The organism is Chitinophagales bacterium (assembly GCA_020635995.1).
Lineage (GTDB): Bacteria > Bacteroidota > Bacteroidia > Chitinophagales > UBA8649 > JAFMKE01.
The window spans coordinates 230,687-288,357 of sequence record JACJYS010000004.1; the positions used below are offsets into that span (position 1 = coordinate 230,687).

The window sequence follows — 57,671 nt, forward strand, 5'->3', positions numbered from 1 at the left end:
ATTTTTTTAGGAGCTATTTTTTCGTACAGATGTGTTATTCCATTTAAAACATTTAATAAAAATGTAGGTTTTCTGTATAAATCTGTTTTTGCACAGGCAGACCTTGCTTTATTCCAATTAATATCTTCATATTTTTCATTGTAAAGTTCGGTACGAAGCTCTTTTGTTAAATCGTGTAGGGGCATTTGATATTTTGCTCCAAAACAATATGCCATAGGCAAATAAACCATACGTGCATGACACCAATATCTACCCGGATAAATAGGCAACCATTTAGGCAACAGCCACAATTCAGGAAATGTTGACTGATTGCCGCTCCAATCATAAACATTTAATGCACTCAAATAAAACTTTCCCCAACTGGGTGCATGTGTAGCTCCTCCATTTTCTCTTATCCAAGTTCTACCCTTTTGCATGTATTTTTCATCTTTATCTACACCTAAAATACGCAATGCTGTGTAGTTTAAAGAACTTCCCATCATGGTGCTTTCACTTTCTATGTGCAAGCCCCAGCCACCGTCTTCATTTTGATGATTTTTAATATAAGCACGCATTAATGCTTTTTGAGCATTAGAAAACGGTGTGTTGGTAATATAAGATACAATAATTAATCCCGGAAGCAAAAACATAGGCCCACCATAATCGCCAGGTATAAAATGGTTGGGCGTAAGTAGTTCTTTGTAGTAATTAATAGCTTGCTGAGTACTACTTTTAACATTATCTAAAAAGTCGGACTTATTTTCTTTAGCACTAAATTTGGAGTGTTTAGTGGCATTATACCTATAAATTTTATCTGCACTATTAGGATTTTTTGAGCTATCAAAAACAAACGATTGCTCCATTTCTTTAATCAATGCTTCATCTTCATCATTACCTTTAAAACGCCAGTATTGGCGACCTTTTTCGGTAGTTTTAAGCTCCCATAATTCCCAAAATTTATGGCTTTTTTCGGCAGTATATTTATTCATACTGTAAATATGCTACAAGTAAATTTGTTAAAAGTACGTATTTGGCAATTTGGACGTCCTAATAAAAAACCCATACACTACACTTTTGTTTTAGCTTTTTATTTGTGTTATGATTTCTACAAGTCCAATAACCGTAAAACATTTTTTGCAAGTTGTAAAAAACGATACAAAGCGAATAGCTAAAAAAGTAAAGCTAATAAATTCTAACGATAAAGACTATTGCTACGATACTTTAAATAAAGTTTCGCGTTCTTTTGCTTTAGTTATTCAAGATTTGCCTTCAGAACTTAAAGATGCTGTTTGTGTTTTTTATTTAGTGCTTCGTGCTTTAGATACTATTGAAGACGATATGAAAATACAAGACGCTGACAAGGAAAGTTTATTAATGAATTTTCATGAGTACTGCGATGACGAATCTTTTTCTTTAGACAATGTAGGCGATAAGCCGGAATATGTTGAGTTAATGCGTAATTATCCAATTATTGCCCGATTTTTATCTTCTGTAGATACCAAATACCAGCTAATAGTTAAAGATACTACAAAAGAAATGGCTGAGGGAATGTTGCATTTTGCAAAGCAAGAAGTGTATTCTAAAAACGACTACAATGAATACTGCCACTATGTAGCAGGAATTGTAGGACAAGGTTTGTCTAAACTTTTTGCAAAATCGGGTTTAGAAAGCGAAGAATTTTATACGGAAATGGACTTAGCTAACGAAATGGGTTTATTTCTACAAAAAACTAATATTATTAGAGATTATCAAGAAGATGTAGAAGAAGGTCGTATTTTTTGGCCAAGAGATGTTTGGGAGAATTATGTTTCAAATTACGCTGATTTAAAGAAAAATCCCGAAAATTCAAGAAGTATAGCTTGCCTAAATGCCATGGTTATAGATGCTATGAATCATTTTGAAAGTTGCTTAACTTTTTTATCAAAAATTGAGAATGAAAAAATATATCGCTTCTGTGCTATTCCTCAGTTAATGGCATTAGCTACTTTGGTAAAACTGTACAATAATCCTAATACTTTAAAGGAAAATGTAAAAATAGACAGAGCAACTACCATGGAAATTTTTGCCAAATTAAATAACAAACAAGTGTTTTCAGCATATTCTATTCAATTTTTGAATGAAATAAAACTAAAAGAATGTGATGTAAATATGATTGTTCTAAAAGAAAAATTATTAAAAAACTTAAAAAACTAAACTATGTATGATATTTGTATAGTTGGAGCAGGAGTTGCCGGTGCATCAATAGCAGCTCATCTTTCTAAATTAAATTATTCTATTGCTTTAATGGATATTTCCTTTAAAGAACGAGATAGAATAGTAGGCGAATTAATGCAACCCGGTGGACTAATGATGATGCAAAAACTGGGAATTGGGCACGTTATTAATAACATAGAAACAAGCAAAGTAAAAGGATATTCTTTGCATTACAACAATAAAAATCTTGTAATAGATTATGGAAATGACCAGTTTGGCGTAGGGCTTAATAATGGTAAATTTATACAAGCTTTAAGGAATGAAACACTAAACCAAAGTAATGTAAAACGCATTTTGGGCAAAGCTCTTGATTTTTCGTACAAAAACGATGATGAAATAGAAGGTGTTATTTATGAAGATGAAAAGAAAGACAAGCAAACTATACAAGCTAAATTAACTATAGTGTGCGATGGCTTTTTCTCTACTTTACGAAGTAAATTAATAGACGACCAAAAAGTAATAAGCAGTTATTTTTTAGGCTTAATTTTAAAAGATTGTCAACTGCCTAATGAGCAATATGGACATATTTTTTTAGACGGAAAATCTCCTTTTTTATGCTATAGAATTAACGAAAACGAAGTGCGTTTATTGCTTGATTATCAAGGAAATAAAGCACCTGTTTTAAATAAGGATTTAAAAGAGTTTATCTATCAAGAAGTAGCACCTTATGTAAATGAAAATATGAAGCAAAGTTTGCAAGAGGCTATAAATACACAAGCGGTTAAAATAATGCCTAATCATAAACTAAGTGTGGTTTCATGCACAAAAAAAGGCGTAGCTATGGTAGGCGATTCTTTAAACATGCGACATCCTTTAACCGGTGGTGGAATGACCGCCACATTAACAGATGTAGCTTTGCTATCTAAAGTTTTAAATAAAACCGAAATTTTAGACGATAAAATAAAACTCAATCAACAAATACAGCATTACTACAAAGAACGCTTACAATGGAATGCCTCAATTAATATTTTAGCCGATGCACTATATAAAGTAACTCTAAATGACGGTTTAAAAGAGGCTTGCTTTGATTATTTATCAAAAGGAGCAGATAAAAGTCAAGAGCCGATACAGTTGCTGGCAGGCATTTCAAGAGATAAAGGAATGTTGCTAAAACATTTTACTCAAGTGGCTGTTTTAGGAGCAAAAGATAAATTATTTAGAGATTTCAGCATACACGGCATAGATATTTCTTACACCATGCTTAAAGAAGCTACCCAAATATTTTGGCCTTTGCTGAAAAAGGAAAAAAACATGATAACCGGTTTAATAAACGAACCAAATGTAGAACAATTAGAAGTCGCTTCGTAAGCTATTTATAACGCTCTACAACACTACAAACCGTATTAATATCAGATTGGCTAACATCTAAATGAGTTACAAATCTTATGGTATTTTTACCAAAAGGAACAGCCAAAACGCCATTGTTTTTCAAATAGTTTAAATACTTCTCCACTCCTATTTCTTCCACTACATCAAACAAAACAATATTAGTTTCGGGCGTTACCACATTTGTTATTTCCTTTTGCTTTATAAGCGTTTCAGCTAATTGAGTAGCATGTGCATGGTCGTTTTTTAGCCTGTCAATATTATTTTCTAAAGCATACAAGCCCGTTGCGGCTAAATAACCTACTTGCCTCATGCCTCCACCAAAGGCTTTGCGTACTTTTTTGGCACGTTTAATAAAAGCATTATTTCCTATTAAAACCGAACCAATAGGAGCTCCTAAACCCTTGCTTAAACATATAGAAATACTATCAAATAAACCTTTGTAATCTTCAATTTTGGTATTACTTGCCATTAAAGCATTAAAAAACCTTGCTCCATCCATGTGGAGTTTTAAGTTTTTTTCTTTGCATAAACTACTTATTTCTTTTAAGGCTTCTAACTTATAAAAAGCTCCTCCTCCTTTATTGCAAGTGTTTTCTACAATAACCAGCTTACTCACGGGCAACCAATCAAAATCGGGTTGTATGTTTTCTTTAATTTGTTGGGCAGAAATTCGCCCTTTATCGCCATCTATTAAACGGACTCCGCAACCCGAATTAAAAGCATAGCCCGCAGTTTCATAATAATATACATGAGAAAGTTTGTCCATTATTATTTCATCTAAAGGCTGAGTATGCACTTTTACCGCTATTTGATTGCACATGGTTCCGCTGGGGCAAAACAAAGCTGCCTCAAAGCCAAACATATCTGCCAGTTTTTGTTGCAATTTTTGCACCGTAGGGTCTTCGTTAAAAACATCATCGCCCACTTGTGCATTCATCATTGCTTCCAGCATTTCAGCATTGGGTTTTGTAACGGTATCGCTTCTTAAATCTATCATGGTTTTATTTGTTTTAAAATTTCATAACTAACTATCGTGCAAGCATTTATTACATTCATAGATGTTGTTTTGCCATACATATTTATATGAAAAACTTCATCAGACAGCTTCAATAATTCATCTGCTACTCCCCTATTTTCTTCTCCTAATATTAGCAGTATTTTTTCATCTTTATGCAGTGAAAGTTGCTCTATTTCTTTACTTTTATCGCAATATTCTACACTAATAATTTTATAATCTTCTCTCTTTAATTTCTTAATAATTTCTACAGGGTTTTCTACATATTCAAAATTTACATACTGCTCCGTTGCTCTTGAAGTTTTAGCTATTTTTCTGTTTGGAGGATATACACTATTGCCCGAAAAATACAGTTTTTCAATACCTAAATTATCTGCCAGCCTAAATAAACTGCCCACATTAAAAGGCGAATGCATATTATTTGCCAAAATAGATAATTGGGCATTGGGTTTTTGATTTTTTATTTCGTTATGTAGTAATTGCCTCATTTTCTATTCATTATGATAAGGCTCTCCCTTAATTATGGTAAAAGCTCTGTAAAGTTGTTCAGCAAAAATTAAGCGTATTAATTGGTGCGAAAATGTCATGGAAGACAACTGCATTTTCATATTGGCTCTTTCGTATATTTCAGGAGCAAAACCATAAGCTCCGCCCACCACAAAAACTATTTGACTAACTGCATTAAGTTGTTGTTGTTCAATCCATTTAGCAAATTTTACCGAAGTAAAACTTCTACCCTTTTCATCAAGCAGTACCACAAAATCTGTAGGTAATAACACTTTTAAAATTTGAGTACCTTCCTCTTGTTTCCGCTGCTCTATTTGCAGTTTATTGATGTTCTTTTTATCTTGAATAACTTGAAATTCAAAATTAGTGTAATGCTGTAAACGATTAAAAAAAATACTACACCCTTCATCTACATAACTTTGTGTAGTTTTACCAATAACCAACAATTTTACTTTCATGTGTACAAAAATATGATAAGAATTGTTCAATCTATTGCATAAGTTAGTTAATTTTGATTTTTAACTTAAAAATTCAGCATGAATAAAATTAAATATTTTGCCATAAGCACCTTTTTAATGCTTTTATTATTTGCCTGCCAAACTACTCCAAATTTTGTAGGACAATGGGAATTAAAAGAGCTTCAACTGGGCAATGAAAGAATAACGGGCATGGATATAGGCAACCCCACTTATACTTTTAATAAAGATAAAACTTTTACTATAGCCATAGACGATTTAAGCCAAAGTGGCACTTGGAGCTATAAAAATAACAAGCTGAGCCTTGTAAATGACGATGACAAAGGCAATGAAAATATATTGACCGTAGTAGATGTTAACGACACTATTTTTCATTACACTACAGGAGTAGATAATCAAGAATCTTTTGTATATTTAAGAAGAATTAAAAAATAAAATGACCTTAGCCCTAATTGCTTTTGCTTTATTAATGGGAATTATCCTTATATTTTTAGAGGTTTTTATAATACCCGGCACTACTATTTTTGGTATTTTTGGAGCAGTTATTTCGGTGGTAGCCATAATATTTGCCTACAAATATTTAGGAACTAATGCCGGACATTTAAGCATAATAATAGGCTTTGTGGTTTTTATGGTTTTCTTTTTTTTAGGAAAGAAATTTATGGATAAAAGTAACTTTTCATTGCACCAAGAACTTACCGGAAAAGTAAATTTATACGAAGCAAAGGCAAAAGTTGGCGATATGGGCATAGCTCATACCGATATAAAACCAAACGGAAAAGCTATTATAGATGATGAGAAAATAGAAGTATTTTCTATAGGGCAATATATAACAAAAGGAGAAAAAATAATAGTAACTAAAATAGAACAAAATAAAATTTTTATAAAACCAATAACTTAAAAAAACATGTATTTACTACCCATATTAATTGTATTTGCAGCCATATTTATGCTGTTTTTCATTTTGTATTTTGTACCTATCGGCTTATGGATTTCAGCCTTAGCTTCTGGTGTTAAAATAGGCATAATTGACTTATTTGCTATGCGTTTAAGAAAAGTACCGCCTACAGTAATAGTTAACGCTATGATTACGGCTAAAAAAGCAGGTATTCCTGTAGAAAGAGATTTTTTAGAAGCCCATTATTTAGCCGGAGGGAATGTAATTAAAGTTGTAAATGCTTTAGTATCGGCAGATAAAGCTAATATTGACTTAACTTTTAATGATGCTACGGCTATTGATTTGGCGGGTAGAGATGTATTAGAGGCGGTAAAATTAAGCGTTGACCCACGTGTTATAGAATCGCCACCTGTAGCGGCTGTGGCAAAAGACGGTATTCAGTTAATAGCCAAAGCGAGGGTAACGGTACGTGCTAACATTAAGCAATTAGTAGGTGGTGCAGGAGAAGAAACTATTTTGGCAAGAGTTGGAGAAGGAATTGTTACTTCTATTGGTTCGGCAGAAACGCATAAAAAAGTGTTAGAAAACCCCGATACTATTTCAAAATTAGTGCTGGGCAAAGGATTAGATTCCGGAACTGCTTTTGAGATACTTTCTATTGATATTGCAGATGTAGATGTAGGTAAAAACATAGGTGCAGAACTTCAAATAGACCAAGCTAATGCCGATAAAAATGTAGCACAAGCCAGAGCCGAAGAAAGAAGAGCCATGGCAATAGCCGAAGAGCAAGAAATGAAAGCCAAAGCACAAGAAGCCCGAGCTAAAGTAATTTTAGCAGAAGCAGAAGTGCCTTTAGCATTGGCAGAAGCTTTTAGAAAAGGTAATTTAGGTATTATGGATTACTATAAATTCCAAAATATACAAGCAGATACTAATATGAGAGATTCTATTAGTGGAAAAGACAATAGTAAAAAGTAGATTTAGCTTATTTCAAAAAAGCTAAAATTTCATTGTAAACTATTGTCAATTCACTTTTTGTAATGCAATAAGGTGGCAATATATATAAAGTATTGCCCAAGGGACGCAATAAAATTCCCTTATCTAAAAAGTGTCTATTTAAAGTATCCCGCAGTGAATTTCCGTAGGAAGTAGCTTGTGCTGTAATAATATCAAAAGCCATTATAGTACCTTGTATTCTTATATTTTCTACTTTACCGGTTGCTTTTAAATCTATGGCAAACTGTTGATGTTGTTCATTAATCTGCTTTATAGATTTTTTTGTTTTTTCTTGTTCAAGCAAATCTAAACTGGCATTAGCAGTGGCACAAGCTATTGGATTGGCAGTAAAAGAATGCCCATGAAAAAATGTTTTATTCATAAAATTATCCGATAAAAAAGCATCGTATATTTCTTGTGTACAGGTAGTGATGCTCATAGCCATTACCCCACCCGTTAAGCCTTTAGATAAACACATAATATCCAGAGATGTTTGGCAATATAGACTGGCAAACATTTTTCCCGTACGATAAAAACCCGTCATAACTTCATCTGCTACGCACAAAACATTATTTTGTTTACATAACTGTAGCATTTCTTCCAATGTTTCGGCACTATACATTAGCATTCCTCCTGCACCTTGCACTAATGGCTCATATATAAATGCGGCAACATCATTGTTTTTTACAATTTCTCTTAATTGACTTATGCTTTTTTCTGCATTAATTGCCGGACTTTCTATAAACTCTACATCAAATAAAAATGGAAAAAATGGCTCTGTAAAAGCACTTCTACTGCCTACACTCATAGCCCCGAAAGTATCGCCATGGTAGGCTTCTTTTAAGGCAATTACTTTAGTTTTCTTTTCTCCTTTATTGTGCCAATACTGAAATGCCATTTTAAGCCCAACTTCTACTGCTGTACTTCCATTATCCGAAAAAAAAGCTTTTTTTTGATTAGAAGGTAAATACTGCATAAGCCTTTCTGTCAATCTTACGGCCGGCTCATGAGTAAATCCTGCAAAAATTACGTGTTCAAGTTCTGTAGCTTGTTCATATATTTTTTTAGCAATATAAGGATGAGCATGACCATGTATGCATGTCCACCAACTAGATATTGCATCTATATATTTCTTGCCATTTTCTTCGTATAAATAAACTCCTTCTCCCTTAACTATGGGAATAGGATTATCGGCTATTTTCATTTGAGTAAATGGATGCCAGATATGTAGCTTACTTCTTGACGATAGAGACATAAGTTTTTAGTCTTTAAGTTAATCGCTCAAAGATAAACAGTTTTGAAGGGAAGAAAATTAACAAAACAAAACTTATTAACACATCTTGATTTTTAATATAAAAAGACTAACTTTGTTTGACATTGTGTAAAAATATTTCTACCCATCAATAAACAAAAAACAATACGCACAAGTTTTTTATACCAATTGTCAACACAAAATAGATTAGATTATTATATATTCCTAAGCGGTATAAACATCTATTTCTCTCTAAAACATTTCCTACATCTCGGTTCGTAGCTTTCTTTTTCGCCAAGCATTACGGTTTTGCTATCACTAGTTTTTCTATAAGAATGTACTGCTATATCTCCACAATTAACACAAATAGCGTGCACTTTGGTAATATAATCGGCAATGCTCAACAAATTAGGAATAGGACCAAAAGGCTTGCCTTTAAAATCCATGTCTAAACCGGCTACAATAACCCGTGTTCCTCTATTAGCCAATTTTTCGCACACACTTACCAACTCCATATCAAAAAACTGTGCTTCATCTATTCCTACCACATCTATACCTTCTGAAAGTAGCAAAATATTTTCTGAATGACTTACCGGAGTGCTACGTATTGAATTTCTATCATGCGAAACAACTTCTGTTTCGTCATATCGGGTATCTATTTCGGGCTTAAAAATTTCAACTTTTTTATTAGCTATAATAGCACGCTTAAGTCGCCTTATTAGTTCTTCTGTTTTTCCGGAAAACATAGAACCACAAACCACTTCTATCCAGCCCTTTTTATTTTGATGTGTACTTGGTTCAATAAACATTGCTGTAAAAATACACGATAAGCTTTATATATAAAAGTAAGGTTGATAAAGTATAGGCTTAGGTGGAAAAGTTTTGTATAATTCGCTATTATCCGTTTCCAATTATCTTTCAAAAGCTAATACAATTCTTATCTTTGGAGCTTCAAACTAAACAAATGGAGAGATATAGTAAACAACAAATAAGCGACATTTACCACAAACCTTTGCTACAATTAATGTACGAAGCTAATGAAGTTTATAAAGAAAATTTTGAAGTAGGCGAAATTGTAGTAAATACTTTACTTTCTGTAAAAACAGGCGGATGCCCGGAAGATTGTTCTTATTGTTCTCAATCATCTAAATATGTTACTGATGTAAAAGCCAGCAAAATGATGGAAGTAGATGCTGTGCGTGAAAAAGCAAAAGAAGCTAAGGCTAATGGAACAACGCGTTTTTGCATAAGCAGTATGGGAACAAAAGTGAGAGATAATAAAGATTTTGATACTGTTTTAGAAATGGTAAAAGCTGTAAAACAAGAAGGATTGGAAGTATGCTGTACTTTAGGTATGTTAAATCCAGAGCAGGCTACTAAGCTTAAAGATGCAGGGTTAAACGCCTACAATCATAATGTAGATACCTCTGATGAATATTATGATAAAGTAATAACCACAAGAACTTATCAAGATAGATTAGATACTTTGAGCCATGTAGCAGGTTCCGGCTTAAAAATATGTAGCGGAGGAATTATAGGCTTAGGAGAAACAGACGAGGATAGAATAGGAATGTTGCATACTTTGTGCAATTTACCTACACAACCGGAGTCTGTTCCTGTAAATTGTCTTGTACCCATAAAAGGTACACCATTGGAGGGCAATAAATTAGTTAGCGTTTGGGAAATGCTAAGAATGGTGGCCACGGCACGTATTATAATGCCAAAATCTGTGGTACGAATTTCCGCAGGAAGAGAGAAAATGACTACAGAGCAGCAAGCTTTATGTTTTATGGCAGGTGCAAATTCAATTTTTGCCGGAAATAAATTATTAACCACTCCAAATCCCGAAATAGGGACAGACAACTATATGTTTAATTTACTAGGCTTAAAACCAAGACCTGCAATGAAAGAGGTGGAGATATAATATCTATTACTTCTTAATAAAAATTTTCATCACAAATTTCTCTTGCTCTATAAACAGTATATTACTTACATTCCATCGGTGTATTAAATCTTCTTTTTGAAAAACTAAAAAGCCATCTTCTGCTCTTATAAAATTGAGCCATTTGCTGTCGTAAGGTTTGTCAAAATCATCTCCTATCACCACTATTTCTTTACATTTACAGTCTTGATACATTTTTATAACCGTTTCAGCCGCACTATTATCGGCAGCAGTTTGTGCTATTGAAAGTAAAACAAAAAACATAAAGAATGGAACGAGAATAATTTTTTTCATTAGTGTTAATTTTTGCCAAATATAGTGGTTTATTTTATTTAATTCAAAATTGAAAAATTAAGAAGTACAATTAATGCCGTATATTTGCACCTCAAAAAAAATCAAAATAATGAGTAAAGTAATAGGAAAAAAAGAACTGGACTTTTTTGAAAAATATATTAATAATGCTTCGCCAACGGGCTATGAATGGAATGGGCAAAAATTGTGGTTAGATTTTATTAAGCCTTATGTAGATACGCACAAAGTAGATAACTATGGAACTGTTTATGGGATAATAAACCCAAAAGCAGAATTTAAAGTAGTTATAGAAGCCCATGCCGATGAAATTAGTTGGTATGTTAGTTATATTACCGAAGATGGTTTTATTTATGTAAAAAGAAATGGTGGCTCCGACCACATGATAGCTCCTTCAAAAAGAGTTAATATTCATACTAAAAACGGTTTTGTGCCGGCAGTATTTGGTTGGCCGGCTATACATACAAGACCCGATAAAAGTAAACCAGAAATTAAAGTAGAATCTATTTTTTTAGACTGTGGAGCTAAAAGCAAAAAAGAAGTTTTAGATATGGGAATACATGTTGGGAGTGTTATTACTTACCAAGATGAATTTACGGTTTTAAACAATAAATATGCCGTGGGCAGAGCTTTAGATAATAGAGCCGGAGGCGTAGTAATAGCATTGGTGGCTAAAATGCTGAAAGAAGGAAAGGAAAAATTGCCTTTTGGACTGTATATAGTAAATTCAGTACAGGAAGAAGTTGGGCTGAGAGGTGCAGAAATGATAACGCAAAGTATTAAACCTAATGTAGCCATAGTTACCGATGTAGCTCATGACACCAACACACCTATGATAGATAAAAAAGTAGAAGGCGATTTTAAATGTGGTGATGGTCCTATTTTAACTTATGGTCCTGCGGTGCACAATAAATTATTAAACTTAATAATTGATACTGCCGAAAAAAATAAAATACCTTTTCAAAGAGATGCCGCTTCAAGAGCTACAGGTACAGACACCGATGCTTTTGCTTTTTCTAATGGAGGTGTGCCAAGTGCATTAATTTCTTTTCCTTTAAGATATATGCACACTACTGTAGAAATGGTAGAACTAAGCGATATGGAAAATGCAGCTAAGTTAATTTACAACACTTTGTTAGCTTTAACTCCGGATTTTAACTTTAAGTATTTAGATTAAAAACAAGAGTTAATTAAAATGGAATAAAGGAAAGAAGGTTTAGATTCTTTGTTTCACTCAATTCCAATACTATAAATAAATTAATATGGCATCAATTAAGCGTATTTTAAAACAACTGGTTGATGCCATTATTTTTTCTAATACATGGATAAGCTTAGGTGCTTTAAGTTTATTTTTAAGTTTGCATATAATATTTAATTTGCCCGTAGATTATTATGGTGCTATTACTTTATTTACAGCAACTTTTATAGCCTATAATTTATTAAAACTAAACGGAGTAAGGTTTGAAAGTAATGACAGTATTTTTTTTAATTGGCTAAGAAAATATAAATACATGGTATTTGTTCTACTTGGGTTAGCTTTTATATCATTTCTATACTGTTTTTATCATCTTACATTTTGGCAACAAGGCACTTATTTACTATCTTCATTTTTAGCTGTTATTTATTTTGGTATAGATAAATATAATTTACGAAAATATTCAGCCTTAAAAGTTCCGATTGTTGCAATAGATTGGGCTTTGTTAATAGTTTATTCTACCTTGCACCTTACAGATTATACGGCTAAAACATGGTTTGCATTTTTAGCTGTATATTTTCTTATAGCAGGGCTAACTATCCCTTTTGAAATAAGAGATGAAGAAGCAGATACTGGAAGCATATATGATAAAAGAACGCTATTGAATAGATTAGGTGCTCAAAATTTAAAAATTTTATCTGTTGTACACATAGCATTGGCTTTATCATTTTTTATTTTGATAGATATTAAACTGCTGTTTCTACTACCTTTTTTATTGATAGTGTCTGCTTTTATTTTAAAATTAAATAAGGATAGTAAGGAATATGCATATACTTTTATATTAGACGGAGTGTTGGTTTTCGTATGCCCTTTAGTATATCTATTATACGCATAAAAAAAGCAAGTAAATATATACTTACTTGCTTTTTCTTATAGACATAAATGGTTAGTTTAATCTAATTTCATTATTTGGAATCTTATATTTTCGTTTTGTACATTAAATTGAACAAAGTAAATTCCGGTAGATAAATCTTTTAAATTTAGTTTTACATTCTGTTTGTTTTTATATTCTTTTTCAAAAACTAATTGCCCTGTTTGAGAATATACTTCAAAATACACTTCATCTAAATTTTCTTCAAAGTTGATATTCAAATCGTCTTTAAATGGATTAGGATAGTAGCTAAATTTAAAATTGTTTAACTCCTTAATAGATACTTCCGTAGCACCGTCTTTTTGCTGAAACCCTTGACATAAAATATAGTTGCCTTGGGTATGGGTGGTTACCATTGCTTCACCTACGGTTTGAGAAATTTGGTAGTTTCCTGCATCGGCATCATTGCCTGTAGATGCTACTACTTGTTTGCTTACTTCTTGTGCATTAAGCACAACGCTAAAAATACACAAGAAAAGTATAATAAATATATTTTTCATAATTTTTTAAGGTTTATAAACTACAAAACTAAATCCTCCATCAACAAGATTTCCACTAGAATCATACGTGTATATCAATAAACTTCCTCCGGAAGAGCCAGTTTTTATTGTTCTTCCGTTTATTGGGGTTGCCACAACTATATAATCCGTGAAGTAAAAACTTTCTCCAAGAATAGTAATACTATATCTTCCAGTTGATGTTTTTGTAATACTTAAATTACTAGAACCTGTATTTAATCCTCCTGCACTACTCACATTTCCATAAGCAATAGGCAGCAAATCCTTAGCTAATCCAGTGGCATCTCTACTTACTTTGCCACTAACATCTACTCTAAATTTAGTTACAAAACCTTTGTTAGCTTCTATAAATTGTGCACTATCATTTGAATAATTACCTACTTGAAGGTTTAATATATCTCCACTATATAGTAAGGTATCTACTACAAAATCAACAGTTTCTGAATTATGTTTTGTATCATTAACTGTTAATTTTCTTGCATTAGATAATCCTCCTCCTACTATTACCTCTCCAGTGCCTGTGCTATTAACTTTAATATTATCTTCATTTATCATAGTAGCTTGGTTAGCTTTTTCTGTAAATAGAGCGTATGGTACACTCATAAACTGAGTAGTTCCCATATCGGTGCCGTCTATTACTACGTTTAAAAAATGGTCGCCATTAGCCCAATCTATTCCGTTAAACGTGCCTAATGTTGGCGTTCCCTGTCCAATAATAGCTACCATGTTTCCAAAATTATTAGTAGTAGCACTGTGTGTTTCCGTATAAACTGTAGGTCCGGCTGTAGAACCTTCAATTACATTAAACTCAACACTTATATTTGAGTTTTGCAAAATATCTCCACCAGCATCTCTTACAACAGCTTGGTAGTTTATACCACTTTGAGCAAAACTCAAAATAGTAATACATGTTATTAATAAGGTAAAAATTGTCTTTTTCATAGGTTTTTAATTTTGTTTATACAAAGATAAAAGACAATGCGTGTGAGTGTTAATTGAAAATTTTAGGTTTGTGATAGCTTATTCTCAATAGTTTTTTCAAGCCATATTAGATGTAAACTACTATTGGATTGAATTTTAGTGCTATCTGCCGAAATGTACTTGTGAATGTTTTTGTATAGATTTTGAAGTTGCTCTTTTTCTTCTTTTTTGCTTAAATTTATATGTTGTGTGTTCAAAAATTGTTTGAAATACTTAATAAAATCTTTATCTATTTTAGTTACTTCTTTTAGTTTATGATAATTAATAACTTGGGTACAATTTTTAAGTTCATTAAGGCATAAATCAAGTTCATCTCTTAAAAAGTGCAATATACTTTCTGTAAACCGAGAGTATAAGTGCAGTTTAATGTTTAATTTGCTTGGGATAACGGTATGTATGCTTTCAGTAAAATTTATTTGATTATCTAAAACGCCACATATACTTATAGTGCAAATAAAGTTTTCTTTCAATTCAGATGCGTCTATATTTTTTTTATTTTTTAAGTATTGCTGAATAGCTATATTGTAGTTTTTTAAAAATATTTCTGCACTTATATAGTTAAACACCCCTCTAAGATAAAGCGAGTCGTTTACATCTTTTTTTATAGAAATACTTTCTTTTAAATGTTTTTGAGCATTTTCATAATCTTTATGTATCATGTATTCAACACCGAGCATTTGAGTGATAAAAAAATGTTCGGCATTTTGATTTACAGTATTGTTCTTTATCTTTTTTAATGTTTTTATTGCCTTTTTAAGTAGTTCAATTTTTTCTTTTCCAAATGATTTGTAGCTTTTTTCTTTTAAACTCAAATAACTTAGATAATTAGTTTTACTTGCCGATTTTGTTAAATCTATTTTCTCTACTTCCCTATCATAATCCAATTTTCCCGTTAATTGGCTTTTTACCCGTTCTAAATAAGCATTGTATAGTTCTATTAATTTTGTTTTTCCGGCTACTTCAAGTTCCCATTTGTAAAAATTATCGGCTATAAAATTTAGTATTTCGTCTAAATAATTTAGATTGTATTTTAACTGTTGATTTTTATATAAATACCAAATATTGATAAACTGAAAATAGTTTTGATAATCTTCATTTTCATCAATTTTAATAAAAACGGCATTGAGTTCTTTTTCTAATAAATCGTATTCTTTTGTTTTAAATAAATGCAAGCATAGCAGTCTTTTTTTAGTGTAGTAATCTTTTTCTATTTCTACTTTTGCATATTCAAGAGCTATAAAACTTTCTAAAGTTTCATTTAGTTTTCTGAGATCGTTTCTAATCAAAAAATCCTTCTCGGGGCTGTATTTTTCTTTATAGAATAATTCAAATAATTCTTCTTTTTCAAGACTTTTACTTTTTATGAGTTTTAAGCAACAGTTCAATAATAATTTTTGACTATCTATAATATTCTTATCACTCAAAAGTGCATTAATACTTTTTTTATTCAAAGTATTAATAAGAAGTATTGTTTTAGAGTTTTGGAGCAAGGTTTAAAATATTTATTTAGGTTTTTTTACAAAACTTACAGTTTTAGTTTGGTTGCTTTTATTTATCAATTTTAAAAAATAAACACCATTAGGCAAATAGCTTACATCCACATATTGTGTAGGTTTTGTTCTTAAAATTTCTGTACCCGTAGAGCTAATAATTACCAATTCATTATAATCAAAATCGGTAGATATTTTTATACTTTGGCTTGCCGGGTTAGGCGAAACGGTTAAATAAGTATCGTCTTCCGTTATTTCATAAATGTTTGTGTTTTTATCTACATTAAATTTTGCTTCCGATAAGCCGGCACAAGTGCCACCCCAAGTGTCTAAAGCGGTTATTAATATATATCTTGCCTCTATTCCCGAAAGGTTTGGTCCATCTTCGCCTGTGTAGTTACTTGTTCCATTGGCTTCGCTTAGTTGAAATGTAGCAGCCTCTTGCCAAGTAATTCCGTCATTTGAATAATCAATTACTATATTTTTCATGCCGTTATTGGTTTGCCCACTTTGGTTAAAGTTCCAAAATGTGGTTTCTTTAAGTTGGTACATATAACCTAAATCGTACATTACCCAATGCGTGTTTCCTCTTGCTGTGTTTGGGTTTGTAGCTACATCGCACGAAAGCCAGCTATCCGTTATGTTTACCGAATGGGTGTCTTCATCGCAGTTTTGAGCAAAAACTACTGAAATAATAAGGCTGAATATGATTAATATTTTTTTCATGTCATTTTAATTTTAACTCATAAAACCTATTGGCGGAACACCACTAAGCGGGTTGTAAAAATTGGTAATATTGGGCAATACATAAGCTATATCTCCGGCACTTACGCCAAACCATTGTGCTAATTCGGCAAAATATTCGTCTGTAGATAAAGAAGGCAACATAATAGCTCCTCCTACATCATCATTGCTACCTATTATTAAAGAAGGATAGTTGCCATAAACAGCCCCACCGTTTACGCTTCCTCCCATTACTATAGCATTTCCTCCCCAGGCATGGTCTGTTCCATTTCCATTAGAGGTTAAGGTACGTGCAAAATCGGAGATGGTAAATAAAGTAACATCTCCATCTACACCTAATTCTACCAAAGCACTGTTTAACTCTCCAATAGCTTTGCTAACTACTCCCAGCATTTCCATTTGATTGTCTAATATTTCATCATGATGATCCCAGCCACCATAGTTTACAAAAAATGTTTGTTGGGTTACGCCTAAAGCATTTCTTACAGAAATAGTTTTAGCTATTAATTCCATATCTTGCGATAAACGTGAAGACGAAAAATTAGTACTTAAAGATGCAGCTCCGCTTAAAGCATTTTGAAACAGTACGTGATTATCTCTGGCATCTACAATTTTTTGAGCATAGGTTTTCTTATAAATATCTTGATATTGGTATTCCAACAAACTTTCAGCTCCTGTTAGCAAAGCTTGATTGAGCATAGGAGAGCCTCCAGCAAAAGTAACGCCTACGCTTCCTCCTGCTGATGACCTTATATTGTACTCGGCAGTAGAATTCCCTACTTGGAAAGTATTAGTGCCTGAAAGAGATATGCTCATAGATAAATTTGGGTTGCCACTTCCTGCCTGCAAAATATCGGCTATTCTACCGCCCCAGCCTTTGTTTGTTCTGTATTGTGGTATTGAAGTTTGCCAGTGCTGTATTTGGTCGGAGTGAGAGAGTAAACCTAAAGGAAGCCTAACGCCACCGTTAATATATTGACTTTTTGTAGTAGGTTCTACAAGCGTACCCACATTAGATACAAAGGCTAATTTGCCATTGTTAAATAAGTTTTGTACTTCGGGCATTGCAGGATGTACGCCAAACTGTTTTCCATTGCTATCGGTAAAATTTAAAGGTAATAAATCGCCTTGAGCCAAGGCCAAATTAGACCTTGTGGTGGCGTAATTGTTATAAAAACTGCCGTTTCTTGGCACCAGCATATTAAAACTGTCATTTCCTCCCGATAAAAGCAAACATATTAATGCTTTATAGTTGCTTTTAGGTTTAGGAGTAGGACTCATAGCTGCTAAAGAGTTTATCATTCCTAAATTAAAAAATGTGTTTAATACGGTAGTTGTCCCAATAGCTGCACAAGATGCCGTTCCTAAAAACTTTCTGCGGCTTATTCCTTTTTTATGTTGATTTTTTCCCATTGTTGCTATTTTAAAATGTTATAATCTGGTGAAATAAATGCTAAAAATAAAGCAGCTTTAACTTTCTCATCAGGATTGTTAACTGAGTTAACGGCTTGTACAATACTTGCTTTTGTATCGTCAGAAAAAAGTCCTCCTGTTAAAATTAAATCTATTCTATCTACTAATTCTTCGGCATTGCTGGCTATAGCTAATTCATCTGCTAAATCTAAATAAAAATAATCGGCAGGATCTAAGGTATTAATATCATAGCTTGGTCTTCCTATTATATTATCATCTGCATGTGTAGATATTTCGCCATAAAAACTATTAACAAACCAAACATAAGCTAAATTTATATAATTAATAGACGTGGCGGAAGTGTGTATTTGAAATTCGGGAGCTACTAAATCAGCATCGGAAATAGGCCCGTTAGGACTGAAACTTGGTAAATAAAAATTAAAGACACTTGGAGAAGTTAAAACGCCTTGGCTTACCGCTTCGTCAAATAAATATCCCCAGTTCCACATTTTCCCCGATTGATTATAAACATTAAAGGCTCTTAATGCCTGTGTGTATTTTAATAATGGCTCTCTTAATTTACCTCCATAAGCATCATTTATCCAAGAGCAGTCTATAGCTTCTTCATCTGTTATAATGGCTTTAATAACAGCTTTCATATCTCCGCGTTCTCCCTGCCCATTATCGTTAAAAACAGCTGCAACTCTGGCTATATAAGCCGGTGTAGGGTTAGATTTTACTAATCTTTGTATGAGTTGTTTGCCTATAAAAGGCCCTACATTAGGGTGATTAAATAAGTTATCTACGGCTGCATTTATATCTTGCATAGTGCTTTGTCCGGCAGGAACTACTGTGCCGTTTAACAAATATTTGGCACCTGGCTCGTGCCACGCTTCAAATGCTTTCATGGGTTTCCACATGGTAACTGTAGAAGGCACATCATTAAAAGCTATACCCCAAGTAACGGGATAACCGCTATAATCTTGCCACGGCCAGTAGTAATTTTGTGGTCCCAAGCCCGTAAATATTTTGGCAAACTCTTTTATATCGTTATTATTATAAGTAGGAATAGCATTTCCGGCACTATCTAATTGATGAGAGCCGTCTATATTTAATTCGTATAAACCAATAGTAAAAAGCTGCATTACTTCTCGGGCATAATTTTCATCGGGATGAATATTATTAGCAGGGTCTGATTTAGGATTATTGATATGAGTAAGATAAAATCCCATAGCAGGATGCATAGTTACATCAAACAATAAATCTCTATAATTGCCTAAAGCATTATTGTATAAAACATCATAAAAATTTGCCAACCCCGGGCCACTGGCTTGCAGTTCAGATTTTTCTGATACTACAAATATTTGACTTAATGCTTGGGCTGTTCTTTGTCTAATATGGTCGTCTGCTTTTAATATGTTATTCCACCATGCCATTTTCCAATAAAACCAAGCCGGGATAACTAAATTGGTAGGATCTTCTACGGCTGCTTGTCCAAATTTATTGATATACTGAGCACTAAAATTTTCCCATATAGCCCAAGTGGTATCGGTAAAGCTAACTTGTGGCGGTCTATTTACTTGAATATCTACCCAAGTACTTATTCCTGTGTCGCTAACCAATTTAATGGTTTCGTAATCTACGCCTAAGGATGCATAATTTAAAAATCTTGCCGCACCATTAACACCTACATCTAATCCATTGCCATTGATAGTACTATTATCATCTGTGCTAAAACTGGAAGAGCTGGAAGTAACGGTAACACCTTGTGTATGCCCAGCCCCAACGTAATCGTCATAAATTTGAGCATGGATAAAAAGGGTAGCCGTAATAAAAAACGAGGAGAGTAATACTTGTTTCATAAGCATAAACTTGGTTTGTAGGTATCAAATTTAATAAAATAAATTATGACTGTTCTATAAAAATACATTATTTATTCAAAAATAATTACAACACTAAAAAAATAGTCAAAAATCAAATAAGAAAAGGGAGCAAAATTGCTCCCTTTTCTTATTATTTATAGATAAAGTCTATTTTCTGACCATCTACTAATCTATCTGCCTAAACAGTCTATGTATTACATCATGCCCGGCATACCACCACCCATACCACCCGGCATAGCCGGAGCAGGATTTTCTTCAGGAATATCTGTAACTACACACTCTGTAGTTAATAACATACTTGCCACAGATGCTGCATTTTCTAAAGCTACACGGGTTACTTTTGTAGGGTCAATTATTCCTGCTTTTTTTAAGTTTTCATACTTATCTTCACGAGCATTGTAACCAAAGTCCTTTTTGCCTTCCATTACTTTATTTACCACTACGCTACCTTCTACACCGCAGTTTTGAGCTATAGTACGCAATGGCTCTTGAATAGCCTGACCTATAATTTTTATTCCTACATTTTGATCTTCATTATCTCCTTTTAGTTTTTCTAAACTTTCTAAGGCTCTAATGTATGCTACACCTCCACCAGGCACTATTCCTTCTTCTACAGCGGCTCTTGTAGCGTGCAATGCATCGTCAACTCTGTCTTTCTTTTCTTTCATTTCTATTTCGCTAGGTGCACCTACATAAAGTACAGCTACCCCACCAGCTAATTTAGCTAAACGCTCTTGCAGTTTTTCTCTATCGTAATCAGAAGTTGTAGTTTCTATTTGCGATTTTATTTGTCCTACTCTCGCTTTAATGTTATCTTTTTTACCGGCACCGTTAACTATGGTAGTATTGTCTTTATCTATTGTTACATTTGCACAAGTACCAAGGTCTGTAACATCTACATCTTCTAAAGTTCTTCCTGTTTCTTCAGAAATAACTGCACCGCCTGTTAATATTGCAATATCTTCTAACATTGCTTTTCTTCTATCACCAAAGCCCGGAGCTTTAACTGCTGCCACTTTTATAGTTCCTCTCAATTTATTTACTACTAAAGTAGTTAAAGCTTCGCCTTCTAAATCTTCAGCTATAATTAACAACGAACGACCTGCCTGAGCCACTTTTTCAAGTGTAGGCAATAAATCTTTCATTGTGGATATTTTCTTATCGTAAATTAAGATGTAAGGGTTATCCATTTCTGTTTCCATTTTTTCAGTATCTGTAACAAAATATGGAGATAAATAACCTCTATCAAACTGCATACCTTCTACAGTTTCTACGTAAGTTTCCGTTCCTTTAGCTTCTTCTACGGTTATAACGCCTTCATTGCCCACTTTAGCCATGGCTTCTGCTATTAATGTACCAATAGCTTCGTCATTATTAGCAGAAATTGTAGCAACTTGCTTAATCTTTTCGTTGTTGTTTCCTACTTGCTCGCTTTGTTTTCTAATGCTTTCTACTACTGTTTCTACAGCTTTATCCATACCTCTTTTTATATCAATAGGATTAGCACCTGCCGCCAATGATTTTAAGCCCGGAGCAATAATTGCTTGAGCTAAAACAGTAGCTGTGGTAGTTCCGTCTCCTGCTAAATCATTAGTTTTAGAGGCTACTTCTTTTACCATTTGAGCACCCATATTTTCTATTGGGTCTTCTAATTCTATTTCTTTAGCTACAGAAACACCATCTTTAGTTATAGCTGGCGAACCAAATTTTTTGTCTATTACTACGTTTCTTCCTTTTGGTCCTAAGGTTACTTTTACAGCGTTAGCCAATTGGTCAACACCGCTTTTTAAGCCATTTCTAGCTTGTGTATTAAATGTTATACTTTTTGCCATTTTTTATGTTTATTTTGAGTTTGTTAAAATGTGAATCTTAAATTATACTATTGCTAAAATATCAGATTCTCTCATTATTAAATAATCTTTCCCTTCTACAGAAATTTCAGTACCAGAATATTTTCCGTATAAAACTATATCGCCAGTTTTAACTTTTGGTTTCATCATTTTTTCGTCTTCTTCACTTACTGAAACTACTTTTCCTTTTTGTGGTTTTTCTTTTGCAGAATCCGGAATAATAATTCCGCTGGCTGTTTTTGCCTCTGCGGCTACAGGCTCTACCACTACTCTATTGTTAGTACCTGCTATAGGTTGAATTTTTAGTTTGCTCATATTGTATAATTTTATTTTTTTGTTTTTATAATACAATATGGCTTAGTCAAGTTTTATGCCATTACTTTTTAATGAAAGTTTGTCAGTTTTAAATAAAGAAATGGCAGTTTAACTCTAATAATTGATGAAAAGATGACACAATTTTAGACGATTAGATGGATAGACATTTAGAAAGTTAGATTTTTCTAAATTAACAATTGGAGTTTTACACACTTTTTTTGGATAGTATCCTTTTGAAACAAAAAAACCTAACAGATTAACATATTGATTTTTAAAAAAAAAATCGCTAAAATTTAGATTTTAGCGATTATAATTTTAAACCCACGCACAAACAATTCCGCCCATAATCATTAGGCAAACTGTCCAATACCCGGCATTTACAGCAATGTATTTCCAGCCTTTTCTTTCAAATAAAGCATTTGTACCTAATATGGGTAACATAAAAAATATACTGGCTAAAAAACCATGCAAAGCTCCATGCTTAAACGTACGGAAATTGTGTCCATATTTTGCCATCATATTAGCATAATCGGCTCCTACTTCTGTGTTTATATTTTCTATAGCTTCTACATTTGCCATATCCATTAAAGCTGAATAAATGTGCGTTTGATGTATAGTTATAAAATTCATGTAAAAAGCTAATAAAAGGCTCAAAATAAAGGAAATGCCAAAGATGATAGCCATATTGCCTCCTTTTAAATCGTCTTCTTTAAAATTATTGGCTTTCATCCATACTGTACCCAAAACTTTAGGATGATACCAAACAAAACCGAATACCATAGGTATTAATGCGGCAACGAATACTGCTAAAAAATTGAAGTTCATAGTTAATTATTTTTTTGAAAGATACAAAAAAAGCTCTCAAAATTAACTTTTGAGAGCTTTATATTATTTTCTAAATGAGATATTCTATTCTGTAGGAAGTGCTTCAGTCCCTTCCGGCAAGGTTTCTATGCCTTGGTTAGGATTAAAGTTTGTAGGCATTTCTCCACTTTCAATAATTTTTTCTGCATTTGTAGCCGGTGTTTCGTCTATTTGAGTAGTTCCACTAATAAATATTACAGAAACTATGCAAAGTGCTACAATAGCTCCTGCTAAGTACCAAGTAACTTTTTCTACTAAACCTGTAGAGTTTTTAGCACCAAAAACTTGGTTGCTTACTCCACCTAAAGATTGTGTTAAGCCTCCACCCTTTGGATTTTGCACTAAAATAACCATGCTTAATAAAACGCATAAAAGCAATATAAAGATTGATAAAACAATATACATTATAGTTTATTTTTTAAATTTTTAATTCGGCTTGCAAATGTAGCACTTTTTTTCGGATATTTTATACTTAATTCTTTATAGACTTCTATTGCCTTTTCAAAATTTTCTTGATTTTCTAAAATTTTAGCATAAGTTTCGCTTATTCCCAGTAGTTTGTGCTCTTTTTTTACAGCCCTTTGTTGCTGTTTTTTATTAATTTGCGCTACTAAAAAATCTTCTAATTTATAAGAAGTCTTTTTGCTTTCTTGATAAATCATAGCTTCATGTGCCAATGTGGGGTCAATAGGCACTTGCTCTTTAATAGTTGTAGCTTGTTCTTTTTCTTCTTGTTTATGAGATGCTTTTTTAGTTTTTAGCCATTCAACAAAAGAAGTAGGAACTGTTTTTGGGAGTTCTGTTTCCTTTTTTTGTGTTTTTTTAGTGATGGATTTTTTAACTTTTGGTTTAGCTATTTTCTTAGTTTTTTCTTTCTTTTTAACTACATTTTCTTTGCTTATAGTAGAAATATCTTCTTTTTTAGAAACTTTTTTAGCCGTTTTATTTTCCACTATAATTTTATCACTCTCTATAACAGCCTCATTTTTAAGTTGTTCTGCTGAGTTTAAAATCTGTTCTGCTTCTTTATCTAAAATATCTTCATCTGTTTCTTGCTTAAAATAATTTTGATGCAACAAATCATACAATTTGGCTCTATCTTGAACTTTTAATGCCACATGAGGCAGTTCATCATTAAAAACATCTTGAGAACTATTGTTTTTTGAATTAATTGATTTTAATACGTATAAAGCTGTAAAACAAGGATATTCTTTTATTAATGTATCAATTTCGTTAGCACTGAAATTGGGCAATATCCCTTTATTTATTTGAGTAATATGTTCTATTATTTGCTCCAAACTACCAATTTACAAAAGCTTTATTAAAAATATCGTCTGCCAGTTGTTCACTTATTTCTCTAATGATGTTTTCTTCTACAGAAGATAAATCTTCATCTACGGGATAATCGGCAAAACGGCTGAAAGTTTGCGTTTCAAAACCACTTTCTTCTTCTACATTGTTAATGTAGGTAATAGAAACCTGCATTGTTATTCTACGCAAATCGGAAGTTAGAGTGCCCGTAGGTGCTTGAATAGAATAATTGTAAGATGAAATAAATCCGTCAAATTCAACATCGCCACCATTGTTTACAAAACTTAAACTGGTAGCATTCAGCATTTTTTCTTTTAAAGTGTTTGTGAAAATATCACTTGCTGTTGCCGGGCTGTTTCCACTTTTATCGCTTATATATTGTACAGATATGGTTCTTATATTAGGATTAATACTTGCTCCCGTAAAACTATATACTTTGCATGCAGAAAGTGTTACCACTATAAAACTAATTGCTACTAATATTCTCATAAATCAATTCTATATTCTTTAATTTTTCTGTACAATGTTCTTTCAGAAATTCCTAATTCTTCAGCCGCATCTTTTCTTTTTCCATTATATTTTTCTAATGATTTTACTATCATTGTCTTTTCCATATCGGCTAAAGAAAGGCTCTCTTCTATTTCTTCACTTTCTAAAAAATCATCTTTACTATTAATAACAACGGCTTGTTTATTTGGTGTATTATTAGGCTCTTGAAAATGATATTTCTGCGGTGTTCCCGATAACTCATTTATTTGATGATTGGTTTCTATTCCTATATCTTTTAAATCATCTGTAGAAAAATTGTTTGATTTTGCCATTTGCAATACAAATTGCTTTAAATCGTTCATGTCTTTTTTTAAGTCAAACATTACTTTATACAAAATTTCTCTTTCGCTTATGCTTGTTGAGCTATCATCATAAAGCTGAGGCAGGTTTCTGTGGTGCATATCCGGAATAAAACGGCTAAGAGTTTCGGCATTTATTTCTTTATTATCGCTTAAAATGGTGGCTTGTTCTGCTATATTTTTAAGCTGACGAACATTGCCCGGCCAGTTGTATTGTAGTAATAATTGCTTTGCATCTTCAGAAAGTCTGATATTTTCCATTCTATTTTTTTCGGCAAAATCTGACGAAAATTTTCTGAACAAAAGTTCTATATCATTGCCTCTATCTCTTAGCGGTGGCGTTTCTATTTGCACGGTACAAAGTCTGTAATATAAATCTTCTCTAAATTTTCCTTTTTTAATATCGTTGAGTAGATTTTTATTAGTGGCGGCTACTACTCTCACGTCTGTTTTTTGCTCTTTAGAAGAACCTACTTTTATAAATTCTCCTGTTTCTAAAACTCTCAGTAAACGAGCTTGAGTATCAACGGGCATTTCGCCTATTTCATCTAAAAATATGGTGCCGCCATCTACGGTTTCAAAATAACCTTTACGCTTGTCATTAGCTCCTGTAAAAGCTCCTTTTTCGTGTCCAAAAAGTTCAGAATCTATAGTGCCTTCAGGTATAGCACCGCAGTTTACGGCTATAAATTTATTGTGTTTTCGGCTACTTAGCTGGTGTATTATTTGAGAAAAAACTTCTTTTCCTGTTCCACTTTCTCCTGCTATTAATACCGATAAATTTGTAGGAGCTACTCGCTCTGCTATGCTTATGGCATAGTTTAGTGCAGGCGAGTTTCCTACTATTCCAAATCGTTGTTTTATGCTTTGTATTGACATTTTATTATTTCATTTCTTTGCTTTCAAAATCCTCATCATTGATGAGGATTTTGTTATTTATAATCTAATTCACTTGGTTTCTTTGCCGTTTCAGTAGTAAATCCAGGAAAATTATCTAAATCATACTTAAATTTTTTATCTAAAGTTATTGCCATTTTTCTGTCAGACATTAACACGATAGGAATATGATTTTGATCTTTTTGATTACTTCTTAGTTTCAACTTTTTTGTATAATATTTATCTTGAAAAGACTTTATTTCAATATTCTTAAATTCGTTTGTTCTTTTTTGATTTCTCATTAATTCAATGATTACTGAAATATTTTGTTTATATGAAAAATCGGATGTACTAATATACTCTACAATTAATTTTTGAGATAAAACAAGTACAGCACATTTATCTATGTTTTTTTCATCAAATTGTATTAACCAATCTTTTAATTCCCTATACTCTTCAGATAAAGGATTTGTTAAATTTTTAGCAATATTATTATCAATAAAAATATCTTTTCTCATTCTATTCCATGGCTTTAGCCGCTATATTCATTACATCCATCATATAGGTATTGAAAAAGTCTTTAGGAGCATTTTCAATTCTACCGTTTTTTGTTAATTTTATTTCAGTAATATTAGATTTACTACCGTCATTTTCAAAATAATATACTTTTACATCTTCAGTATTTATTTTACCTTCTACAATATTTAAGCGAAGCCTATTTAAAATATGTTCACTATGAGTTTCTATAATATAATTTTTATTGGATTCTAAAACGTTTTTTACCATATAATCACTAAAATTAGCTTGAATATTAGGATGTAAGTGAATTTCAGGTTGAGAAACGGCTAAAGTAGATTTTTCGCCTAACTGCAAATCTGCCACTACAATTGGTAAAAACTGGCTAATCCCAAAACCTACATCACTCAATGCTGAATAAGAATTCCCTCTTTTTGGTTTTACTCTAAGTTCATATCTACCACCTTGAATTTCGTTCAACTTTAAATTATGTAATAAGTTTAAATCGCGTAAAACAGCAACTAATTCTCTAAATTTATCATATTTATTCAACTTCCAATTTCTTATTTGTTCCAAATAATTTTCACCAAATTTTTGAATCTCAACCGTACGTTGATTTTTTTGATAGTAAGTTCTTTCAGGAAATAACCTATATGAAGATATAAAATTAAATTTATTAGTATAAGCTTTCCATAATATATTTTCAAGATAAAAAAGTTCGTCAACATTGTCAAAATCTTTATTTTTAATATCTGATTCAAAAGGTCTTGCAAAAATATCTGAATATATTTTTTTATATTCCTTATTTAATGTTATAATTTTATTTTTATTTAAATCTATATTATAAAGATTTGTTGATGCCTCTTTAACGAAATTATCTTTAAAAACAAGTTTTCTAAGAGCTCTATCATCTTTAAATTCTCTTATATTTAGACTTATTTCTACCAATTTATTTTCATCATGATTATATACAATTTCTTTAAAATCTCCCAAGTCAACATATTTGTCATTATAGTTAAACTCCAATGGAAATGCATTTGATTGAAACGCAACCAAAATAGCATTCAGCAGTGAACTTTTACCACTACTATTTGCTCCTAATAGCAAAGTGATTTTACCAAAATCAACATCAACCTGCTCAAAGCATTTGAAATTCTTTAAACTTAATCCTCTAATTATCATATCATTATCTATTCTTCAATTTAATTATCCTACCACCTCCCCTATCAAAACAGCCGTGGTACAATCTGTAATTTTAACATCTACATAGTCGCCAGGCTTTAAATTTCCTTTAGGGAAAATAACCATTTTATTATGGTCGTTTCTTCCACATAAATCTTCATCACTTTTTTTAGATGGTTTTTCTACTAAAACTTTAAAAACTTTACCTAAATCTTTTTGATTACTAATTAATGAATGTTTGTTTTGTAGTTCTATTATTTCTGCCAATCTTCTTTTCTTTACTTCTAAAGGTATATCATCTTCATAGCGTTTAGCCGCTAATGTTCCCGGTCTTTCCGAATAGAAAAACATATACGACATATCATATTTCACTTCTTCCATTAAGCTTAAAGTATCTTGATGTTGCTCTTCTGTTTCTCCACAAAACCCCGCTATTATATCGGACGAAATGCCACAATCCGGTACTATCTTTTTAATAGCGTCTATTCTGTTCATATACCATTCACGGTCATAAGTTCTATTCATCCGTTCCAGCACATCGCTATTGCCACTTTGTACAGGTAGGTGTACATAATTGCATATATTTTCATATTTTGCCATAGTGTGTAGCACATCATCTGTCATATCTTTTGGGTGCGATGTTGAAAAACGAACACGTAAATCAGGTGCAACTTGTGCAACAGCTTCTAACAAATTAGCAAAATTAAATACTTCATCAGAGTACTTTAGCTCAATAAGTTTTTTACCTCTAATTTTTTCGTCATCACTCCATCTATAAGAATCAACGTTTTGCCCTAATAAAGTAACTTCTTTATAGCCTTTACTATATAAATCTCTAATTTCGGCTAAAATACTTTCCGGATTTCGGCTTCTCTCTCGCCCTCTGGTGTGTGGCACTACGCAAAATGAACACATATTATCGCAACCTCTTGTTATAGAAACAAAAGCATTTACACCATTAGATGCTAAACGCACAGGAGTAATATCTGCATACGTTTCATCTCTTGATAAAAGTACATTTACACCTTTCTGTCCTGTTTCTGCTTCGTTTATTAAACCGGGCAAACTTCTGTATGCATCTGGGCCTACGACAATATCTACTAATTTTTCTTCTTCTAAAAATTGGTCTTTCAGCCTTTCTGCCATGCACCCAAGCACGCCTATAACAGCACCTTTGTTGCGTTTTTTTATTACTTTAAAATGATTCAATCTATTACGCACAGTTTGCTCCGCTTTTTCTCTAACAGAACAAGTATTTACAAACACTACATCTGCTTCATTAAAATCTTTGGTAGCGTCATAGCCTTCTCCTGCTAAAATGGAGGCAACTACTTCGCTATCTGCAAAATTCATAGCACAGCCATAGCTTTCTATATAATATTTTTTGCCATTACTTTTTACATTTTCAGGACGCTGCATTTGAGTAGCATTTCCTTGCTTACTCTCGTCCATTTCTTTAGTTTTTAGCTCAAACGGTATTTTATTATTGTATAATTCCGACATCTTCAAAAAAAATTGAAAAGCAAAGATATAAAATAGAAAAGAATAACTGACACTTTGACAGTTAAATATTAACTTTTAAAAGCTTCATTACATAATTTAACTTATTACAAGACATTTTATATAGTTGGTTTAACATAAAACATTATTTTTGCAAGGTTAATAATAAAATTTTATGATTTATATAATTGTAGCCATACTACTTTTAATTGGATATTTAGCCGGTTTATATTTGTGGTTTGAAAAAGCGGGAGTTGCCGGCTGGAAAGCTTTAGTGCCTTATTTAAGAATAAAAAACTGGATAGAATTGACCGACAAACCTAAATGGTTTATTTGGGGAAGTTTTGTACCTGTTTTAAATTTATTTATTTATACCAATTTAATAGGAGAAACCAGTGATACGTACCGCAGACATTCATTTTGGGAGCATAGTGTAGCTATAGTTTTTGGATTCTTCTGGTTGCCTTATTTGGGATTAAATAAAGATGAAAAATACTACGGACCTAAAGGCGAAACCGATGGTTATAAGAAACCAAAAAAATCTAAAGTAAGAGAATGGGCAGATGCTATTATATTTGCCATATTTGCTGCTTATTTTATCCGTACTTTTATTTTTGAAATATATGCCATACCTACATCCAGCATGGAAGGCACGCTACGTGTAGGCGATGTGCTGGTAGTTAGCAAATTTCATTATGGAAGCAGAATACCCAATACGCCTATAGCTTTTCCTTTGGTGCACCACAGTTTTCCTAAAATTTTAGGAGGCACAAAATCTTATTTAGAATGGATAAAACTGCCGTATAAAAGACTACCTAAAATACAGAATGTTAAAAGAAATGACATGGTGGTTTTTAACTTTCCGGCTAATGATACTACTACTAAAGAATACGACAGTGCCTTGCCTTACTACGATTTAGTACGTAGAGCAGAACTGGAAGGAGCACCCAACCCAAGGGAAGCTGTAAAAGAACAATATACAGTAGTATATAGACCTGTAGATAAAAGAGAAAACTACATAAAAAGATGTGTAGGTTTGCCGGGGGATACACTACAAATAAAAGGAGGAACATTATTTATAAATGGCGAAAAAGCTTATTTGCCTGAAAATGCACAGTTTAGATATTTAGTTACCACTAATGGCTCTCCTATTTCTAATGATGAATTTTATAAAGTAGATATAACAGAATTTAATCCCATACAAGGTATAAATAATGCTTATGAAATATATACTTCTGCCGGGAAAGCCGAAAAATTAAAACTTTATTCGCAGGTTAATGAGGTAAAACCATTTTTTCATAATGCAGAAAGTGATTATGCTTATTATGAATACACTTACTACCCTTACAATAAAGATTTTAAATGGAATGTAGATAATTATGGTCCTATTATAATACCTAAAAAAGGAATGACCGTAGAACTAAATAAACATAATTATTTACTTTACCAAAGATGTATAAGAGTGTATGAAAACAATACTTTAGAAATTAAAAACGGGCAAGCTATTTTAAATGGCAGTCCTGTAAAAGAATATACTTTTAAAATGGACTACTATTGGATGATGGGAGATAACCGCCACCGTTCGCAAGACTCAAGATATTGGGGTTTTGTGCCGGAAGACCATATTGTAGGCAAAGCATGGTTTTTAGTAGCTTCTTACAGTAAAGAAAATAGTTTCTTACGTTTAAATAGATTTTTTAGAGGCATACATAGTAACTGGGCTCCAAAAGATAAAAAGTTTACGGAGTAGTAAGAAAAAAGTATTATATTTGGTATAATAAAGTATGAGCCATGAATAAGTTAATTTATAGCAAGATAGATAAGCTTAAAGAACTTTGTAAAAAATATGACGTACAGACTATGTATATTTTTGGTTCAGCTTGTACTCAAAGTTTTAATGATGAAAGTGATATTGATATTTTAATTTCTTTTAAGAAGAATATTTCAATTGAAAGATACACTGACAATTACTTTAATTTACATTACAAATTAGAAGAATTGTTTAATAGAAAAATAGATTTAATAACAGAAAACTCACTTTCAAATCCTTATCTAATTGAGAGTATTGAAGAAAATAAACAATTGCTATATGCAGCGTAAAATTCTCAAATACTTATATGATATACAAGAGTCTATAGGTTCTATTTACGATTATCTTGATAATAGAATGGATTTTAATGATTATGAATCAAATAAGTTATTGAGGAGAGCTGTTGAAAGAGAATTAGAAATTATAGGAGAAGCAACAAATAGAATATTAAAAATTAACGCAGAAATTAATATTTCTAATTCAAAAAGAATAGTAAGTCTAAGAAATTGGGTAATACATGGCTACGATAAGGTTGATGATGTCATTATTTGGGGGATTCTTTCTAAAGATTTGCCTTTGTTAAAAAATCAAATTAATGACCTAATCTCAAAAATGAAATAAAAAAATCCCACCAAGTATTTTTGGTGGGATTTTTTTGTGACTCTGCAGGGATTCGAACCCCGAACCTCTTCGGCCGTAACGAAGTGCTCTATCCAGTTAAGCTACAGAGCCATTTTTTAATGGAGTGCAAATATATAAAACATTAACTAAATTATTTGTTTCCTTTCAGTTTATTTGTCAAAATAATGCCCTTTTGCAGAAACTACATAAACCAAAACTTTTTCATCTTCAATTTTATAAATAATTCTATCTTTTTTATTGATTCTTCTACTCCAAAAACCTTTTAAACTATACTTTAAAAGTTCAGGTTTTCCAATACCTTCATACGGATGTAATTCCAATTCTTTAAAAATAGAAGCTATTTTTCTTAAATCAGATTTATTTCCAGCTTTTTTATGCTGAAGCAATTCCTTATAAGCACTTTCAGAAACTTTTACTTGATACTTTGCCATATATCAGAAGCATTTACTTCTATAAATTTCTCTTCTTCTATACGCCTTTCTAACTCAGCTATGAAATCCTTAGCAACTTTATCTTCACCCTTAATTTCAAAAATTCCCAATGTTAAAATGAAATCAATAGTCTTTTTGGCTAACTTATTTTTTGGATTATATTTTAATGTTATGGTTGCCATAATATATGTAAAACTATATTTTTAACACTAAATATACAAAATTACATGAGTAAAAGTTCTTAAATTTTATACAAAATGGTATTCAACCCATAATAAAAACGAGAATAAGCTTTATTACCAAAAGTTTCTACCCATATTTGTTCAAACTGAGAATTATTAATAGTATTCATAGCTATTTGAGTTGAAGGCTTGCTCACTTTTTTTACTAAATTAAGGAAATTCTGCTGGATAAATTTATCGGGAACTTTTAAATCGGTAAATAAATCTATAAAAATGTAGTCGTATTTTTTTTGGCAATTAGTTAAATACAAAATAGCATCTTGTGTAAAAACTTGCAATTCTACTCCTTCCATTTTAAAATGCTCATTATAAATTTGAAGCATAACATTATCTATCTCTACGCCATCTATACGGCAGTCTATTTTTTGTTCTTTGCATAAAATAGTGGCTATACTTCCTGCTCCAAAGCCTAAAATCAGCACCTCTTTTTTGCCTTCCTCAAATGTAAACTCATCAATTACTTTTCTAAATAATTTATGTAAACTCCCGTAAGAATAATTAGCATTTTTAGCATCTACAACCAGTTGTCCATTTTGCAAACTCAACTCTAAAACACCATTGTATTTTGAGCTATATTTTTGAATAATAATAGGATAAAAATAACTGATTAGCTTCTTGAAAAACATTGTATAATGTTTACAAATCTTCTTTAATTTGTATTAAAAAAGACTTTATTGACTGCAAAGAATCTATTATTTGCTGGTTTTGAAGCACATCGGTTTTGTTATTTTTAAGCTTTAGTTTCGCTCCTTCTAAAGTATAACCTTTCTCTTTTACCAAATGGTAAATGATTTTTAAATTCTCTAAATCTTTTTTAGTAAATAAACGATTGCCTTTCCTATTTTTTCGGGGTTTAAGAATATCAAACTCTTTTTCCCAATAGCGAATTAATGAAGTATTTACATCAAATATTTCAGCCACTTCTCCTATGGGATAATACAACTTTGTTATTTCAAAATCTTTATAAGGCACGCAATTTGTTTATTTAACCGCAAGGTAATAAATTTGTTTCAATGAATAAAGTATTAATTGTAATATTATGTTTTTCTTTTTTTGGAGTAGCCAACAGCCAACAGTTAGATTCTATTGATTATCAACATACTAATGCATCTATACTTCCCGATTCTACGGTTAAATTAATTTTACAAACGGGAAACACTTATATGAACACTCCATATAAATATGCTGGTACTAATAAAAATGGTATGGACTGTAGCGGTTTTGTTTGTACTGCTTATAAAAGTGCCAATATTAGTTTGCCTCACAGCTCTTCGGAAATTTCAAAAAAAGGAATTTATGTAACTGCCGATAATCTGCAAGCTGGCGATTTAATCTTTTTTAAAGGGAGAAGTAACAGCACTATAAATCATGTTGCCATGGTTTCAAAAATTAAAGACGGACTCATTTACATTATACACGCTACCACATCTAAAGGCGTTATTGAAGAAGTGCTTCAACAAAGCAAATATTTTAACGATAGATGGCTATTTAATAAAAGAATAGTTGATTTTAGAAGTGAATAGTGAAATACTATTGACGCTCTCTTTTGAGTTTTGTCCAAAATTCGGCATTTACCACTGTAAAACCCTAAATAGTTTGGACTATTTTGCATTAACAATTGGTATTAAATAGAGCTAACTCATACTTATTTTAGCATCTACTATTTCTATTATTTCTTTTTCTAAAGCTATGGCTTTATCAGCCATATTTTGTGCCTTAGCTAATGTTTCTTTTTTAAAACTTTCATTTTTGCTGTCTGCTATGTTTATTTTTACATTTAAAAAAGCTCCTAATACCGCACTTCTGGCACATAAAGCCCCTACTCCGGCATCACTTACCGAGTTTGGATTGCCATTTAATGCCATTTCTTTTAATAATTCAAAACTGCTTAATGAAGTTTCCATTACTTGCAATGGTATTTCTATAGCATAAATTGTAGCATCGGCTATAGCTTTTGCTCTTATTTTCTTTTCTTCTTCACTTCCTTTGGGTAATTTAAAAGCATCCATTATTTTATTAAAAGCATTAGTATCTTCATCTACCAGCCAAAGCAATTTATCTTTTATTTTTTGCCCTTTTTCTGCCCAGTCAGAAAACTCTTTCCATCTACTATCCCACCCTCTTTTATGCGAAGATAAATTAGCTACCATAGTACCCAAACTAACTCCTAAAGCACCTACATAAGCAGCTATACTACCTCCACCGGGAGCAGGACTTTCGCTGGCTGTTTCGTTTGCAAAAGCCGTTAAATCCATGTTTACCAACGGACGTTTATCTTCCTCTGCAAGCATGTATTCTATTATATTTTTCTTAGGGTCAAATGGTGTTAATTCATCTAATCCCATACTTTTTACAGCTATTTTTATCAATTCATCATTGCTAACGCCAACGCTTCTTTCTTGTTTCTGTAAAAAATATTTTCCTGCATCTAACATACTTTTTAAAGGTACAAGCCCTACAAGCTCACTTCCTGTTACTCTCATTCCTCTGTTGTATGCCGATTTTACACACTCATCAAAAGCTTTGTGCAATGGCGTTTCGTTTACATTAGTAATATTCATACTTATTTGAGCTACGCCATATTCTTCTATAAACCACCCGATAGCTTTTACTCCTTTGCAAGTACCTGCTTCTCTAACAGGATTTCCATTGGCATCCAATACTTTTTTTCCCGTAGGTGTACCATCTTCTGTTTTTACTCTTCCTTTTTCTCTAATATCAAACGCTATACTGTTGGCTCTACGCACCGAAGTAGTGTTTAAATTAACATTATAAGCTATTAAAAAATCCCTTGCACCTATAGCAATATTGCCACTTTTAGCTTGAAAAACTGCTGGACCAAAATCAGGTTTCCATTTATCTTGCGTTATTTTATCGGCTATTCCTTCATATTCTCCCGCACGAACACTGGCTAAATTTTTTCTGTGTGGAGCACTTGCTGCATTTTCGTATAAATATACAGGAATATTAAGCTCTTCTCCTACAAGCTTTCCCAACTTTTGAGCACATTCTATACAGTCTTGCATAGTAGCATTAGCCACAGGAATAAAAGGACAAACATCTGTAGCACCAAAACGTGGGTGTTCGCCTTTATGCTTACTCATATCTATTAGTTGCTGTGCTTTTTTTATTAAAAGAAAAGCCGCTTGCACCACAGGCTCAGGTTCGCCTACAAAAGTTATAACAGTTCGGTTAGTGGCTTTTCCGGGGTCAACATCTAATAGTTTAACTCCTTCTACTGTTTCTACAACACTGTATATTTCTTTTATTATATTTTCATCTCTACCTTCTGAAATATTAGGGACGCACTCTATTAATTTCTTCATTGAATTTGGTTTTTATGCAAAGGTAAGCAATGAGAATATTACGTTATAGAAAAACCCTTACTCTTCTTTCAGAATTTCGTGTCCGCCTTTTTCTTTTTTGGTAGTCAAATATTTGTGGTTGTTAGGATTAGGGCATACTTCTATAGATACATTTTCTACTACTTCTAAACCGTAGCCTATTAATCCTACTCTTTTCTTTGGATTATTGCTCATTAATCTAAGCTTGGTAACATCTAAAGCACGCAATATTTGAGCTCCTACGCCATAATCTCTTTGATCCATTTCAAACCCAAGCATCTCATTAGCTTCATAAGTATCGTAGCCCTGCTCTTGCAGTTTGTATGCTTTTAGTTTGTTTAGCAAACCTATTCCTCTTCCCTCTTGCTGCATATATAACAATAATCCTTTGCCTTCTTTGTTTATCATATCTAAAGCGGCACTAAGTTGGTCGCCACAATCGCAACGCAAGGAATCTAACAAATCGCCAGTAAGGCATGAAGAATGTACGCGTGTTAATACAGGTTCTCCTTTTTTCCAATCTCCCATTTTTAAAGCAAAATGTAAATCTCCCGTATCTGTTTGCGTAAATGCTATTAAATCAAAATTACCATGTTTTGTAGGCATTTTTATTTGTACTTCTTCTTTTATCAAACTTTCATTCTTAATTCTATATTCTATTAAATCTTCAATAGAAATAATTTTCAAGTCATGTTTTTTAGCTACTTCCACAAGGTTAGGCAATCTTGCCATAGTACCATCTTCATTCAATATTTCAACCAAAACACCAGCTGGTTCAAACCCTGCCAAACGTGCCAAATCTATTACCGCCTCTGTATGCCCTGCCCTACGAAGCACGCCTCCTTCCCTTGCTTTTAAGGGAAAAATATGCCCCGGTTTGCCAAAATCAGAAGGTTTAGTATCTTTATTTATTAAGGCTTGTACTGTTTTTGCTCTGTCATGTGTAGAAATTCCCGTAGTACACCCATGCCCTATTAAATCTACCGAAACAGTAAATTGCGTTTGGTGCAACACCGTATTTTTACCTACCATTAAATCTAAGCCTAATTCCTCACAGCGTTCTTCAGTAAGTGGAGCACATATAAGTCCACGCCCTTCCCGTGCCATAAAATTTATAATATCGGGGGTAACATTTCTGGCTGCCGTAACAAAGTCGCCTTCATTTTCTCTGTCTTCATCATCAACAACTATTACTATTTTGCCTTTTTTAATATCCTCTATAGCTTCTTCTATAGAGTTTAATTTTATTTTACTCATAATCTCTCGGTGGGTTTCCAAATATTTGTTTCTACACCTTTAAGCCAATCTATAAATCCTAAAAGCAAGGCTATATTCATGGCGATAAAGTATCTGTGTAGCCGTAGCAAATTTACGTTTATCTTTAGTTTTTGCAAAGCAATATCCAATATGGGTAGCATAAAATTAACAAGCATTAAGATGAATAGTATTTTATGCATTAAAATATGTGGCTGTTTCACAAAAATATAAGTAACACCTATGCAAATAATTAACAATAAAACAGGTGTAATCCAACGCAAAAATTTATGTGCAAAAAATGGAAAAACTACTCTAAAATCATTCTTAAAAAAGATGTCAAAATAAGCACTTAAATTTTGGAAATTTCCGGTAGAAATTCTCCTTTTTCTTTTAAACTCCTCATTTAGCGTTCCGGGCAAATCTTCATACACAATTGCCTCCGGATTGGACAATGAAAAAGCACCCTCTCGGAGGGCATTCATACTCAAATAAAAATCTTCCATTAAGTAGTTTTTTGGAATGGGTTTTATGTACTTAGAACGTATGGCATAAAATGCTCCAAATGCTCCCACTGAAGTGCCAAAAACTAAGCCCTCATTTACCTTTAATTGCCCCTCATTTTTAATGTAAAATTTCTCTTGAACACCCACTTCTGAATTGCTCTTATAAACATTTTGTATAACAGCTCCCACCACACCAACTTTAGGATTTTTGAAGTATTTTATGAGCTCAAAAATACAATTTTCTTTGCTAATAATATTAGCATCGCTCATTATAATATATTCATAATCAGATAATTGTATTATTTTACTAAACAATTTATTTAACACTTCCGACTTTCCTCCTCTCTCAGTAAAATTTTGTACGCTTAATTTGAATTTAAGCTCACAATTTTGATGAATTAGCTCCTCTGTCCTATCACTGGGGTTGTCTAAACCGATGTAAATATCAAGTAGATGAGATGGGTAATCAATAGTGTTTAAATTATTCATTTTTTGCACTATGATTTTTTCCTCATTATAGGCCGCAAATACCAATGCAATTTTAGGTAATTCATTTTGGCTATAAACTGCTCCACCTCGCTGTTTTCTTTTAGCTAAAATAGCCACTAAAAGAGGATAAAATATATAAGAGAACAACACTGTAAATATAGAAATAAAAATGACAATATAGAATACATTTATCATATTTCTTTAATGAATTTTATGAGCTTATCGGCATAGGTATTTTGCTTGTAATTTTGCTGTACCATAGCACTGGCATTATTGCCTATTTCCACTACTTTAGCATAATTATTTTTAAGCATATTTAAAGCATCAATCCACTCTTGTTTTGTGTTGGCTATAACTATGTTTTCTTTATCGGTATAATTAATTCCTTCTGCACCTATAGAAGTGCTTAATACACATCTACCTAAATTCATAGCTTCAATTATTTTAACTCGCATACCGCTACCACTAAATATGGGCGTAACTACTATTTGTAATTGATTTAAAAATGACTCCGCATTTTCTACTTCGCCCTGTACTTTTACACCTTTAAGGTTTAAAAAGCTACTTTTTTTCGGGAAATTTCTGCCAGCTAAATAAAACTCAGCTTCTTTATGTTCTTGCACAAATGGTTTCCAAACCTGATCTAAAAACCATTTTATGCCTTTTAAATTAGGCAACCAATCCATGCCTCCTATAAAACCAATTTTAAAATCAGTAGGTAAAGGCTCTTTTTTTACGGTATCTACCGTCATAGGAATAGTAAGTAGTGGTTTTTGGCTAATATTTTTAAAATACTGTTCATCTACAGGCGATATAGGCACAATGGCATCTACTTTTTTAACAATTTCAGCTTCAAAAACACTGAATTTTTCATTCATTACCTTTTTCAAATAGGTTTTTTTAAACAAATTTCGCTCGTTTTCAGCTATCCTTTCCCATATTTGATGCTCTACATTATGGGCTCTCAAAATAATTTTAGCCTTTGTATTCTTTTTTATTACATCAATATACAATCCCAAAAAAACACCTTCTAAAATAATAAAATCATAGGTTTTACGGCTTAATAAGTCAACAATTTTATCTTCTACATCTTTGTTATAAAACCGCTCTACAATGTACGGCTCATTTTTACTGAAATTATTAATTACACCTTTTATGCTGGGTTGGGTACATATTTTTATAGGATAATAATGTGTGTTAGGCAAAGCAGAAGTATCACTAAACTCATGATGTTTTTGGGTGAGCATACATACCACATCTACATGAGTACCATGAGCCACCAAAGCTTTAGTTATTTGATGAATAGCCAAAGATTCGCCATCTTTTGGAGGTAAGGGCGACTTTTTACAAATCTGCAAAACATTCATCAAAATGGAAATTAAACTTTTGTTGAGCTACAAAAATATAATAAGTTTAATAAACAAAGGTAGAATACTGTGTGAAATAATTATATAAAAGTCTATACTACATTTACCTTTATATTTTTATTAAATAATATTTAATATTAATAAAACTACACCATCAAATACTTATAAAAACAATAATAATTTCATTTTTAAGTTTATTAATGTAATCTTTACCGCCCTAAAACTATAAAAAACACATTAATGAGACCCTTTCCCCTATTAAAAGACCCTACATACACAGAAAAAGAACAATATACTTCATTTGATAACTTTTGGTTAAGTAAAATTAGAGATAAAAGAGATTTACAGTTAGTAAGTTTTACCATAAGACTAATTTTACTGTTTATTCCATTGGCAATTATTTTATACCTACCCTTGCCTTTATATATTTGGATTCCTTTGGCTGTTTTTTATTCGTGGATGAACATTTTTAGATACAAAAGTAGATTTACCTTACTGATGCATATAACCAGCCACCGCCCTTGGTTTAAAAGTCAGTATAGTTTTATGAATAGATTTTTGCCTTGGATATTAGGACCGTTTATGGGGCAATCTCCCGAAGCATATTTTAGCCACCACATAGGCATGCACCACATAGAAGGCAACCTTGAAGATGACGATAGCACTACTATGCACTATCAAAGAGATAGCAAGTTAGATTTCTCTAAATATCTTTTAGGTTTTTTATTTTTTGGACTGTTTAGGCTTACCTCTTATTACAATAAAAAACAAAAGCGATTAAACTTAAGAAATAATGCCATTATTGGCGAATTGCTATTTATAGGTATGTGTGTAGGTTTGAGTTTTTTAAACTGGAAAGCCACTTTGGTAGTTTTTATTCTGCCTTTTATTACCACCAGAATTACTATGATGCTCGGCAATTGGTCGCAGCACTCATTTGTTGACCCGGAAGACCCAGGCAATGAATATAAAAACTCTATAACTTGCGTTAACCATAAGTTTAACCAACGCTGCTGGAATGACGGCTACCATATAAGCCACCACGTAAAACCCTCTTTGCATTGGACAGATCACCCCAAACATTTAACTGAAAACAAAGAAGTTTATGCTAAAAACAAAGCCATAGTTTTTGAAGGGATAGAATTTGGTGGAGTTTGGTACTATTTAATGAAAAAAGATTACGACAAATTAGCCAGCCATGTGGTTAATATAAATAACACATTTAGCTCTAAAGAAGAAATTATAGCTTTATTGAAAAAAAGAACACAAAAAATAGAGCCTACAGGACTAACAATGGAAAAATATCAAGCTGCTTAATAACCTGAGTTCGGTTAATCTTTATGGAACTCAGGTTAATAATACTTTTTAACGTTCTGTTTAATAAATTGTTTTCGTTCATAAACTAACTTTGTTTTGTGAAAAATTACAAAAAACAATTTGGTGGAAAAATAGATAAAGAAGTATTAGACCAACTTAATCAATCTGAAAACTGGAAGAAAGGAAAATTTAGGAATCTTGAACGAACGGCTATTGATATTAATTTGTACAATTTGCCCAAACTTATAAAAAAACAGATTTTTGATAAAAAAGGCAGATATCCAGAGCAAAAACTCCCTATTATAAAATTTGACAAAGACGGTTTTCTAAAAGATGAAAAACAAGCTAAATTTATATGGTATGGTCATGCCGTTGTTTTAATTCGCTTAAATGGATTAAATATTCTTATAGATCCTATGTTTGGGAATGATACCGCTCCTGTCGCTCCATTTGCTTCAAAAAGATTTTCAGAAAACACCTTGCAAATTATAGATGAACTGCCAGAAATAGATATTTTATTGCTTACTCACGACCACTACGACCATTTAGATTTGGATAGCATGATGAAGCTAAAAAGCAAAGTAAAAAACTACATTGTTTCGTTAGGTTCAAAAAGGCATTTTGATTTTTGGGAAGTTTCTCAAAACAATATTACCGAGTTAGACTGGTGGCAAAGCAAAGAAATTGGAGGTATTAAATTTACATTTACGCCTACACGACATTCGGCAGGAAGAGGAATTAACGATAGAGACCAAACATTATGGGGTGGCTGGCTTATGCAAGCACCAAAAGAAACGCTTTATTTTAGTGGTGATGGCGGTTTTGGCAAACATTTTAAAGAAATAGGAAACTATGCAAAATCTATAGATTTTGCTTTTATGGAATGTGGGCAATACAATAAAATGTGGCATCAAATACACATGCACCCCGAAGAAACCGTACAAGCTGCGTTAAATGTTAATGCTAAAAAAGCAATGCCTTATCATTGGGCAGGTTTTGCACTGGCACTGCACCATTGGAAAGAGCCTATTGAACGATTTACAGCAGCAGCCACAACTAAAAATTTAGCTTACATTACACCCCAATTAGGCGAAATAGTAAACTATACCCAAGATAAAGTATATACAAAATGGTGGGAAAGTTATGAGTAGGAATTATTTTCGTATTAATAGCTTATACTGTATTAAATAAACAATTGGTATTATTTGCACTATTCCTTGTAAAATAGATACTCACATTCTTATAAATTGTTTAATTTTACATACTCATGAACAGAATACAACTTGAAGTAGTAACCATAGGCGAAGGCGTTACCTCCAGTCAAACAGCTTTTAACGTAATACTAAAAGAAAAATTTGGTACACGCAAAATGATTGTTGTTATAAGTATGGCAGAAGCTCAATCAATAGCTATTTCATTAAATATTGGCTTAAATTATAACCGAGTAATGACTCATGAACTTTTTTACAAAGTTTGTAAAACCTTTAATGTTGAATTGCTTGAAGTAAATATCAATAACTTAAAAGAAGGCATTTATTATACCACTACTACTTTTCAAAAAAATGATAAAATAGAAGATTTTGATGCCCGAATTTCAGATGCTTTAGCATTGGCGTTAAAATACAATTGCCCTATTTATATTAATAGTGAACTTTTTAATTCTGTAGCTTATGGCAATGCCGAAAGTGGAAATCAAAAACCCAAACAAACTATTGATGAATTTGATAAAGATTTAGAAGATGAGTTGAAAAACCTTAGCAATATTAACATTGCAGAATTTAACACTACTGATTTTAAAAAAAATACCTTAGCCGAGCTTAAAGAAATGCTTGAAAATGCCTTGCAAAATGAAAACTATGAGCTGGCAGCTAAACTCAGAGATGAAATTGATAAAAGAAGTTAACTACAACTAAAAAAACACCAATGAACTTAAACCAAATCAAAACCACAAGTTTATTATTATTACTTCCACTACTGTTTTTTTCATGCAATAAAGAACAACAAAAAGACGAAAGTACCATATACGAAAAATGGGTAAATACCAGTGGACAATACCTAAAACTAACTAAAGAACATAAGTTTGAAACCAATATTTTTGGAGAAACTAACTTTGGAACTTACCAAGTAGCAGAAAATACCATAACATTAAATATTCCTGTGCAAAATAAAACTATAGAAGCTGATTCAATAGTTAATGTGTATGACGAACAAGGCGATTTAATAATTAACCATTATAATGAAGGTCAATTAATAAGCTCGCAAAAAGACGGAACTTTTACTTCTGAAGAAAAAATACACAAGCTAAGCATTAATGATTTTTCGGAGAATAACTTAACAATATCGGGAGATGGTATAAATATTTCTTTTAACAGAACCAGCAATAATGATGATTTAGCTCATTTTTCGGTTATAGCTACTTTAAGAGGATTATTAGGCTTATTCTTTTTGCTATTAGTAGCTTATATTTTTAGTTCTGACAGAAAAAAAATAAACTGGAAAACGGTAGGAATGGGCGTTTCTTTACAGTTAGTTTTAGCCATTTTGGTATTAAAAGTTCCTTTTGTAAAAACCATATTTGATGTAGTTTCTAAAGGTTTTGTTTCTGTTTTAAATTTTACAAAAGATGGTTCAGCTTTCTTATTTGGTGGCTTGGTAACGGATGTTGACAGCATGGGATTTATTTTTGCATTTCAAATTTTACCAACCATCATATTTTTTGCGGCTTTATCTTCTGCTCTATATTATTTAGGCATTATTCAATGGATTGTTTACGCATTTGCATGGATTATGAGCAAAACCATGAAACTATCGGGAGCAGAAAGTTTAGCTGCCGCAGGGAATATATTTTTAGGACAAACAGAATCTCCATTATTAGTTAAACCATATTTAAAAGATATGACAAAATCGGAAATAATGTGTTTAATGACAGGTGGAATGGCAACAATAGCGGGAGGTGTTTTGGGTGCTTATGTTGGATATTTAGGTGGCGATAGTATTCAGGAACAGCAAATTTTTGCTTCTCATTTATTGGCAGCATCTATTATGTCGGCACCAGCGGCTATAGTGGCTGCTAAAATGTTAGTACCCGAAACGGCAGAACACGTAGATGATAAGCTTACTATTTCTAAAGAAAAAGTAGGAGCAAATATTTTAGATGCCATTTCTAATGGAACAAGAGACGGATTAAGTTTGGCGGTAAATGTAGGTGCCATGCTCCTTGTTTTTACTGCTTTTATGTATATGTTTAATGCTATGAGTTTTCAAATTGGAGATTGGCTAAATGTAAACGATGCCATTGCCGCTAAAACCAGCGGTCGTTTTGAAGGTCTTACTTTACAGTATATTTTAGGTATGATTTTCTCTCCTGTGGCGTGGCTATTGGGTGTTGATTGGAAAGACTCCGTATTAGTGGGTCAATTATTAGGCGAAAAAACGATATTAAACGAGTTTTTTGCTTACGCCAGCTTAGGAAAGTTAAAAGCTGCGGAGCTTTTTGCCAGCAAAAAATCTATAATAATAGCTACTTATGCTTTGTGTGGCTTTGCTAATTTTGCATCTATAGGTATTCAAATAGGCGGTATAGGTGCTTTAGCCAGAAACCAGCAATCTACATTGGCTAAACTGGGTATTAAATCTTTAATAGGTGGTACTATAGCTTGCTTTATGACAGCCACTATTGCAGGAATGTTGTTTTAGGCAACTAACAGTTATCAGTAAGTAGGCAGATTTTTAGATCTCAGATAATCTACTCGGTACTCAAATCTATACCACAATATTAACAATACGCTTAGGTACAAAAATGAACTTTTTAATAGCTTTATTTTCTGTCCATTTTTGAACCGTTTCATTTGCCAACACTATTTCTCTTGCTTTTTCTTGAGTTATATTGGCATCTAAATCTATTTTAACACGCATTTTGCCATTAATAGAAACCGGATAATTGATAACCGATTCTGTTAAAAATGCTTCATTGTGCTGCGGATATGCCACATCTTTAACTACAGAATTAGTATGCCCTAAACTATGCCACAGTTCTTCTGCGGTATGCGGAGCAAAAGGAGAAATTAGCTTAACCAAATCTTCTAAAACTACTTTTTTATGACAGTTTAAATCATTTAGTTCGTTTACACAAATCATGAATGAAGACACACAGGTATTAAAAGAAAAGCGTTCTATATCGTCATTTATTTTTTTAATACAAGTATGTAGCACTTTCAATTCCTTTTCAGACGGCTTTTCATCATTTACTATCAAATTATCATCTTCATTATAAAATAAGTTCCACAGCTTACGCAAAAATTTAGCTACACCGTCTATTCCTTTAGTTTGCCATGGTTTATGACTTTCTATTGGACCCAAAAACATTTCAAACATACGGAAACAGTCTGCACCATATTCTGCTATAACATCATCGGGGTTAACCACATTATATTTAGATTTTGACATTTTTTCGGGTTCTCTATGACACCTATATTCATGCCCTTCCAAAATTACAATTTTTAAATCCTTGTTAAACAATTGCCAATTAGATAATTTATCAATATCAAGTATATCCGAACTATTAACAAATTCAATAGGAACTCTCCTTTCATAAAGGTTTCTATAACTACTAATTGAAAATTCTACTCTATCATTGTATAATTCTTTAGATTTTTCACTTAATAAATATTCAATTTGATTTTTAGCAGATGTATCTTCTTCTTCTGCGTTAGTACCTATCTCTTCAAAAAATCTATCATACAATTTTTTAGATAATAAAAAATAAGGCATTTTGAAATCATTAAAATTATCATCTTTCAGTAAACGACTTGGGTTTACCATATAAATAAACGCACTCTCTCCTTGTATCATGCCTTGGTTAATGAGCTTTTTAAAAGGCTCTTGGGTGGGTACATAGCCTAAATCGTATAAGAATTTATGCCAAAAGCGGGAATACATTAAATGTCCTACGGCATGCTCTGTTCCTCCTACATATAAGTCAACATCTTGCCAATAATCTAATGCTTTTTTACTGCAAAATGCTTCATCATTATGTGGATCCATATAACGCAAAAAATACCAAGAACTTCCTGCGTTTCCGGGCATAGTATCGGTATCTAACTGCATTCCGTTATACATCCAATTATCTAACTTACTCAATGGCGATTTTCCGTTTTCCGGCTTAATATCATCCATTTTTGGCAATACTAATGGCAATTTATTTAAAGGCAAAACATGAGGTAAATCTTCATTATCGTAAGCCACAGGAAAAGGCTCGCCCCAATATCGCTGGCGACTAAAATTGGCATCACGGAGTTTATAATTGGTTTGCGAAGTGCCTATACCCTTTTCTTCTATGCGTTTTATGGCTTCTTTAATAGCGTCTTTTACTTCCATGCCATTTAAGAAATCGGAATTTATCATTTTGCCTACTTTATCGGCATTGGTAGCGTTTGGATATTCCGATTTATCGCAAATATCTATTATTTCTAAACCATATTTACGAGCAAATGCTGCATCTCTATCATCATCGCTTGGCACTGCCATTATAGCTCCTGTGCCGTAGTCTAACAGCACATATTCACTTATCCAAATTTGTATTTTATTGCCTGTAAAAGGGTGTATAGCATAAGCTCCTGTATATGCTCCAGTAACTTTTTTAGCGGCTTGCCTATCTATAGCAGATTTGCGTTTTGTTTTTTCAACATAAGTCTCTACCTCTATTTTCTGCTCTGCTGTAGTAATTTTAGCCACCAAAGGATGCTCTGGAGCTAATACCATAAATGTTACACCAAAAATAGTATCGGGGCGTGTGGTGTAAACTTCAAGTTTTGCCTCTCCCCCTAACCCCCTCTCCTCAGGCGAGGGGGGACTCAGTTCTGCCTTAATTTTACCGAGCACTCCTTTTATATTTGTTTCTACCTCATCATTAGTAAATCTTAAAACCCTGTAACCATATTCCATTAATTCAAAAGTTCTCCCTAAATCCTTTTCTATGTTTTCCGGAATATCATGAATACTGCCGTCTATTTCTACTATCAGTTTATTTTCTAAACAAACAAAATCTGGAATATAATTATCTATTACATGTTGTCTTCTAAACTTAACACCTAATTTTTCTTTACGTAATTTTTGCCATAATAAATCTTCTGCTTCTGTAGAATTTTTACGCATTTCTTTCGCAAATTCTTGGAGTTTCTTATATGTTTTAGGATTTGCAGTCATCCATTTGCCTAAGTCCTCTTCACCCGAGGGGGAAGGGTTAGGGATGGGGGCTTTTTGTTTTATTGAAGAACCTACAATCTCAAAAAACACACTGGCACCTTCACTTTTTCCTATCCAGTTTTCTTGCTGTAGTTTTAAACTGTGCGACCAATCTAAATCTTTTATCCCCTCTAACAAACGTTCTGCATAAGCCGTTATTCTCAAACTCCACTGCATCATAGGTTTTTGTACTACAGGATGTCCTCCCCTTTCAGAAACACCATTAACTACTTCATCATTTGCCAAAACAGTACCTAAAGCTTCGCACCAATTAACAAAACCTACTTTCCTGTAAGCCAATCGGTAGTGCATTAAAATATCCGATTTTTCTTTTTCGGAAAATACTTGCCATTCTGCTGCTGTAAATTTCTTTTTATAATCTGTAAAAGCCGAAGTTCTTAAATTCCCGTCTTTTTCAAATTGTTTTATCAAATACTCAATAGGCTGAGCTTTATTATCGGCATTGCAATAGCAATAATTGTATAATTGTATAAAAATCCACTGTGTCCATTTATAATATTTGGGATTGCTGGTGTTTACTTCTCTATCCCAATCAAACGATAAACCTATATTATTTAACTGTCTTTTGTACGTTGCCACATTTTCTTCTGTAGTTTTTACAGGGTGATTTCCTGTATCTATAGCGTATTGCTCTGCCGGCAAACCAAAAGAGTCAAAACCCATAGGATGCAACACATTAAAACCTTTTAATCTTTTATAGCGAGCGTAAATATCGCTGGCAACATAACCCAATGGATGCCCTACATGCAAACCACTTCCCGAAGGATAAGGAAACATATCTAATACATAGTATTTCGGTTTATTTTCATCAATTTCAACCTTATAAGTGTTATTTTCTTTCCACCTATTTTGCCATTTTTTATCTATATCCTGAGGATTATAAGCCATTAGTTTGTTTTATAAGTGTACAAATTTAGGGAAAGTTAGTTAGGTGTTCAAATGGAAATTATATTTTTAATTATTCTTTATTGATAAATAGCATATACATCTATTTTTCTATCATTCTCATTTATAATATTTTGAACATTATAGATTTCTGTTTTAATATTTACTGTTATACCATTAGTCTCTAAAAACTCTTTGAAATTATCCGCTCTTGATTGAGCCAACTTAATATTATAATCTATTCCTCCTAAAATATCTGCTGACCCTACAATAAGTAATGACTTGGGGTGCTTATCATCTATTACTCTATTTATTTTATTAATTATTAAGCTGTCATATTCTTTATTGTATTCATTCAATTTATATAACTCTGTATGAATTAAAACAGTATCTATCTGGGAATTTATATTTATTTCTGCACATATTTCATTACTATCTATAGAATATATGCTAATATCATCTATTATAAAATTACGCCCCATACCTCCTTTAAATCCACCAAAGGGTTCTACTTTCTCTATTAATTCTGGAACTTTCCCTGAAACATTTCCTATTAAGATATACTTTTCATTTCCGTCTGCTATATAGTTAAAAGAAATTTTAGTAAATGAAATGGTATCAGTTAGCAGTTTGTTATAAGAATAATCAACTTTAATTTCATTAGTATCTATAGCATAAAACTGTTTCTTCTTAATTTTCGTTTCAAAATGATTACTCAATAATTTATAATTAAAAGTATCTATAAGTGCTACTTCAATATGATTTGTATAATAATCTCCTTTATTGGGTTTTATATAAAATGAAACAATATATTTATTACCTTTTTCTAACTTTTTACATAATTTGCCTATGGCGTTACTATATCTATATGTTTGCTTCTGAACAGAAGCTATATCAAAAATAGTAATAGATAAAAATATGTTACCACTATTAGTATAATTTGGCTTTACAGTATATACTCCTTCTTTCCAGTTTTTAACATTTACAGATGTAGATTGATATAGATTTAAAAAAAATGAATCATTTGTATAATAATCTCCCTCAACCATATGATACTTTTGAAAAGTAAACTCATCTAAGTTTCCATTTAAAACTAAATTATTTTGAGATTTTACAAATAAAAATGACAACATAAATAATGTTGTCATTTTAACTATAAGTATATATTTTATCATTTCACTATTCAATAACTGTTATACAAAATCTATTATTTTGCAAAAAACTCTTTGTAGCAGTTATTTTACAGCCAAAAATTAATCTGCTACAATTTTAATAGCATCAACCTCCCACGTGCTTCCACTTGAGCTGGTTCCTGTATATTTGAATGCTATATAAAATGGTCCTGTTTGATATAGACTTAAATCGGTAGTAGATGTAACCCAATCCCAACCACCTGAAGATAATGTTGGATTTAAACTTGACCATGTAGCAGCTTCTACATCTTGCCCGTCAAAATCTGTTGAAATTAAAACTTGCAAAGGATCTCCACTGTAATTATAGGCGTTCATAAAACTAAAAACCGGATTTGTTTCTGCACTAAGGTCTATTACAGGCGAAACTAACCATGCCTCACTTGCAGAATTTCCGCTAGAATAATTTGATATTTGAGCATATAATGCACCCTGCTGACCGTTTCCTTGTCCATTTGTTGACCAGTTAAAATTGCCTACTGTAGTTATACTTTGCCAGCCACCACTGGTTACACTTCCGTCTTCAAAATTTTTGTTTAAAATAATATTTTGATTAGGATTACTTCCATCGCATCTTATGCCTTTCATGTCCACATCTGAAGTATCTCTTATCAATATTTGAGGAGTATTGCCATAAGGTGCATAAACGCCTATCAATGTTCCATTTCCGGCAGGTAGAAGCTCTCCTGCAAAATCGGCATAGCCACTATTACGTACTATTATACTATTATTGTTGCAATCTTGTATATATCTGTTTTCTGATTGTTGTGTAACAGCATTTGCATAAGTTATTCCGTCTAAACCGTCTTCAAATTCAACACCGCTTAATTTAATTAAAGTACCTGGTTCTACTCCACTTATACTCTGTAAATCAACAGCTAAAGGCTCCATTGGCGTTTCGCAAGCTCCTCTAATAATATAATCTTCCATAAAAATAACAGGTATTCTTACCGTAAAACTACCGTCTTTCCCATAACCTATTGAATTATTTAAGTAATATAAGCCTTTTAATTTTATATATACAAATCTACCCTCAGGATATAAGGTGTACATATTTGTAGCATCTACACTTATACCTAAAGCTCCCGTGCCATCACTTACGTAAAAAGTTTTATAGATATTCCCTGTTCTATCCGATGCCGTTACTTGTGCTTTAATATATACATCATCTTCAATAAATTGATCGTTGTAATTTTGCTTTACATCGGCTATTGAAATAATATTAGTAATGTTTGTACCTTGATCTAAACAAGTGGTATCTGGTGCATCAAAATCATCTTTAATACAAGCATTTAAAAAAGCTAATCCAAAAAAAGCTATTAAGGCAAATTGTATTTTTTTCATTTCTGTTTATTTATTGTTCTTACTGTCTTAAATCTTATGTCTTGTGTCTTAAATCTTACGTCTTATTTCTTACATCTAAAATCTATAAGTAACACTGGCAAAATAGTTTATACCATTGCCATAAAAGTACTTATTTTGAAATTTATTTATATCTTTATTTTCAAAGTCAAATCGGTTATTTTCAAAACCTATTGCAATGAAGTTTTTATTGTTTGTTAAATTACTTACCCCCAAATTAAATGCCAAAGCATGACTTTTTTTCATTTTATCAAAAGTTTCGTTTAAATACCAAGTATATCCTGTAAACAAATCTAAGGAAAATTGATTGTCATACATTTCTTGATCTAAAATAGCATCTCTTTGCTCTCCTTCAGGTACTAAATCTAAGCCTAAAGCTGTTCTTCTAACAGGGTTTATGTCTATCCAGTTTCTGGCGGTATAATTAGCATTAATGTTTAAGAAAAATCCTGCATGACTAATGCCTATTCCGCCCGTAGCTGCAAATTCCGGTGTGTTAGCCACATGATAGTTCTTCCAATAAACGGTTTCATTGCTAATAACTTCCGAATTATTATCAATAGTAACCATGGCATTAGGACGAGAAATATAGGTGTATTTTCCTAAGTTAGTTGCGGCAAAAACATTTAACCATTTCAAAACTTTTACTTTAAATGCCAGCTCTAAACCCATGTGCTGTCTGTCTATTCCGGTAAGAGAATAGTTTACAAAGGTTCTATATTGGTCGTGGTAAAAAGAGTTTAACTCTGTTAAGTTTCTTAACTGCAAATAATATCCCATAAAGTTTAAATACACTCTATCGGAACGCAAAACATAGCCAGCTTCTCCACCAAAATGTATTTCGCTTTTTAAATCATTTACTACTTGGTTTCTTGTACGGTTAGATACAAAAGCATTAGCAAATAAAGGTGCTTTAGTTTCGTATATACCATTAGCTACTATAAAGTTTCTTCCGTTTATTTTTATGGTAGCTCCGGCTTTAACACCGTAGTTTAAAAAGTTTTGCACTTCACTTTTTCCATAAGAATCATCTAAAAACAATCCGTTTCTGTTATTTCCTTTTCTATAAAAAGAAGTAAAAGATACTTTTGGTTGAACAAAGAAATCTATTTTTCTAAAATTAAAATCTAATGTTGCCCATAAGTCTGCAAATTGCGTAGAAGCATTATAGTCATAACCATATTTATCGCCTTCATAAACTATTCTGTTAGGATTATCTACATCGTGCTGGCGTATGGTGTCTAAACCGGAAATCACTTGGTCTGGTGTGGCACGCTCTGCAAATTGATTGTAGTTAATATGAAAATCTGCACCTAATAAATCTTTAGCTACTTGATAAAAATGTTTGTTCTGATTAATATAATCAACTCCAATGCTCAAATCTATTTTTCGGCTAAGTACAATATTTGCAGTAGATGAAAAATTAAATTTCTTTTCATCTTCTCTCCTTTCTACTACTAAATATTTAGCCCTATTTCCCGTTATATCTTTTATCTCGCCATCTACATTCATATTGTGGTAAGTAGTGCTATTTAATGGGTTCATATTGGCTTCATATAAGTTGTACCAATTTAATTGCAGTAAATCAGGATTATTTCTAAACTCTTCTGTAAGCGTTTGATACAAAGCTGTATCTCCATTAGATAAAGCATAAGAAGGCAAGTATCTATAATAATCTGGACGTGGGTCAGCAGCATCGTACCAATCTAAGTCAGTTTCGCCATAGCGACCTATAACAGCCGCTGCACTTGTAGTCCATTTTAACTTGTTATTTTTGCTATTATACTCATACGTCAATGCTCCCATAGGCAAATGCTGATGCACCATTCTTCTGTTTCTTTGCACACCGTCATACTCACCCCAGTTTGGGTTGGCTAAATTACTTCCAGCTAAATCGTAATATTCTTTTGTGGCAGGTCTTAATTTTCCTCTTTTTAAATTAGAACCCAAAACTGTTAGCGTTAATGAATGCTTTAAGCCAAATCTTTTTTCTACAGCTCCATAGTATGAATAAGCATCATAAGGTGTTCCTTCTATAAATCCACTTTCAGCATATCTTTTTGAAGCAGCTAAAGAAACTGCCCATCCTTTACCAAAAAAGCCACTATTATATGAAGCCATTAAACGGTGGTTGTAGTTTCTGTTTGAATTAGCATAGCTAATATTAAAACCATCGTACTGCGTATGTGGGCGTGGGTCTATATATTGCGAAGTTCCTACACCTGTATATCCAAAAGTAGAAGGATACAATCCATTAGTATTATACCCTTTATTGTTGATTACTAAATTTAATCCACCCCAAATATTATAATTAATTAAACCGTTTTCTAAATCTTTGGCAGGCATTCCTAAAAACCAAACATCGTTATATTCTCTGTTAATACCTCTACGGCTAAAAAAAGATTCGCCTCCCATATTCCATTGAGCTTGGTTGGCATAAATATCTCTAAAATCAAGTAATAAACTTCTTGAATAATTTTTGTTCTTTTTGCTAAAATCATTCAGCTCATCTTCCGACATAGTTGGCACTTCATCTGTTTGAGCAAACGACCACGCAAAAGAGAAAAGTATGATGATTAAAGGTAAAAATCGTAACTTCATAAACGCACTTAGCTTTAATAATTTTACAAAGGTATAATTTCATTTGATAACTTGCTATTATTAAATTATTATGAAGTTAATAACTAAGGCTTTCAAAGAACAAAGTTGTTATTAACTTTGTAGTTCTTTATTAAAGTAATGTTTTTATGAAAAAAATCTTCCTAATTTTCTTTATTGCTTTATTTTCAAGTGTTTTAGCTCAAGAGAATAAATATGAAGTGGCTGTTGTAGGCTTTTATAATCTTGAAAACCTATTTGATACGGATAGCTCTATGCAAGTAACAAATGTGGATAAAATTAAAGCTGGCGATGCTGATTATGCTCATGAGTTAGTCTATAACAGTAGCGAATACTATGGGAGCAACTGGAAAAAACAGTTTGAAAATCTAAAAATTTCAAAGAGTAAATTAGATTTTGAAAAATTTCCATTATACCCTACCAAAGGTTTGAGTTTTGAAAAACCAAACAGAAAAGATTACAACAAATACAACAATACCGATTTTGATAAAAAAGAGTTTAAAAATGAAATAAATTCAAACGATAGACTTTTTAGTAAAAAAGAATATAAGGAACTTGTAAAAAATAATGAAAACATCACTTTGGCAGGTAATGCAATGATGTGGAAAATAAATGATACCGAAAACACCCCCAAAGGAGGAAGACAATATACTGAAAAGCTTTATGAAGACAAGTTAAGCAAACTGGCATCTGTAATAAGTACTTTGGGCAAAGATTACTCAAAAGACGGAGTGGCTTTATTGGGCTTGGCAGAAATAGAAAACCACAAAGTTTTAGAGGATTTAACCAAAACTGGCGAACTTAAAAAGTTAGGCTTAGATATTGAGCAATACGATTGCATGTACTCGCGTGGTGTAGATGTGGCTTTGCTATATCAGCCTAAATATTTTAAAGTTGTAAAAAGCCATACTATTATTTTGCCTTATTATAATGATAAGAAAAAACAACAAGACAGATATTTTACAAGAGATATACTTTGGGTAGAAGGAAAACTACTTGGCGAAACGGTTCATGTTTTTGTAAACCACTGGCCTTCTCGTAGAGGTGGCGAAACTAAGAGTAGCTACGGGCGTGAGTTAGGTGCACAAACCGTAAAAAATATTGCAGATTCATTAATGGCGATAGACCCTAATACTCAAATTATAGTAATGGGCGATTTAAACGATGACCCTACAAATAAAAGTGTAAAAACAGTATTGGGAGCAGCTAAAAACAAAGATGATGTAGAAAATGGCGGTTTTTATAATCCTTTGTTTAAAGACTACAAAAAAGGATATGCTTCATTGGGATATAGAGGTAGCTGGAATTTATTTGACCAAGTTATACTATCCTCTTCATTTGTAAATAATGATGAAACATGGAGTTTGCAAGATGCAGAAATTGCATACAATCAAGATTGGATAAACAGATTTGGCGGATATGAAGGTGGCCCTAATCGTTCTTTTGGAGGCAATTATTATCAAGGTGGCTATAGCGACCATTTACCTTCTGTAGTTTACTTAAAAAGAAAAGCTGTAGAAGATAAAGACAAAGACGGCATAGCCGATAAAGATGATGAATGTCCGGATGTAGCCGGATTAAAAGCATTTAATGGTTGCCCAGATACAGATGGTGATGGCGTACCGGATAAAGATGATAAATGCCCTGAAGTAAAAGGCTTAGAAAGTTTAAAAGGATGTCCGGATAGCGATGGAGACGGAATAGCAGACAGCAAAGACAAATGCCCTAATGAAGCTGGGCCGGCAGATAATAGCGGATGCCCTTATGCAGATACTGACGGAGATGGCGTTTTAGACAAAGACGATAAATGCCCTGAAACTAAAGGCGATAAACGTAATAATGGCTGTCCTAAAGATGAAAATACCGTTGGAAATGAAACCATCAATCAATTAAATAACTTAATTGTTTATTTTGATGTTGACAAAGCAAGGGTTAAAAACAAATACAATGATGATTTAACAAAATTGGCAGATTTCTTAAAACAAAATACCAATTATAATGTAGAAGTTTTAGGTCATACCGATAATTCATATACTGACAGCTACAATGATAATTTAGCAAAAAATAGAGCTAATAGTGTAAAGAATACTTTAATTAGTAAAGGTGTAAATGAAGCACAAATTAAAGTAAGCTATTTTGGAGAAACACAGCCTGTAGCCACTAATGACACACCAGAAGGCAGACAACAAAACAGACGTGTTGAGTTTAAAATAACTTCAAAATAACATTATCTAAATTTTGCAAAGTCAATTAAAAATAGAAGCTATACTTTTTGCAACAGAAAATCCTGTTAGCATAGCTGATTTGGTGGCTCTTTTTCAAGAAAATGAAGAAGAAATAACCGAAGGCGAAGTAAAAGCATATCTTGACACAATAAAAGAAAAGTATAGCACAGAAAATTATGCTTTTGAATTGGTGCGTTCGGGAGGCGGATTTCAGTTTTTGAGCAAAGCAATATATCATGAGTGGATTTCTAAGTTTTTGCACCAAAATGCTAATAAAAAACTGTCAAGTGCAGCAATGGAAACCTTAAGTATAATAGCTTACAAACAGCCTGTTACAAAACTTGAAATAGAACAAATACGCGGTGTTAATGCCGATTATACGGTGCACAAATTATTAGAAAAAGAGCTTATTTCTATAGTGGGTAAAGCCGATATGCCCGGCAAACCCATTTTATACGGAGTTAGTCAATATTTTTTAGATTATTTTGGTATCAACTCTACCGATGAACTACCACAAATAAAAGACGTAGTTCCCCAAGAAGAAAACACCTTAGGCGAACAAGAGTAGGAGTAATAATATAGAACATTTTTTTTATCAACCATCCTAAAACAACCGGTTCCGTTCTCCGTCTGTGGCGGATTCATTGTTCGTCCTTCGGACTCAACGAAAACTTAGTTGTTAGGCACTAACGTTTTTATTTTCAATGTTTAAATTCTCTGCTAATGTAATTAATTCATCAAGTATTTCGTCAAATTTTGATTTATCATATCCACTGTTTAGTTTGTCAGAAATAGATTTTGAAAATACATTTATCAAGTCTGTTTGTTCTCGTTTCATAAACTTAAAAAACGTAAGTAGTTGTAATTTCACGCCTAATTGTCGCAAGCAATCTTTTACAATAGTGTTATCTGTTTGGTTGTTGCAGTTTGAAAGTCCAGAATGAATTGAATGAAGTGTTTTTATTACCGCTTCAATAGGATTGCTGATATATTGAAGTGTATTTGTGTCAATGTCTTTCAGATTTCCTATTGCTGACATTGCTGTTAAAACATTTTCTCCTGTTTTTCGCATTTTTTTCAAAAACGGCAATCTGTTTGTTATAGTTGATACATTATCAGCACATTAGGTTGTTTTTAATTTTAATTTTGGGTGTCCCAGGGTGTTTATTTTTACTTTTGTTGAATGTTTGTACGGCAAAAGAAAAATAAAAGTGGTGTAATTAGTATCCAAGTTATTGATAAGAGTTCCGGGAAATACAAAGTCCTAAAAACGATAGGAAGTAGTTCTATTCCTTCTGAAATCAAGACCTTGCTTGAGAAGGGAAAAGATTATATAAATAAGCGCATTGGTTATAGAGAATTAGATTTTAGCAATACAGACGAAATTATCCTATCTGTTTTAAACAATATCACCTCCCACAAATTAGCTGGAATTGAATTGATCTTGGGTTAAATTTTTGATGAAATAGGTTTTAATCAAATCAAGGATGAGCTATTCAGAGATTTGGTTTTATATCGGTTGGTCTATCCAAGGAGCAAGCTCAAAACGACCCAATATTTGTATCGTTATGCAGGGAAAACATACAGTGAAGATGAAGTTTACCGCTATTTGGACAAGCTCTACAACTCCCATAAAGAACAGGTTCAGCAAATCAGTTTTTGCCACACACAAATGGTTTTGGATGGAAAGATTAGTATCGTTTTCTATGATGTGACTACAGTGTATTTTGAGATTGACGATGAAGACACATTGCGTAAGACTGGTTTTTCTAAAGAGGGGAAACACCAAAACCCACAGATTGTTTTGGGTTTGTTAGTAAGCAAAGGAGGTTATCCTTTAGCTTACGACATCTTTGAGGGTAATCAATTTGAAGGCGAAACTATGCTACCTATTATTGACTCGTTCAAGAGAAAATACGGATTGAAACAGCTTATTATCGTTGCCGATTCCGGACTGCTTTCCAATAAGAATATAGAAAAACTCCAAAAAAATAATTACGAATTTATCTTGGGAGCAAGAATCAAAAATGAAACACTTGCTGTCAAAAAGGAAATTCTTTCCTTATCGCTGAAGAATGGTGAAAGCAAAATTATAGATAAAGGCAAATTAAAGCTGATTATCTCTTACTCTGACAACAGAGCCAAGAAAGACCAATACAACAGGGAAAGAGGATTGGCAAAGCTTGAAAAACGGATTAAGTCGGGAAAACTGACGAAAGCTAATATCAACAACAGAGGCTACAACAAATACCTGAAATTGGACGGAGAAGTGAGTGTTACTATCGACAAAGAAAAATTTTTGGCTGATACAAAATGGGACGGGCTAAAAGGTTACATTACCAACGCAAAAC

General features: G+C 32.4%; 54 protein-coding genes, 1 tRNA gene and 1 pseudogene (2 of these 56 running past the window's edge). 19 read left to right on the top strand and 37 right to left on the bottom strand.

Going from position 1 to position 57,671, the window contains the following annotated elements; translation table 11 throughout:
• Positions 1 to 968, bottom strand: the beginning of a protein-coding gene (locus tag H6578_08225) for a terpene cyclase/mutase family protein (protein MCB9227134.1). 1,246 nt of this gene lie to the left of the window's left edge; only the first 968 of its 2,214 coding nucleotides appear in the window; its start codon is at positions 966 to 968; its stop codon lies beyond the left edge, outside the window.
• A 109-nt stretch (positions 969 to 1,077) separates the two neighbouring features.
• On the opposite strand from H6578_08225, the gene H6578_08230 reads away from it, so the two are divergent.
• Both H6578_08230 and H6578_08235 read left to right on the top strand, forming a co-directional pair.
• The gene (locus H6578_08230) at positions 1,078 to 2,172 is read left to right on the top strand and encodes a squalene synthase (protein MCB9227135.1); all 1,095 of its coding nucleotides are present in this window, start codon (positions 1,078 to 1,080) and stop codon (positions 2,170 to 2,172) included.
• 3 nt (positions 2,173 to 2,175) lie between these two features.
• Complete coding sequence (locus tag H6578_08235) at positions 2,176 to 3,540, top strand: FAD-dependent monooxygenase (GenBank protein ID MCB9227136.1); 1,365 nt, start codon at positions 2,176 to 2,178, stop codon at positions 3,538 to 3,540.
• Between the two features lies 1 nt (position 3,541).
• Here the strand turns inward: H6578_08235 and H6578_08240 are convergent, their stop codons facing one another.
• From H6578_08240 to rlmH, 3 genes are read right to left on the bottom strand one after another with little or no spacing between them, the layout of a single operon-like run.
• Complete coding sequence (locus H6578_08240; GenBank protein MCB9227137.1) at positions 3,542 to 4,558, bottom strand: aminotransferase class I/II-fold pyridoxal phosphate-dependent enzyme; 1,017 nt, start codon at positions 4,556 to 4,558, stop codon at positions 3,542 to 3,544.
• Positions 4,555 to 5,064: a TrmH family RNA methyltransferase gene (locus H6578_08245; protein ID MCB9227138.1), complete on the bottom strand. Its 510-nt coding sequence runs from the start codon at positions 5,062 to 5,064 to the stop codon at positions 4,555 to 4,557. Before H6578_08245 ends, H6578_08240 begins: the two co-directional genes overlap by 4 nt.
• 3 nt (positions 5,065 to 5,067) lie before the next feature.
• Positions 5,068 to 5,541, bottom strand: coding sequence for a 23S rRNA (pseudouridine(1915)-N(3))-methyltransferase RlmH (rlmH, locus tag H6578_08250; GenBank protein MCB9227139.1), 474 nt, complete (start codon positions 5,539 to 5,541; stop codon positions 5,068 to 5,070).
• 78 nt (positions 5,542 to 5,619) lie between these two features.
• Here rlmH and H6578_08255 point away from each other — a divergent pair, with 78 nt between their 5' ends.
• From H6578_08255 to floA, 3 genes are read left to right on the top strand one after another with little or no spacing between them, the layout of a single operon-like run.
• The gene (locus H6578_08255) at positions 5,620 to 5,994 is read left to right on the top strand and encodes a DUF4923 family protein (GenBank protein MCB9227140.1); all 375 of its coding nucleotides are present in this window, start codon (positions 5,620 to 5,622) and stop codon (positions 5,992 to 5,994) included.
• Between the two features lies 1 nt (position 5,995).
• Positions 5,996 to 6,460: a hypothetical protein gene (locus H6578_08260; protein MCB9227141.1), complete on the top strand. Its 465-nt coding sequence runs from the start codon at positions 5,996 to 5,998 to the stop codon at positions 6,458 to 6,460.
• A 6-nt stretch (positions 6,461 to 6,466) separates the two neighbouring features.
• A complete protein-coding gene (floA, locus tag H6578_08265) occupies positions 6,467 to 7,435 on the top strand; it encodes a flotillin-like protein FloA (protein MCB9227142.1) in 969 nt (322 codons plus the stop codon).
• A 7-nt stretch (positions 7,436 to 7,442) separates the two neighbouring features.
• Here the strand turns inward: floA and bioA are convergent, their stop codons facing one another.
• Entirely contained in the window at positions 7,443 to 8,708 is a 1,266-nt protein-coding gene (gene bioA / locus H6578_08270; protein MCB9227143.1) for an adenosylmethionine--8-amino-7-oxononanoate transaminase, read from the bottom strand.
• 239 nt (positions 8,709 to 8,947) lie between these two features.
• Positions 8,948 to 9,514 carry a thymidine kinase gene (locus H6578_08275; GenBank protein MCB9227144.1) on the bottom strand — a complete coding sequence of 189 codons (567 nt, stop codon included), beginning with the start codon at positions 9,512 to 9,514 and terminating at the stop codon, positions 8,948 to 8,950.
• 155 nt (positions 9,515 to 9,669) lie between these two features.
• Here H6578_08275 and bioB point away from each other — a divergent pair, with 155 nt between their 5' ends.
• The gene (bioB, locus tag H6578_08280; protein ID MCB9227145.1) at positions 9,670 to 10,629 is read left to right on the top strand and encodes a biotin synthase BioB; all 960 of its coding nucleotides are present in this window, start codon (positions 9,670 to 9,672) and stop codon (positions 10,627 to 10,629) included.
• A gap of 6 nt (positions 10,630 to 10,635) precedes the next feature.
• Here bioB and H6578_08285 read toward each other — a convergent pair whose 3' ends face one another.
• Positions 10,636 to 10,941, bottom strand: a complete 306-nt coding sequence (locus H6578_08285; GenBank protein MCB9227146.1) for a hypothetical protein — start codon at positions 10,939 to 10,941, stop codon at positions 10,636 to 10,638.
• 109 nt (positions 10,942 to 11,050) lie between these two features.
• Between H6578_08285 and H6578_08290 the strand changes: the two genes are divergently transcribed.
• A complete protein-coding gene (locus H6578_08290; GenBank protein ID MCB9227147.1) occupies positions 11,051 to 12,133 on the top strand; it encodes a M42 family metallopeptidase in 1,083 nt (360 codons plus the stop codon).
• Positions 12,134 to 12,218: 85 nt separating this feature from the next.
• A complete protein-coding gene (locus H6578_08295) occupies positions 12,219 to 13,046 on the top strand; it encodes a hypothetical protein (protein MCB9227148.1) in 828 nt (275 codons plus the stop codon).
• Positions 13,047 to 13,102: 56 nt separating this feature from the next.
• On the opposite strand, the gene H6578_08300 is transcribed toward H6578_08295, so the two are convergent.
• From H6578_08300 to miaB, 16 genes are all read right to left on the bottom strand, one after another.
• Positions 13,103 to 13,582: a T9SS type A sorting domain-containing protein gene (locus tag H6578_08300; GenBank protein MCB9227149.1), complete on the bottom strand. Its 480-nt coding sequence runs from the start codon at positions 13,580 to 13,582 to the stop codon at positions 13,103 to 13,105.
• 6 nt (positions 13,583 to 13,588) lie between these two features.
• Positions 13,589 to 14,542 carry a hypothetical protein gene (locus H6578_08305; GenBank protein ID MCB9227150.1) on the bottom strand — a complete coding sequence of 318 codons (954 nt, stop codon included), beginning with the start codon at positions 14,540 to 14,542 and terminating at the stop codon, positions 13,589 to 13,591.
• 62 nt (positions 14,543 to 14,604) lie between these two features.
• On the bottom strand, positions 14,605 to 16,005 hold the full coding sequence (locus tag H6578_08310; protein MCB9227151.1) for a hypothetical protein: 1,401 nt from the start codon (positions 16,003 to 16,005) through the stop codon (positions 14,605 to 14,607).
• Positions 16,006 to 16,083: 78 nt separating this feature from the next.
• On the bottom strand, positions 16,084 to 16,797 hold the full coding sequence (locus H6578_08315; protein MCB9227152.1) for a discoidin domain-containing protein: 714 nt from the start codon (positions 16,795 to 16,797) through the stop codon (positions 16,084 to 16,086).
• 12 nt (positions 16,798 to 16,809) lie between these two features.
• Positions 16,810 to 18,228, bottom strand: coding sequence for a DUF1501 domain-containing protein (locus H6578_08320; GenBank protein ID MCB9227153.1), 1,419 nt, complete (start codon positions 18,226 to 18,228; stop codon positions 16,810 to 16,812).
• 5 nt (positions 18,229 to 18,233) lie between these two features.
• Complete coding sequence (locus H6578_08325; GenBank protein ID MCB9227154.1) at positions 18,234 to 20,090, bottom strand: DUF1800 family protein; 1,857 nt, start codon at positions 20,088 to 20,090, stop codon at positions 18,234 to 18,236.
• Between the two features lie 215 nt (positions 20,091 to 20,305).
• Positions 20,306 to 21,943 (bottom strand): chaperonin GroEL, encoded by a 1,638-nt coding sequence (groL, locus tag H6578_08330; protein MCB9227155.1) that lies wholly within the window; start codon positions 21,941 to 21,943, stop codon positions 20,306 to 20,308.
• Positions 21,944 to 21,985: 42 nt separating this feature from the next.
• Complete coding sequence (locus tag H6578_08335) at positions 21,986 to 22,276, bottom strand: co-chaperone GroES (GenBank protein MCB9227156.1); 291 nt, start codon at positions 22,274 to 22,276, stop codon at positions 21,986 to 21,988.
• A gap of 315 nt (positions 22,277 to 22,591) precedes the next feature.
• Entirely contained in the window at positions 22,592 to 23,101 is a 510-nt protein-coding gene (locus tag H6578_08340) for a DUF1761 domain-containing protein (GenBank protein MCB9227157.1), read from the bottom strand.
• Positions 23,102 to 23,185: 84 nt separating this feature from the next.
• Positions 23,186 to 23,545, bottom strand: a complete 360-nt coding sequence (gene secG / locus H6578_08345) for a preprotein translocase subunit SecG (GenBank protein MCB9227158.1) — start codon at positions 23,543 to 23,545, stop codon at positions 23,186 to 23,188.
• Positions 23,545 to 24,438: a hypothetical protein gene (locus H6578_08350; GenBank protein ID MCB9227159.1), complete on the bottom strand. Its 894-nt coding sequence runs from the start codon at positions 24,436 to 24,438 to the stop codon at positions 23,545 to 23,547. The genes secG and H6578_08350 overlap by 1 nt, the downstream gene beginning before the upstream one ends.
• A 1-nt stretch (position 24,439) precedes the next feature.
• On the bottom strand, positions 24,440 to 24,940 hold the full coding sequence (locus H6578_08355; protein ID MCB9227160.1) for an LptE family protein: 501 nt from the start codon (positions 24,938 to 24,940) through the stop codon (positions 24,440 to 24,442).
• The gene (locus H6578_08360) at positions 24,937 to 26,178 is read right to left on the bottom strand and encodes a sigma-54-dependent Fis family transcriptional regulator (protein MCB9227161.1); all 1,242 of its coding nucleotides are present in this window, start codon (positions 26,176 to 26,178) and stop codon (positions 24,937 to 24,939) included. Before H6578_08360 ends, H6578_08355 begins: the two co-directional genes overlap by 4 nt.
• A gap of 53 nt (positions 26,179 to 26,231) precedes the next feature.
• Entirely contained in the window at positions 26,232 to 26,693 is a 462-nt protein-coding gene (locus tag H6578_08365) for a hypothetical protein (GenBank protein ID MCB9227162.1), read from the bottom strand.
• Between the two features lies 1 nt (position 26,694).
• Positions 26,695 to 27,873: a DUF3696 domain-containing protein gene (locus H6578_08370; protein MCB9227163.1), complete on the bottom strand. Its 1,179-nt coding sequence runs from the start codon at positions 27,871 to 27,873 to the stop codon at positions 26,695 to 26,697.
• A 24-nt stretch (positions 27,874 to 27,897) separates the two neighbouring features.
• A complete protein-coding gene (gene miaB, locus H6578_08375; GenBank protein MCB9227164.1) occupies positions 27,898 to 29,325 on the bottom strand; it encodes a tRNA (N6-isopentenyl adenosine(37)-C2)-methylthiotransferase MiaB in 1,428 nt (475 codons plus the stop codon).
• A gap of 223 nt (positions 29,326 to 29,548) precedes the next feature.
• Here miaB and lepB point away from each other — a divergent pair, with 223 nt between their 5' ends.
• The 3 genes from lepB to H6578_08390 are packed head-to-tail and all read left to right on the top strand — an operon-like array spanning position 29,549 to position 31,804.
• The gene (gene lepB / locus H6578_08380; GenBank protein MCB9227165.1) at positions 29,549 to 31,123 is read left to right on the top strand and encodes a signal peptidase I; all 1,575 of its coding nucleotides are present in this window, start codon (positions 29,549 to 29,551) and stop codon (positions 31,121 to 31,123) included.
• 41 nt (positions 31,124 to 31,164) lie between these two features.
• Positions 31,165 to 31,473, top strand: coding sequence for a nucleotidyltransferase domain-containing protein (locus H6578_08385; GenBank protein MCB9227166.1), 309 nt, complete (start codon positions 31,165 to 31,167; stop codon positions 31,471 to 31,473).
• On the top strand, positions 31,463 to 31,804 hold the full coding sequence (locus tag H6578_08390) for a DUF86 domain-containing protein (GenBank protein MCB9227167.1): 342 nt from the start codon (positions 31,463 to 31,465) through the stop codon (positions 31,802 to 31,804). The genes H6578_08385 and H6578_08390 overlap by 11 nt, the downstream gene beginning before the upstream one ends.
• Positions 31,805 to 31,841: 37 nt before the next feature.
• Here H6578_08390 and H6578_08395 read toward each other — a convergent pair.
• The 5 genes from H6578_08395 to H6578_08415 all read right to left on the bottom strand — a co-directional run bounded on the left by H6578_08395 (position 31,842) and on the right by H6578_08415 (position 33,470).
• Positions 31,842 to 31,915, bottom strand: a tRNA-Arg gene (locus tag H6578_08395).
• 59 nt (positions 31,916 to 31,974) lie between these two features.
• Positions 31,975 to 32,256: a Txe/YoeB family addiction module toxin gene (locus H6578_08400; protein ID MCB9227168.1), complete on the bottom strand. Its 282-nt coding sequence runs from the start codon at positions 32,254 to 32,256 to the stop codon at positions 31,975 to 31,977.
• Positions 32,238 to 32,438 (bottom strand): hypothetical protein, encoded by a 201-nt coding sequence (locus H6578_08405; protein MCB9227169.1) that lies wholly within the window; start codon positions 32,436 to 32,438, stop codon positions 32,238 to 32,240. Before H6578_08405 ends, H6578_08400 begins: the two co-directional genes overlap by 19 nt.
• A 59-nt stretch (positions 32,439 to 32,497) precedes the next feature.
• Positions 32,498 to 33,124, bottom strand: coding sequence for a fused MFS/spermidine synthase (locus H6578_08410; protein ID MCB9227170.1), 627 nt, complete (start codon positions 33,122 to 33,124; stop codon positions 32,498 to 32,500).
• Between the two features lie 10 nt (positions 33,125 to 33,134).
• Entirely contained in the window at positions 33,135 to 33,470 is a 336-nt protein-coding gene (locus H6578_08415) for a MerR family transcriptional regulator (GenBank protein ID MCB9227171.1), read from the bottom strand.
• A 41-nt stretch (positions 33,471 to 33,511) separates the two neighbouring features.
• Here H6578_08415 and H6578_08420 point away from each other — a divergent pair, with 41 nt between their 5' ends.
• Positions 33,512 to 34,021 (top strand): C40 family peptidase, encoded by a 510-nt coding sequence (locus H6578_08420; protein ID MCB9227172.1) that lies wholly within the window; start codon positions 33,512 to 33,514, stop codon positions 34,019 to 34,021.
• Positions 34,022 to 34,132: 111 nt separating this feature from the next.
• Here the strand turns inward: H6578_08420 and ftcD are convergent, their stop codons facing one another.
• Genes ftcD through H6578_08440 form a run of 4 tightly spaced genes read right to left on the bottom strand, consistent with a single transcriptional unit; the run spans position 34,133 to position 39,458 of the window.
• A complete protein-coding gene (ftcD, locus tag H6578_08425) occupies positions 34,133 to 35,824 on the bottom strand; it encodes a glutamate formimidoyltransferase (GenBank protein ID MCB9227173.1) in 1,692 nt (563 codons plus the stop codon).
• Positions 35,825 to 35,881: 57 nt separating this feature from the next.
• Positions 35,882 to 37,099: a bifunctional 3,4-dihydroxy-2-butanone-4-phosphate synthase/GTP cyclohydrolase II gene (locus H6578_08430; GenBank protein MCB9227174.1), complete on the bottom strand. Its 1,218-nt coding sequence runs from the start codon at positions 37,097 to 37,099 to the stop codon at positions 35,882 to 35,884.
• On the bottom strand, positions 37,096 to 38,286 hold the full coding sequence (locus tag H6578_08435; protein ID MCB9227175.1) for a glycosyltransferase: 1,191 nt from the start codon (positions 38,284 to 38,286) through the stop codon (positions 37,096 to 37,098). Before H6578_08435 ends, H6578_08430 begins: the two co-directional genes overlap by 4 nt.
• A complete protein-coding gene (locus H6578_08440; protein ID MCB9227176.1) occupies positions 38,283 to 39,458 on the bottom strand; it encodes a glycosyltransferase family 4 protein in 1,176 nt (391 codons plus the stop codon). The genes H6578_08435 and H6578_08440 overlap by 4 nt, the downstream gene beginning before the upstream one ends.
• A gap of 240 nt (positions 39,459 to 39,698) precedes the next feature.
• Between H6578_08440 and H6578_08445 the strand changes: the two genes are divergently transcribed.
• The 4 genes from H6578_08445 (at position 39,699) to H6578_08460 (ending at position 44,471) form a co-directional block, all read left to right on the top strand.
• A complete protein-coding gene (locus tag H6578_08445; protein MCB9227177.1) occupies positions 39,699 to 40,775 on the top strand; it encodes a fatty acid desaturase in 1,077 nt (358 codons plus the stop codon).
• A gap of 98 nt (positions 40,776 to 40,873) precedes the next feature.
• On the top strand, positions 40,874 to 41,926 hold the full coding sequence (locus tag H6578_08450) for an MBL fold metallo-hydrolase (GenBank protein ID MCB9227178.1): 1,053 nt from the start codon (positions 40,874 to 40,876) through the stop codon (positions 41,924 to 41,926).
• Between the two features lie 116 nt (positions 41,927 to 42,042).
• Positions 42,043 to 42,678, top strand: coding sequence for a bifunctional nuclease family protein (locus tag H6578_08455; protein MCB9227179.1), 636 nt, complete (start codon positions 42,043 to 42,045; stop codon positions 42,676 to 42,678).
• Positions 42,679 to 42,698: 20 nt separating this feature from the next.
• Entirely contained in the window at positions 42,699 to 44,471 is a 1,773-nt protein-coding gene (locus tag H6578_08460) for a hypothetical protein (protein MCB9227180.1), read from the top strand.
• Between the two features lie 66 nt (positions 44,472 to 44,537).
• Here the strand turns inward: H6578_08460 and H6578_08465 are convergent, their stop codons facing one another.
• The 4 genes from H6578_08465 to H6578_08480 form a co-directional block, all read right to left on the bottom strand.
• Positions 44,538 to 47,927, bottom strand: coding sequence for a leucine--tRNA ligase (locus H6578_08465; protein ID MCB9227181.1), 3,390 nt, complete (start codon positions 47,925 to 47,927; stop codon positions 44,538 to 44,540).
• Between the two features lie 77 nt (positions 47,928 to 48,004).
• Entirely contained in the window at positions 48,005 to 49,072 is a 1,068-nt protein-coding gene (locus tag H6578_08470; GenBank protein ID MCB9227182.1) for a hypothetical protein, read from the bottom strand.
• A 105-nt stretch (positions 49,073 to 49,177) separates the two neighbouring features.
• Positions 49,178 to 50,458 carry a choice-of-anchor J domain-containing protein gene (locus H6578_08475; GenBank protein ID MCB9227183.1) on the bottom strand — a complete coding sequence of 427 codons (1,281 nt, stop codon included), beginning with the start codon at positions 50,456 to 50,458 and terminating at the stop codon, positions 49,178 to 49,180.
• Between the two features lie 75 nt (positions 50,459 to 50,533).
• Complete coding sequence (locus H6578_08480) at positions 50,534 to 53,077, bottom strand: hypothetical protein (GenBank protein MCB9227184.1); 2,544 nt, start codon at positions 53,075 to 53,077, stop codon at positions 50,534 to 50,536.
• Between the two features lie 146 nt (positions 53,078 to 53,223).
• On the opposite strand from H6578_08480, the gene H6578_08485 reads away from it, so the two are divergent.
• Positions 53,224 to 55,320, top strand: coding sequence for an OmpA family protein (locus H6578_08485; GenBank protein MCB9227185.1), 2,097 nt, complete (start codon positions 53,224 to 53,226; stop codon positions 55,318 to 55,320).
• Between the two features lie 40 nt (positions 55,321 to 55,360).
• A complete protein-coding gene (scpB, locus tag H6578_08490; protein MCB9227186.1) occupies positions 55,361 to 55,888 on the top strand; it encodes an SMC-Scp complex subunit ScpB in 528 nt (175 codons plus the stop codon).
• 111 nt (positions 55,889 to 55,999) lie between these two features.
• Here the strand turns inward: scpB and H6578_08495 are convergent, their stop codons facing one another.
• A complete protein-coding gene (locus tag H6578_08495; protein MCB9227187.1) occupies positions 56,000 to 56,392 on the bottom strand; it encodes a hypothetical protein in 393 nt (130 codons plus the stop codon).
• Positions 56,393 to 56,503: 111 nt separating this feature from the next.
• On the opposite strand from H6578_08495, the pseudogene H6578_08500 reads away from it, so the two are divergent.
• Positions 56,504 to 57,671, top strand: a pseudogene (locus H6578_08500) (IS1634 family transposase); it runs 341 nt beyond the window's last position.

Bases quoted from the DNA above. Each gene is read 5' to 3' on its own strand.
- H6578_08230 (MCB9227135.1), top strand. From the start codon at position 1,078: ATGATTTCTACAAGTCCAATAACCGTAAAACATTTTTTGCAAGTTGTA.
- H6578_08235 (MCB9227136.1), top strand. From the start codon at position 2,176: ATGTATGATATTTGTATAGTTGGAGCAGGAGTTGCCGGTGCATCAATA.
- H6578_08240 (MCB9227137.1), bottom strand. From the start codon at position 4,558: ATGATAGATTTAAGAAGCGATACCGTTACAAAACCCAATGCTGAAATG.
- H6578_08245 (MCB9227138.1), bottom strand. From the start codon at position 5,064: ATGAGGCAATTACTACATAACGAAATAAAAAATCAAAAACCCAATGCC.
- rlmH (MCB9227139.1), bottom strand. From the start codon at position 5,541: ATGAAAGTAAAATTGTTGGTTATTGGTAAAACTACACAAAGTTATGTA.
- H6578_08255 (MCB9227140.1), top strand. From the start codon at position 5,620: ATGAATAAAATTAAATATTTTGCCATAAGCACCTTTTTAATGCTTTTA.
- H6578_08260 (MCB9227141.1), top strand. From the start codon at position 5,996: ATGACCTTAGCCCTAATTGCTTTTGCTTTATTAATGGGAATTATCCTT.
- floA (MCB9227142.1), top strand. From the start codon at position 6,467: ATGTATTTACTACCCATATTAATTGTATTTGCAGCCATATTTATGCTG.
- bioA (MCB9227143.1), bottom strand. From the start codon at position 8,708: ATGTCTCTATCGTCAAGAAGTAAGCTACATATCTGGCATCCATTTACT.
- H6578_08275 (MCB9227144.1), bottom strand. From the start codon at position 9,514: ATGTTTATTGAACCAAGTACACATCAAAATAAAAAGGGCTGGATAGAA.
- bioB (MCB9227145.1), top strand. From the start codon at position 9,670: ATGGAGAGATATAGTAAACAACAAATAAGCGACATTTACCACAAACCT.
- H6578_08285 (MCB9227146.1), bottom strand. From the start codon at position 10,941: ATGAAAAAAATTATTCTCGTTCCATTCTTTATGTTTTTTGTTTTACTT.
- H6578_08290 (MCB9227147.1), top strand. From the start codon at position 11,051: ATGAGTAAAGTAATAGGAAAAAAAGAACTGGACTTTTTTGAAAAATAT.
- H6578_08295 (MCB9227148.1), top strand. From the start codon at position 12,219: ATGGCATCAATTAAGCGTATTTTAAAACAACTGGTTGATGCCATTATT.
- H6578_08300 (MCB9227149.1), bottom strand. From the start codon at position 13,582: ATGAAAAATATATTTATTATACTTTTCTTGTGTATTTTTAGCGTTGTG.
- H6578_08305 (MCB9227150.1), bottom strand. From the start codon at position 14,542: ATGAAAAAGACAATTTTTACCTTATTAATAACATGTATTACTATTTTG.
- H6578_08315 (MCB9227152.1), bottom strand. From the start codon at position 16,797: ATGAAAAAAATATTAATCATATTCAGCCTTATTATTTCAGTAGTTTTT.
- H6578_08320 (MCB9227153.1), bottom strand. From the start codon at position 18,228: ATGGGAAAAAATCAACATAAAAAAGGAATAAGCCGCAGAAAGTTTTTA.
- H6578_08325 (MCB9227154.1), bottom strand. From the start codon at position 20,090: ATGAAACAAGTATTACTCTCCTCGTTTTTTATTACGGCTACCCTTTTT.
- groL (MCB9227155.1), bottom strand. From the start codon at position 21,943: ATGGCAAAAAGTATAACATTTAATACACAAGCTAGAAATGGCTTAAAA.
- H6578_08335 (MCB9227156.1), bottom strand. From the start codon at position 22,276: ATGAGCAAACTAAAAATTCAACCTATAGCAGGTACTAACAATAGAGTA.
- H6578_08340 (MCB9227157.1), bottom strand. From the start codon at position 23,101: ATGAACTTCAATTTTTTAGCAGTATTCGTTGCCGCATTAATACCTATG.
- secG (MCB9227158.1), bottom strand. From the start codon at position 23,545: ATGTATATTGTTTTATCAATCTTTATATTGCTTTTATGCGTTTTATTA.
- H6578_08355 (MCB9227160.1), bottom strand. From the start codon at position 24,940: ATGAGAATATTAGTAGCAATTAGTTTTATAGTGGTAACACTTTCTGCA.
- H6578_08360 (MCB9227161.1), bottom strand. From the start codon at position 26,178: ATGTCAATACAAAGCATAAAACAACGATTTGGAATAGTAGGAAACTCG.
- H6578_08365 (MCB9227162.1), bottom strand. From the start codon at position 26,693: ATGAGAAAAGATATTTTTATTGATAATAATATTGCTAAAAATTTAACA.
- H6578_08370 (MCB9227163.1), bottom strand. From the start codon at position 27,873: ATGATAATTAGAGGATTAAGTTTAAAGAATTTCAAATGCTTTGAGCAG.
- miaB (MCB9227164.1), bottom strand. From the start codon at position 29,325: ATGGACGAGAGTAAGCAAGGAAATGCTACTCAAATGCAGCGTCCTGAA.
- lepB (MCB9227165.1), top strand. From the start codon at position 29,549: ATGATTTATATAATTGTAGCCATACTACTTTTAATTGGATATTTAGCC.
- H6578_08385 (MCB9227166.1), top strand. From the start codon at position 31,165: ATGAATAAGTTAATTTATAGCAAGATAGATAAGCTTAAAGAACTTTGT.
- H6578_08390 (MCB9227167.1), top strand. From the start codon at position 31,463: ATGCAGCGTAAAATTCTCAAATACTTATATGATATACAAGAGTCTATA.
- H6578_08400 (MCB9227168.1), bottom strand. From the start codon at position 32,256: ATGGCAAAGTATCAAGTAAAAGTTTCTGAAAGTGCTTATAAGGAATTG.
- H6578_08405 (MCB9227169.1), bottom strand. From the start codon at position 32,438: ATGGCAACCATAACATTAAAATATAATCCAAAAAATAAGTTAGCCAAA.
- H6578_08410 (MCB9227170.1), bottom strand. From the start codon at position 33,124: ATGTTTTTCAAGAAGCTAATCAGTTATTTTTATCCTATTATTATTCAA.
- H6578_08420 (MCB9227172.1), top strand. From the start codon at position 33,512: ATGAATAAAGTATTAATTGTAATATTATGTTTTTCTTTTTTTGGAGTA.
- ftcD (MCB9227173.1), bottom strand. From the start codon at position 35,824: ATGAAGAAATTAATAGAGTGCGTCCCTAATATTTCAGAAGGTAGAGAT.
- H6578_08430 (MCB9227174.1), bottom strand. From the start codon at position 37,099: ATGAGTAAAATAAAATTAAACTCTATAGAAGAAGCTATAGAGGATATT.
- H6578_08435 (MCB9227175.1), bottom strand. From the start codon at position 38,286: ATGATAAATGTATTCTATATTGTCATTTTTATTTCTATATTTACAGTG.
- H6578_08440 (MCB9227176.1), bottom strand. From the start codon at position 39,458: ATGAATGTTTTGCAGATTTGTAAAAAGTCGCCCTTACCTCCAAAAGAT.
- H6578_08445 (MCB9227177.1), top strand. From the start codon at position 39,699: ATGAGACCCTTTCCCCTATTAAAAGACCCTACATACACAGAAAAAGAA.
- H6578_08455 (MCB9227179.1), top strand. From the start codon at position 42,043: ATGAACAGAATACAACTTGAAGTAGTAACCATAGGCGAAGGCGTTACC.
- H6578_08460 (MCB9227180.1), top strand. From the start codon at position 42,699: ATGAACTTAAACCAAATCAAAACCACAAGTTTATTATTATTACTTCCA.
- H6578_08465 (MCB9227181.1), bottom strand. From the start codon at position 47,927: ATGGCTTATAATCCTCAGGATATAGATAAAAAATGGCAAAATAGGTGG.
- H6578_08470 (MCB9227182.1), bottom strand. From the start codon at position 49,072: ATGACAACATTATTTATGTTGTCATTTTTATTTGTAAAATCTCAAAAT.
- H6578_08475 (MCB9227183.1), bottom strand. From the start codon at position 50,458: ATGAAAAAAATACAATTTGCCTTAATAGCTTTTTTTGGATTAGCTTTT.
- H6578_08480 (MCB9227184.1), bottom strand. From the start codon at position 53,077: ATGAAGTTACGATTTTTACCTTTAATCATCATACTTTTCTCTTTTGCG.
- H6578_08485 (MCB9227185.1), top strand. From the start codon at position 53,224: ATGAAAAAAATCTTCCTAATTTTCTTTATTGCTTTATTTTCAAGTGTT.
- H6578_08495 (MCB9227187.1), bottom strand. From the start codon at position 56,392: ATGCGAAAAACAGGAGAAAATGTTTTAACAGCAATGTCAGCAATAGGA.